The organism is Caballeronia arvi, assembly GCF_001544695.2.
GTDB classification, from domain to species: Bacteria; Pseudomonadota; Gammaproteobacteria; order Burkholderiales; family Burkholderiaceae; genus Caballeronia; species Caballeronia arvi.
Map to the genome: position 1 here is coordinate 1 of NZ_FCOM02000005.1, position 57671 is coordinate 57671.

Here is a 57671-nt window from a genome sequence, read left to right on the forward strand (position 1 = left end):
TCCCCAGCCTAAGCACTTCACACCGGCCGCGGCACAGGCGATTGGCTGAATGGAACCCGGAGTAGCGAGTGCCCCCACAAAACTCGCGGGGCTTGGATCGCGCACGGTCTGACACATCGCGCCGCACTACTGACTGGTTCAGCACCAAATAGCTCCAGCCCGCTTCGCGGCCGACCGGTTCACCGGGTTGGCACGCGCATTTTCGGCTACATGTCTATCTCAACGTTGGTTTCCCTTGCATGCCCGGCGGCAGCGCGTAGCGCTGTGCCGGCGCTATTTCGTGCTGAACCAGCACGCTTGGAGCTATCGGGCGGCAGACCGTGCGCGGTCCAAGCCGCGCGAGTTTTGTGAGGGCACTCGCTACTCTGGGTTCCATTCAGCCAATCGCCTGTGCCGCGGCCGGTGTGAAGTGCTTAGGCTGGGGAGAGCTGCTTTCTTTGGTGACTTTCTTTGCAGCAGCAAAGAAAGTTACCCCCGCCCCGGGGAGGGGCAGTGCTAATAAACCACCACGAAAACAAGTTTCATCAAAAAAAACGCCAACCCCTCGCAGGGGCAAAAAGCCCAAATAACCCCAAATCCCCCCTCTGTTCGACCCATCGCTTTACACCCCGATAGCGAACAATTCACCCTATCGAAAGAGGCAAGCAAATGGCTACCACGACTGCAAACCAGCAACCCATCGTTCCCGCAAAGAGCGGCAAGCTCAAAAAGATCCTGATCATCGCCGTCGGCGCGATGGTGCTTCTCGGCGCGGGAGCCGGAGGCGCCTACTTCTTCCTCGGCAAGAATCACGGCCCGGCCAAGCCCGCTCCTGAACCGCCGCCCTTGTTCTTCCCGCTCGAATCGCTCACGGTGAATCTCCAGTCCGACGACGGCTCCATGCACTATCTCCGCGCCGGCCTCACGCTCAAGCTGCACGACGAAAAGGTCCAGTTGCTCGTCACCGAGCACATGCCCGAAGTCCGCAGCCGCGTGCTGCTCCTGCTCTCGGGCAAGCGCCCCGACGATCTCGCATCCGTCGACGGCAAAAAGCAGCTCGCGAACGAACTGCGCGCAGCAGTCGAGACGGCGGCGAGCTCGGCCGAAAAGCCGGTGCGCGTCGAAGAAGTGCTGTTCACCGAATTCGTCGTTCAGTAACGCCGGATCAGCGAGTAAAAGAGCCATGGGCCACGAAGAGTTCATGTCGCAGGAGGAGGTCGATGCCCTCCTCAAGGGCGTCACCGGCGAAATCGATCAGGAAGCTGACGAGAAAAAACCCGCCGGCGTACGTCCGTACAACATCGCGACGCAGGAACGCATCGTCCGCGGCCGGATGCCCGGCCTCGAAATCATCAACGACCGCTTCGCGCGCCTCATGCGCGTGGGCATCTTCAACTTCATGCGGCGCTCGGCGGAAATTTCCGTCGGCCCGGTGAAGGTGCAGAAGTACAGCGAATTCACGCGCAATCTGCCGATCCCGACCAATCTCAACCTGGTCCATGTGAAGCCGTTGCGCGGCACGTCGCTGTTCGTGTTCGACCCGAACCTCGTGTTCTTCGTGGTCGACAACCTGTTCGGCGGCGACGGGCGCTTTCACACGCGCGTCGAAGGCCGCGAGTTCACGCAGACCGAGCAGCGCATCATCAGCAAGCTGCTGAATCTCGTGTTCGAGCACTACGCGACGTCGTGGCGCAGCGTGAAACCGCTGCAGTTCGAATACATGCGCTCGGAAATGCACACGCAGTTCGCGAACGTCGCGACGCCGAACGAGATCGTCATCGTGACGCAGTTCACGATCGAATTCGGCTCGACGGGCGGCACGCTGCACATCTGCATGCCGTACTCGATGATCGAGCCGATCCGCGACGTGCTCTCCTCGCCGATCCAGGGCGAAGCGCTCGAAGTGGACCGCCGCTGGGTGCGCGTGCTGTCGCAGCAGGTGCAGTCGGCGGAAGTCGAACTGACGGTGGATCTCGCCGAGATCCGCTCGTCGTTCGCACAGATTCTCAACATGCGCGCGGGCGACGTGTTGCCGATCGACGTACCGGAACAGGTCGTCGCGAAAGTGGATGGCGTGCCGGTCATGGAATGCGGCTACGGAATGTTCAATGGTCAATACGCGCTGCGCGTCCAGAAGATGATCAGCGCGAGCGACACGATGAAGGAAGGTGGATATGAGTGACCTGATGCAGAACGACGCGCCCGGCGCGCCGGAAAAAGACGAAGAGCTTCTCCTCGACGACTGGGCGAGCGCGCTCGCGGAGCAGAACGGCAACGACGCGCCCGTCGCGGCGAGCGCGGGCGTGTTCCAGCCGTTGTCGAAGGCCGCGGCGCCGTCGACGCGCAACGACATCGACATGATTCTCGACATCCCCGTGCAGATGACGGTGGAACTGGGACGCACGAAGATCGCGATTCGCAACCTGCTGCAACTCGCGCAGGGCTCGGTCGTGGAACTCGACGGCCTCGCCGGCGAACCGATGGACGTGCTCGTGAACGGCTGTCTCATCGCGCAGGGCGAAGTCGTCGTCGTCAACGACAAGTTCGGTATTCGCCTGACCGACATCATCACGCCGTCCGAACGTATCCGGAAGTTGAATCGATGAAACGCTTTGCCGCCGCGCTCTTCGCCTGCGCGCCTCTTCTCGCACACGCGGCCGACATGAACGCCGTGAATCACGCCGCGCAGATCGCGTCGGGCGTCGGCGCGGGCAGCGCGGTGCCGTCGCTCGGTTTCGGCGCCGTGTTGCAGACGCTCATCGGGCTCGTCGTCGTGATCGGCTTCGTGTTCGGTTGTGCGTGGCTCGCGCGCACGTTCGGCTTTCAGGGCGGTAAGCGCTCGGGGCTCGTGAAGGTAGTCGGCGGCGCATCGCTCGGCAACAAGGAGCGCGTTGCGGTCATCGAAGTGGGCGATACGTGGCTCGTGCTCGGCGCCGGTCCCGGCAACGTGCGTCTGCTGCATACGATGCCCGCGGGCTCGGCGGAAGTGGAAGGCGTCAGCGTTCCGGCATCGTCGTCGTCCGGCAGCTTCGGCGCGAGATTCCGCGATGCCCTCGCGGGCGAAGCGAACAAGCGGCTGCAGAAGTTCGTCAAGTAAGGCAGATTTGCCGATACATCGGGCGTGGTTCGCAAGGGCCACGCCCGATTTGCGTTTACAGCCGCCGCTTACCAATAGAACGAGTTGGCGCGGGTTTCCCCCTCTTTTCGCGCCATCGTCGAGGATCGCGATAGCCGAGAATTCACGCTATCGAAAGAGGCAGGAAGTCATGGTCATCACGTTCGTCGTTCATCACGGTCAGCGCATTCTCGATGCTCTCGCAAGCATCGTCGGCGGGAGCAAGTAATGCAGGTCAGTCGTCATATCGTGCGTGCAGTGAAGCTCGCGCTTCCGGTTCTCGTCGGCTCGATGCCGTATCTCGCGCTCGCGCAGAGCACGGCGGGCTTGCCGGCCTTCAACACGAGTCCCGGCCCGAACGGCGGCACGACGTACTCGCTCAGCGTGCAGACGATGCTGCTGCTGACGATGCTCTCGTTCCTCCCCGCGATGGTCCTGATGATGACGAGCTTCACGCGCATCATCATCGTGCTGTCGCTGCTGCGCCAGGCGCTCGGCACGTCGAGCACGCCGCCGAATCAGGTGCTCGTCGGACTGGCGCTGTTTCTGTCGTTCTTCGTGATGTCGCCGGTGCTCGACCGTGCCTACAACGACGCATACAAGCCCTTTTCCGAAGGCCAGATCGCGATGGATCAGGCGATCACGCGCGGCGTCGGGCCGTTCAAGCAGTTCATGCTGAAGCAGACGCGCGAATCCGACCTCGCGCTCTTCGCGCGCATTTCGAAGGCCGCGCCGATGAACGGTCCCGAAGACGTGCCGCTTTCGCTGCTGGTGCCGTCGTTCATCACGAGCGAACTGAAGACGGGCTTTCAGATCGGCTTCACGATCTTCATTCCCTTTCTCATCATCGATATGGTGGTGGCGAGCGTGCTGATGTCGATGGGCATGATGATGGTGTCGCCGACGACCATCGCGCTGCCGTTCAAGCTGATGCTGTTCGTGCTGGTCGATGGCTGGCAGTTGCTCATCGGCTCGCTGGCTCAAAGTTTCGTTTCCTGAGGTTACCTGAGATGACTCCCGAATCCGTCATGACGATGGCGCATCAGGCGATGTACGTCGCCCTGTTGCTCGCCGCGCCTTTGCTGCTGGTGGCGCTCGTCGTCGGTCTGGTCGTGAGCCTGTTTCAGGCTGCGACGCAGATCAACGAATCAACCTTGTCGTTTATCCCGAAGCTGATCGCGGTGGCTGTGACGCTCGTGATCGCCGGTCCGTGGATGTTGTCGACGCTGCTCGACTACATGCGCTCGGTCCTCACCATTTCGCCGGGTGTCAGCGGCTGATGTTCTCGGTCACTTATGCGCAGCTGAACGGCTGGCTCACGGCGTTTCTGTGGCCTTTCGTGCGCATCCTCGCGCTGATTGCGACCGCGCCCGTGCTGAGCCACATGGCGATTCCGATGCGCGTGAAGATCGCGCTCGCCGCGTTCATAGCGTTGATCGTCGCGCCTACTTTGGGCGCGATGCCCCAGGTCACGGTGTTCTCGGCGGCGGGCGTTTGGATCATCGTCAATCAGCTTTTGATTGGCGCGGCGATTGGCATGGTGATGCAGATCGCATTCGCCGCCGTCGATGCGGCCGGTGAGTTCATCGGTCAGCAAATGGGCCTTGGTTTCGCGATGCTCTACGATCCGCGCGCGGGCGGGAATGCCGTGGTCGTTTCGCGGTATCTGAATACGCTTGCGATGCTCGCGTTTCTCGTCTTCGATGGACATTTGCAGCTCATGAGCGCGCTCGTGATGACATTTCAGAGCGTGCCGATCGAGGTGAATGTCGTGGGCGCGACTTCCCATGCGCAGGGGTGGCGGGTTTTGGTCGGCTACGGGGCCAGTGTGTTTTCTACTGGTTTGCTTCTGTCGTTGCCGATCGTGGCGGCGCTTCTCATTGCCAACCTCGCGCTCGGGATTTTGAATCGCGCGGCGCCGCAGATCGGGATTTTTCAGGTCGGGTTTCCGGTGACGATGCTCGTGGGGTTGCTGCTGTTGCAGCTTATGGTGCCCAACTTGATGCCGTTCTTTCAGCGGATTTTTGAGGTGGGGATCGGGCAAGTGGGCCGCGTTGCGGCGGGGATGTTTTAAGGTTTGTTTTTTTGCTTTTGCTTTTGCTTTTGAGTTCGCCGGATCCCGTATTCGTGTCGGTTTATTAGCATTGCCCCTCCCCGGGGCGGGGGTAACTTTCTTTGCTGCTGCAAAGAAAGTCACCAAAGAAAGCAGCTTTCCCCAGCCTAAGCACTTCACACCGGCCGCGGCACAGGCGATTGGCTGAATGGCCCCCAGAGTAGCGAGTGCCCCCACAAAACTCGCGGGGCTTGGATCGCGCACGGTCTGACACATCGCACCGCACTACTGACTGGTTCAGCACCAGTTAGCTCCAGCCTGCTTCGCGGCCGACGGGTCAATCGGGTTGCGTGCGCGCCTTTCCGCTACGCCTCTATCTCACTGCGTTTGTGGTTAGCTGGTTTCCCTGGCATGCCCGGCGGCAGCGCGTAGCGCTGTGCCGAAGCTATTTCGTGCTGAACCAGCGTCCTTTGGGTACTAGCTTGTCAGACCGTGCGCGATCCAAGCCCCGCGAGTTTTGTGGGGGCACTCGCTACTCCGGGGGCCATTCAGCCAATCGCCTGTGCCGGGGCCGGCATGAAGCACTTTGGATGGGAAAAGCTGCTTTCTTTGGTGACTTTCTTTGCAGCAGCAAAGAAAGTTACCCCCTCCCCGGGGAGGGGCATCGCTAATAAACCAACACGAATACAGGTTCCACCAAAAGAAACCCCACCCCCGCCGAAAGCCCCAGCGAAGGCTCAACTCCCGATGTAATCAAACAACGACATCTTCTGAATCTGCGAAAACGCCATCTGCGCGGCCTGCAGCGAGTTCTGCGTCAACTCATACTGACTGATCGATGAAACGAGATCGATGCTCGTCAGATTCGCGATGTCGCTCGCGGTCTGCGTCTGGCTCGTCTGCATCGCGGTCTGCGTCGACTGCACTTCCTGCTCGCGTCCGCCCACCACCGTCTGCGCCGACAGCACATTGTTGAACGTGTTGTCGATCTTGGTGCCGGCGGTCGTCAGCGCATTCGTGAGCTTCGCCTGCGCTTCCGGCGATCCCGTCGGCTGCTTCAGTGCGTTCACGATCGAGTCGAGCGCCGCGAAGATGTCGTTGTTATCCGTCGCCGCAGGCTGCACGGTGAAGCTGTCGCCATCGGCGGGCGCGCCTTCGATCGTCACCTTCTGGCCGCCCAGCGCAATGTCCGCCTTGTCCTTGTACGGGACATTCGTCGGCAGCGTGCTGTCCGCCGGGTTCGACGTGACCGAATAACTCGTCGTGCCGTCCGTTTGCGAAATCGAGAACGTGACCGTGTACTTGCTCGTGTTGCCCTTGTCGGTCGTATCGGTCACGCTCACCGGGCTGATCGTACCCGTGCCCGTGTTCGCCGCGCCCGCGCGCGACACCGGATCGCTTTCGACCGGCGACACACTCTGGAAAATCGACACGCCCGTGTCGCCCACGGTCATCGAGCGACCTTCGCTGATCTGCACCGAGCGCTGGCCGAAGTCGCCGGAATAAGTCGCGCCGACGCCCGACGCATTGTTCGAGAACGGCGCCGTGCCGCCCTTGAGACCCGAGAAGATGTAGTTGCCGCTGCTGTCCGTGGTATTCGCGAGGCCGAAAAGCTGATCGCGCAGACCCTGGATCGCGTCGGCGACCGCCGAGCGGTCCGAATCGGTGAGCGAGCCATCGCCCGCATGCGCGATTTGCGTCTGGACGCTCTGCAGCACATCGCTCACGCCGCTCAGCGTCGAGTCTTCCTGCTGCAAAGTCGAAAGCGCCGTCGTCTGGTTCGTGCTGTATTGCGCGAGCGCGCCGCTCTTCAACGTGAGCTGCACTGCCTGCGCCGCGCCGAGCGGATCGTCGGACGCGGTGAGAATCCGTTTGCCCGACGAGATCTGCTGATACATCGACGCAAGCGTGCTCTGCTGGTCGCTCATCGAAGCGACGTTCAAGTTGAAGTATTGAGAACTGGAAATACGCATCGCGTTTAACCTCAGTTGAACATGCCGAGCAGCGACTGGAACAGCGTCGCGGCGGTCTGAATCACCTTGCTGTTCGCTTGATAAAGCTGCTGATACTGAATCAGATTGGCCGCTTCTTCGTTCAGGTTCACGCCCTGCACGGATTGCTGCGCCGACGTCGCCTGCGTGAGCAGCGCGCTCTGCGCCGTGCTCGTCGCCTTGAGCTGGTTGGTCGTGTTGCCGATCGTGTTGATGTAGCTCGCGTACGAGCTCGTCAGCGTTTCGGTGCCGCCGTCGAGCGATTTCGCTGACACGAGATTCGCCATCGCGAGCGCGTTGCTGCCGTCGCTCGTGCCGCCCTTGTTCTGCGCGATGGTGAATTTGTCGTCGTCCTTCGGCGTGCCGCTGATGGTCGCCGAGACGCCATCGCCCTCGACGGTCATGCCCTTCGATGCATCGTAGGGAATCATCGTGCCGGCGGTGTAGGCCGTTCCGCCGACGGTGAGGTCCACGTCCGACGTGAAGCCCTTCGCCGTTGCGTCGTAGGTCAGGTTGATGTCGGACGTGAGCGGGCTTTTCGTCACCGTCGCCGACGAGATCGCCGCCGTGCCCGTGTTCGTGCTCGCCGCCGACGTCACCGCGGGCGATGCCGCTGCGATCGCCGCACCGTTGCTCGTCGCAAGCTTGAAGTTGTCGAGCGCGCCGCGCGTCGGCTGGATCGTGAACGAGTCGCCCTTCGCGACATCGGTCAGTGCGGATACGTCGATGTTCAGGCCGCCGATCGTCTTGTTCGTCTCCGTCGCCGGATCGATGGTGCCGAGCGTCTGACCGCTCGCCGGGTCCGTCACGGTGTACTTGCTGCCGTCGTAGGTCACGGTGAAATCGTTGGCGGGCGGTTGCGTGCCATCGACGATCGTCGCCGTCGGTGTATGCGTGCCCTTGTTGCGCGCGTTGGCCAGGATGTTCGGATCGCTGGTCGCGAACAGCTTGCCGCCGGGCTGGCCGTTGAGGTCGAGACCGAGCGCGTTCTGACCGTTCAGCTGATTGGCGAAGCTCGTCGCGATGGCGCCGAGTTGCGCCTGCGCCGGATCGAGCGTTTGCGTGCGGAAGTCGATCAGACCGCCGATCACGCCGCCCGTGAGCGCCGAATTCTCGATGTATTGCGCCGTCGCGGGTGTTGCCGCGCTGCCATCGCGATTCTGGAACGCGACGGTGAGCTCGCTCGGATCGGACGCCGAAGGCACCGTTTGCAGCCCGTATTGCGTATTGCCGACGACGAGCGGTTGCCCATTGCCGATGAACACGTTGTAGTTGCCGTCCTGCTGCACGACCTGCACGCCGATGACCGAGCTCAGATTCGAGACGAGCTGATCGCGTTGATCGAGCAACTGGTTGGGCTGCTGGCCGCCCGCGCTTGCGATGTTGATCTGCTTGTTGAGATCGGCGATCTGTTGCGAGTAGCTGTTGATCTGCGAGACGGCGCTGGTCAGTTGCGTGTTGACGCTCTGGCGCAACTGGTCGTATTGCTCGCCTGCCGAGTTGATCTGATCGGCGAGCGTTTGCGCGCTGCTCATCAGCGACTGGCGCGCGGCCGTGCTGCTTGCCGAATTCGCCACCGACTGCAGGCCGGAGAAGTAATTCGTGATGCCTTGCGCGATGCCTTTGGTCGGATCGCCGACGAGGTTGTTCAGTTGCGAGATCAGCGAGTAATACGTGCTTGCCGCGCTGCTCGACGCTTGCGTGTTGTTCACCTGCGTCGTGAGGTACTGGCTGTACTGACGCGACACGGTGACGGCCTGAACGCCGCCGCCGAGATAGCCCGAGCCGGTGAACTGGCCGGATGCTTCCTGATACGAGACCTTTTCGAGCGTATAGCCCGGCGTCGCGGCGTTGCTGATGTTCTGCCCTGTCGTCGTCAGGCCCCATTGGGCCGCATTCAGACCGGAAAGACCAATGCTGAAGATGTTATTGGACATGCGTGAATCCTGGTGAGGCGGCGAGGGAGCTGGCGCTGCCGCATGGCTTGATTTGTATATCGGCGGATTGGCGGGGAAATTGAGGGTTGTGCGCGCCTCGCGTTGCGGGGACGGTTGTTGCGATGGGGCCATTATGGGTGGCGTTGGGCAATGGCTATTGCCCGAAGAGCTGGGGTTTTATGGGGTTGTTTTGCTTTTTGGTTTTGATTTTGGTTTTGGTTTTGGTTTTGCCGGATCCCGTATTCGCGTCGGTCTATTAGCGATGCCCCTCCCCGGGGCGGGGGTAACTTTCTTTGCTGCTGCAAAGAAAGTCACCAAAGAAAGCAGCTTTCCCCAGCCTAAGCACTTCACACCGGCCGCGGCACAGGCGATTGGTTGAATGGCCCCCAGAGTAGCGAGTTCCCTCACAAAACTCGCGCAGCTTGGACCGCGCACGGTCTGACACGCCATAACTTCAAGTTCACTGGTTCAGCACGAAACAGCTTCGGCACAGCGCTACGCGCTGCCGCCGGGTTTGCAAGGGAAACCAACGAGAGGAAATACGGTGAGATGGAGACGTAGCAGAAAGGCGCGCGCCAACCTGATGGACCGGTCGGCCGCGAAGCAGGCTGGAGCTATTTGGTGCTGAACCAGTCAGTAGTGCGGTGCGATGTCTCAGACCGTGCGCGATCCAAGCCGGGTTAGGCCTTTGAGGGCACTCGCTACACTGGGTTCCATTCAGCCAATCGCCTGTGCCGCGGCCGGCGTGAAGTGCTTAGGCTGGGGAGAGCTGCTTTCTTTGCCTACTTTCTTTGCAGCAGCAAAGAAAGTAGGTGCCGCCCCGCACAGGGGCAGTGCTAATAAACCAACACGAATACGGGACCACCGAAAGCGAAAGCAAAAAGACAAAAAACAAAAACCCTACTTCGCCAACGACCGCCGCTTCATCTCGAGCTGAGTAATAAGCCGCTGCAGCGTATTCTCCGCCGACCCCGGCATGGAAACAAACTTGAACCCGATGGTAAACCGCCGATCCCCCTTCGGGTTTGTCGATTCCCGCTGCGAAACGAGCATCATATCGACCGTAATCCGGCCATTCGCGCTGAAATGCAGTTCAGCATCCTGCACCACGATGCCCATGTCGAGATTCGCCACGCGCTCATCCGTCGTGCGCAACGCCACGCCGCCGAGCGAAAGATCATGCACTTCGAAGCGGAACCGATCGCCATCCGGCAGCGAACCGCTGCACATATAAGGATCGAGCACCGGCGCCTCGACACGGAAATACTCGCGCCGCTGCATGTAATACAACACCGGCGGGAATTCCGCTTCGAACGCGGGACGCCCGTCGAATACCGTCTCGCGCGGCGTAGGCGTCGTGAATTCCACACGCACGCCATCCGGCGCCGCGCTGAAAATCAACTTCTGCGATGCAAGCACGCCGCGATTCTGCTCCGGCACGCCGCCCCAGTCGAATGTGAAGCGATGCGCCGTCACATCGACATCGAGCAAACGCGTGACGATCTGGCCGTCGCCATATTGCGCCGTCAGAAAGTCTCCGCGGTTCGCGAGATTGCGCAGCGCCACGCCGATTTCCAGCGGATTGCGCCGGCCGAAATCCACGATCGGCGCGATATCGTCGTCGGCAACGTCATGCTTGTGATTGGTGTTCATGGTGCTAGCCGTATTCATTGTGCCCGCGCGCCCGCCCACTTCCCCGAACGCCGCGCGTCGATCCGAACCCCAATTGGTCCGGCACTTCGATTATTCAGGTTAGCGGCATGCCTCTTTAAAAGTTTAGGGTTCGCACGCGTAAAAAGTATGTGGTGCGCCGTCCCTTATAGCGTAAAACGTTTGCTGCCGCATCAGCGCCGAACACACGCGCGCAATCCTTGTTAGCAAGAACGCGACCGCAATCATCGGCTGTTTCGAAAAACGCAGCGCGGGTCTTCGTCAGACGATCTGGCGCATGATCGAAATCAGCTTTTTCGCGTATTGGGGGTCGGTCGCATAGCCCGCCTTCTGCATGCCGTGCGCGAAGCCCGCGACATCGCGCGAAGCCTGAATAACCGGCGCATAGCGCGGATTGTTCTTGATGACGCTCGCATAATCGGTGAGCGCTTCCTCGTACGAATCGTAGGCGCGGAATTTCTCGACGACCTTCTGCGGCTGGCCGTTCACATATTCCGTCGTGACCGAGCTGACGGTCTTGCCGCCCCAGTCCTTCGTCGCCTTGATGCCGAAGATGTTGTGGCTCGTCGCGCCGTTCGCGTGCTTGATCTCGCGCTTGCCCCAGCCCGATTCCAGCGCCGCCTGGCCGATGATGAAGCGCGCCGGAATGCCCGTCGCCGCGCTCGCGGCCTGCGCCGGCACAGCCAACCGGTCGACGAACGCGTTGACCTTGTCCGAGCCGTTGCCGCGCACGGGCGGCTCCAGCGAATCCGCCGCCGTATAGCCCTTGCCCGCGAGCGACGCATTGTTCTTGCCGGCCTGCGCCGCCGCGTACGCCTTGGCCATCGCGTTCATCGCGGCGAGATTGCCCGCGTTCGCTTCGAGATCGCCGCTGCCGCCCGACATGCCGCCGAGCGCCTGCATCGCGTTCATCGTGCCCATCGCATTGGCGCCGCCCGCCGCATTCGCGCCGGTCTGCCCGCCGGCGTTGCGCATGAGCTGCTTCAGCATCATGTCCGCGACGCCGATGCCCTTCGACGACATCTGCTGCGACAACTGCTGATCAAGCATCGACGTGAACGACTTCGTATCGTTCGATTCGAACGGGCTGTCCGACGGCGTCGCGTCGCGCATGCTCTTCAACATCATCTGCGTGAAGACGGCGTCGAACTGCTTCGCGGCCTCCTTGAGCCCTTGCTGCGGATTGGCGCTGGCCTGGGCGCGCAGCGCGTCGAAGCCCTGCGTATCGAGCGCGAAACGGTTCGACAGGCCCGAGAATCCGCTCGTCGTATCGGTCGATGCCAGCGCGGTGCTGGCGATTCCGTTCGTGTTCGAGTTCATAGGTTCTTGTTCGTTCTTAGATGATTTCGAGGTCTGCGCGTAGCGCACCCGCCGCCTTCATCGACTGAAGGATCGAGATGAGATCCGCCGGCGTAGCTCCTAGCGCGTTGAGCGCCTTCACGACATCCGCGAGATTCGCGCCCGCGTTCAGCATCTTGAGCGCGCCGCTGTCCTGCTTCAGCTGAATCGACGATTCCTTCGCCGCGACCGTCTGCCCGTTCGAGAATGCGCCCGGCTGGCTCACCGCCGTCTTCGTGTTGATGACGACCGACAGATTGCCGTGCGCGACCGCGCAGTTCTGCAGCGTGACCATCTGATTCATCACGATCGAGCCGGTGCGCGCGTTCAAAATCACCTTCGCGGCGGCCTGCGCCGGACGCACATCGATGTTCTGCAACTGCGCCATGAACGACACCTGCTCGCTCGCGTCCTGCGGCGCGCGCAGCTGAATGGTGCGGCCGTCGAGCGCGAGCGCCGTGCCCATGCCGAACTGATTGTTCACCGCCGCGACGATGCGCTGCGTCGTGTCGAAATCCATCTCGCGCAGTTCCATCTGCATGACGCCGCCCTGCTGCTGCAATGCCGATGGCACCGCGCGCTCGACGATCGCGCCCGCCGAAATGCGGCCGACCGCGAGCTGGTTCACCTGCACCTTGCTGCCGTTCGCACTCGCGCCCGCGCCGCCGACGACGAGATTGCCCTGCGCCATCGCATACACCTGGCCGTCGGCGCCCTTAAGCGGCGACATCAGGAGCGTGCCGCCGCGCAGGCTCTTCGCATTGCCGAGCGACGACACGGTGACATCGATCGCTTCGCCGGGACGCGCGAACGGCGGCAGCGTCGCGGTGACCATCACCGCCGCGACGTTCTTCAACTGCATGTTCTGCGTCGTCGCCGAGTTCACCGTGATGCCGAGGTTGCCGAGCATGTTGGTGAGCGACTGCGTCGTGAACGGCGTCTGCATCGTCTGGTCGCCGGTGCCGTCGAGACCGACGACGAGGCCGTAGCCGATAAGCGGATTGTCACGCACGCCCTGGAACGAGACGAGGTCTTTCAGGCGCTCGGCGTGAGCATGGGGCGCGGAGCCGATCGCGACCAGCGCGGCCGCGAGCGAGAACGAAACGAAACGGAGAAGCGGATTCATGATCAGAACGGCGCGACGTTGAGGAAGAAGCGCTGGAGCCAGCCCATGTTCTGCGCTTCGTCGATGTAACCCTTCGCCGAGTATTCGATCTTCGCGTCGGCGACTTGCGTGGAGAACACGGTGTTGGTGCCCGAAATGGTCGTCGGATTGACGACGCCCGAGAAGCGCACGAATTCGTTGCCCTGGTTGATGAGCATCTGCTTTTCGCCGCTCACCATCAGGTTGCCGTTGGACAGAACGTCCGTGACGGTGACGGTCAGCGTGCCGCTGAACGTGTTCGCCGCGCTCGCGCCGCCCGCCGCCGTGAACTTGTTCGTGCCGGTCGCCGACAGATTCGTGTTGTTGAACAGGCCGCCGAAGATGCCCGGCACCGTCGGCACCTGGAACGCGCCTGTGCCGTTGCGATTCGTATTCGCCGCCGACGACTTCGTCGCGTTGACGTTTTCCGAGATCACGATGGTCAGGATGTCGCCCACGTTGCGCGGACGCTGGTCTTCGAAAAGCGGCCTGCCTGCGTAGCCCGCGTTGTAGATCGCGCCGGGCGAGCGCGTGCCGACGGGCGGCTGCGGCGGACGCGCGGTCATCGGCTGCTGGACGATCGGCTCTTTCGGCACGAGGCCGCATGCGGCGAGCGCTGCAATGAGCGCGGCCATCGAAAAGCGCGAAAGAATGTGAGTAGACGACATCGTGATAACTCTTTTGAAGCGAATGAAGCGTCAGTGTGACGCCATCCGCTTGATTCCCATCCGTCGAATAGAGGGTTAAACCTGCATTTGCGAAAGCGTCTGCAGCATCTGGTCGGACGTGGTCACGGCCTTGCTGTTGATCTCGTACGCGCGCTGGGTCTGGATCATGTTGACCAGTTCCTGCACGACGTTCACGTTCGACGCTTCCACGTAACCCTGCTGCAGCGAACCCGCGCCGTTGAGACCCGGCTGCGACACGTTCGGCGCGCCCGAGCTGCCCGTTTCGGAGAACAGGTTCTCACCGCGCGCTTCGAGGCCGGCCGGGTTGATGAAGGTCGCGAGCTGAAGCGCGCCGACCGTCGTGCTGGCCGAGCTGCCCTGCTGCGTGATCGACACCGTGCCGTCCGAGCCGATGGTGATCGCCGTCGCGTTCTGCGGAATCGTGATCGCCGGATTCAGCTGATAGCCGCTCGACGTGACGAGCTGGCCCTGCGCGTTCGTCTGAAACGAGCCGTCGCGCGTGTAGGCGGTGGTGCCATCGGGCATCGTCACCTGAAAGAAGCCCTGACCGTTGATCGCGACGTCCTTCGAGTTGCCGGTCTGCTGCAGGTTGCCCTGCGTGTACAGGCGTTCCGTTGCGACCTGTTGCACGCCCGTGCCGAGCTGGACGCCCGATGCGAGCTCGGTCTGTTGCGTCGAGTTCGCGCCCGGCTGACGCGTGGTCTGATACAGCAGATCCTCGAACACCGCGCGCGAACCCTTGAAGCCGTTCGTGCCGACGTTGGCGAGGTTGTTCGAGATCACGTCCATCTGCGCCTGCTGCGCATTCATGCCGGTCGCGGCGATGTAAAGAGAGCGATTCATGTTCTTGCGTTTCCTGAGTGTCTGTTGCGTCGCCGCTTAGGAGAAGTTCAGCAGCTTGTTGGCCGATTGTTCGTTCTGGTCCGCCGATTCCATCAGCTTCGTCTGCATCTGGAACTGGCGCGCATTGGTGATCATCGAGACCATCGCGGAGACCGGGTTCACGTTGCTGCCTTCGAGCGCCCCGCCAGCGACGACGACGTTCGGGTCCGCATCGGCGGGGTCGCCGGTCGCGGTGCGAAAGAGGCCGTCGTCGCCGCGCGTCAACGTCGCCGGATCGGGATTCACGAGCTTCAGCTGATCGACGACCGCGATCGCTGTCGGCGGGTCGCCCGGAATCAGCGCGGAGATCGTGCCGTCCTTGCCGATCGTCACTTCAGCGCCCGGTGGAATCGACAGCGGACCGCCGCTGCCGAGCACCGGCAGGTTGCTCGCGTTGACGAGCTGGCCGTTCTGATCCACGTGCAGATTGCCCGCGCGCGTGTACGCCTCGCTGCCGTCGGCCGCCTGCACGGACAGCCAGCCGGGGCCCTGAACGGCGACATCGAGCGGATTGCCGGTCTGCTGGATCGGGCCCGCGGAGTAGTCCGCGTTCGGCGTCGACGAGAGCACGAAGGTGCGCGTCGTGCCATCGGCGGACTGGTCCTCGAACGACATCGGCACCTGGCGGAACGCCGCGAGCTGCGCCTTGAAACCCGTGGTCGACGCGTTCGCGAGGTTGTTCGCCGTGACGGCCTGCTGTTCGAGCGCCTGGCTTGCGCCGGTCATCGCGGTGTAGATCAGACGGTCCATGAATCGCTTCCTTCTTCCCTGTTACTTCTGGTTCGCTTGCGGACGATGCTTACAGATTGATCAGCGTCTGGTCGACGGTCTGCTGCGTCTTGATCGTCTGCGCGTTCGCCTGATAGTTGCGCTGCGCGGTGATCAGATTCACGAGCTCGCTCGTCAGATCGACGTTGGAGTTCTCCACCGCGCCGCCTTGCAGCGTGCCGTGGTTGGTCGAGCCCGGAACGGACACCTGCGCCGCGCCTGAAGCCGCCGTCTGCGCGTACACGTTGCCGCCGAGGTTCTGCAAACCATTCTGGTTGTTGAAGTTCGCGACCGCGATCTGGCCGAGCGCCTTCGTCTGGCCGTTCGAGTAGTTACCCGTCAGCATGCCGTCCGTGCCGACCGTGAAGCCCGTCAGTTCGCCCGTGGGGTTGCCGTCCTGATGCAAATTCGTGAGGCCGCTCTTCGCGCCGTACTGCGTCGTGCCGGAAAGGTCGAGCGTCAGCGTCTGCGTCGCGCCCGCCGTCGCGCTCGCGCCGTCCGGGATCGTGAACGAGAAGGTCTTGCCGCTCGTCAGGTTGCCCGACGAATCGAACGTGACCGGGCCGAGATCCGTCTTTGCCGTGACCGGATCGCCATAGCCCGCGAAAGCTTCCCACGTGTTCGTGCTGGACTTCGTGAAGTACACAGACACCTTCTGCGTGCCGCCGAGCGAGTCGTACGCATCGACGGATGTCGACGCGTTGTACGTGTTGCCGTTGGTCGGATCGAAGTCCGCGGCGGCCTTGACGTCGTCCTGCGAGTTCAGGTTGAACGCGGCGGTGATCTTCTTCGTTGGGGTCGGCGCGATGTTCGCGGTCGGCACCGTCAGCGGCACCGTGCTCGCGCTGTTGACCACGCCGCTCGAATCCGACGCGTAGCCCATCAGTTGCAGGCCGGACGAATTGACGATGTTGCCGTTGTCGTCGAGATGGAACACGCCATTGCGCGAATACACGATCGAGCCGTTGTTCGACAACTGATAGAAACCGTTGCCGTTGATCGCGACGTCGAGCGCCTGATTGGTCGTCGTGATCGTGCCTTGCGAGAACTGCTGCTGCACTTCGGACATGCGCGTGCCGATGCCGATCTGATTGCTGACGGCCGTGGCCATCGAATTCGCGTACATGTCCGCGAATTGCGCCGCACCTTGTTTGAAGCCGACGGTGTTCGCGTTCGCGATGTTGTTGCCGATCACGTCGAGGTCGCTCGATGCTGCGCCCAGACCGCTCAATGCCTGTTGGTAACTCATGTGTTTCTCCGCGACGAGTTCGCGCTCGTCCTAAAAAATGTCTGTTTAGAGAATCGACGCGACGCTCGTCAGCGCCACCGTGGAACCGTTCGCGAGCTTGAGACCCGGCGCGCCGCCCGTCATCTGCACGACGCTCTGGACCTGCGAAGCGGAAAGCGTCGTCGCGGTCGCCTGCTGGCCGTTGATCGTGCCTTGCGCGGTGATCGTGTAGCTGCCGTCGGCGAGCGTGTTGCCCTTCGAGTCGACCGGCTTCCAGCCCGTCACCGGCACGACGCCCGCGCCTTGCGCGCCGAGATCGAGCGTATTGACGATCTGGCCCGACGAGTTCTTCACGACGATCTGCAGATCGCTCACGTCGTTCGCCAATTGCACGCCGAAGCTCGACGACGCGCCGCTCGACACCGTCATGGCGTTACCCGCCGCGAGCACGTTCGAGCCGATGAGCAGCGCGGCCTGCGTCTGCTGGCCGGCGGAAAGCTGCGTCGCGAGCGAAGACAGCGACGTGTTCAACTGACCGATGCCCGTCACCGTGTTGATCTGCGCGAGCTGCGAGGTCATCTGCGAGCTGTCGGCGGGATTCGTCGGGTCCTGGTTCTTCAACTGCGTCACGAGCAGCGTGAGGAAGGTGTTCTGCAGTTCCGTCGCCGATTGCGCGCCTGTCGCCGAGCTCGACGAAGACGCCGAACTCGACGACGTGCCGTTCATGGTGTCGAGCAGCGTCTGCGACACATTCGTGCCGTTGCTGCCGATGGTTGTGCTGGTCGTCACGTTGTTTTCCTTGAATGTCCGAATCAGGTGCCGATGGTCAAAGTCTTGAGCATCAATTGCTTGGCGGTATTGAGCGTTTCGACGTTCGCCTGATAGGAACGCGACGCGGAAATCATGTTGACCATCTCCTGTACCGGATCGACGTTCGGCAGCGTCACGTAGCCGTCCGCGTTCGCCGCCGGGTTGCTCGGGTCGTAGCTGGTTTTCATCGGGCTCGGATCGTCGATGACGCCGGTCACCTGCACGCCGCCGACCTGCTGGCCCGACGCGGTGCGCGCACCGCCGAGCGGATCGACCGCGAACACGACCTGCTTCGCCTTGTACGGCTGGCCGTCCGGGCCGGTCGTGCTGTCCGCGTTCGCGAGGTTCGACGCGGTGACGTTCAGGCGCTGCGCCTGAGCGGACATCGCCGAGCCGGCGACGTTGAAGATGTTCATCAAAGAGGGCATTTCTTCTCCTAATGCGCTCAGCTATTTGAAGTGATCGCCGAGAGCATCGACTTGATCTGCGAGCTCAGCACCGTCATGCCGGCTTCGAAGTGCAGCGCGTTGTCCGCGAACTGCACGCGCTCGGCGTCGAGATCGACCGTGTTGCCGTCGAGCGACGGCTGGTTCGGCACGCGATAGGCGAGCTTGCCGTAGTCGTCGCTCGAGCCGCCCGATGCGGAGAGCGTCGACGTGCCGGACATATGGCCCTTCGACGTCACGCTCATCGAGGCGCTTGCGCTCACGCTGACGGGCTGCGCCATCTTCAGCGTCGCGTTGTTCGATGCGCCGCCGCCCGGCTTCAGCGCGCCCGCTAGCGCGGTGGAGAAATCGACGTCGCGCGCCTTGTAGCCGGGCGTATCGGCGTTGGCGATATTCGACGACAGCAATTCCTGCCGGTACGCGCGCACGTCGAGCGCCTCACGGCCGAAAGCGAATTCCTTGTCGAGTCTGTCTAGCATTGCGGTTTCTCCTGTCGGCGGCGCCGAGGGCTTTTTGCATGACACGCATCTTAGGAGCGGCGCGCAAGAACTAATCCGATGAATAACCGGGAAACGCGGCCTCTATTCGACGCTTGCCCGTTGCGGCCGATATCTAGAATTCGTTTCGTTAATCGCCGCGCAGGTGCGGCTCGATCGAATCAGCAACGGAGAGAAGTGATGAGCAGGTCCGCGAAGCGTGCATCGAACCCTACGGCTCGCGCCGCAGCGACGTTCGCGCGCCGCACGCTGGGCGCGTCGCTGTTCATGAGCGTCGTGATGAGCGCGCAGGCTCAGCAAAGCGACGGCATGATCGTCATTCCGGGCAACGCGGAAACCAATCCCGCCGCCGCGGCCGATATGGCGCAGAAGCTCAACGCGCCCGCTGCACCGGCGGCGCGGCCCGCGCCCGCTCCCGTTGCGGCGATGCAGTCCGGCTATCGCGCCGCGACGAAAGCCGCCGACGCCGCGATGCGCAATGCCGCGCTGGAACTCGAAGCCCGCGCCGACGCCGCCGACGACTCCATGAACGACGCGGGCGGCATGATCGTCATTCCCGGTCCGGGCGAAGCGAAGCCTGCGCGGGTTGCTGCGCCGTCCGCGCCCGCCGCTGCTCCGTCGCTTGCGAGGGCGCCTGCCGCTTCCGTTTCACGCGATGTCATTCCCGTCGTCGTGACGCGCGACGATGGCATCGCGCGCGGCACGAATGCGAAGCCCATTGCGGCGGGTTCGGCATCGCCGGCCGCATCGCCGATGAAGCGTGTCAGCTTCAATCCGTCCGCTGCCGCCGCGTTGCCGCAAGCCCAGCAGAGCGGAAACGCCGCGCTGCAGGACGGCGAATCGATCCGCGTCGCCGCGCTCGGCTTTCTTCAACAGCAGGCCGCGGGTTTGCCGGGCAAAGTCGAGATCACCGTCACGCCGGTATTTCCGCGCGGCCTCGCCGCCTGCTCGGCGCTCGATCCGTTCATGCCGACCGGCGCGCGGCTGTGGGGCCGCATGACCGTCGGCGTGCGCTGTGTCGGCGAGCGTCCGTGGACGCTCTACGTGCAGGCGCGCGTGTCGATCAACGCTACTTACTATCAGGCCGCGCGCGCGATCGCGCCCGGCGAAGTGCTGACCAACGCCGATCTCGTCGCCCGCGACGGCGATATCACCGCGATGCCGCAGGCTATCGTCACCGATCCGGCGCAGGCCGTAGGCGCGGTGGCGCTCGGGCGCGTGCCAGCGGGCTTGCCGCTGCGCACCGACATGCTGCGCGCCGCGAGTTCGGTGGCTATCGGCCAGAACGTGCGCGTGGTCGCGGGCGGCTCCGGCTTTTCGATTTCCGCCGAAGGCACCGCGATGAACAACGCCGCGCCCGGCCAGCAGATTCGTGTGAAAACCGCTGCCGGACAGATCATCACGGGCATCGTGAAGGACGCCCAGACGGTTGAGATTTCGCTGTAAAGAACAGAAGTGTTCGGCCCCCCACGTTTGTTTCATTTTGTTGCAAATGCGCCCGAAGCCCGCCAGATAAGGCTTTGAAGGCGATGAGCACGCCGCACGGCAGTTGGTAGTCCCCCGGCAGGGTAAAGTTTTCAAGCACCCTCGCCGATAAAGGACTCAACACGTTCGGGAATGGACATCGTGAAAATCGAATCGAATAGCAACACCAATCTGGCAGGCCTTCAAGACAACCTGCAGCGCGCGTCGCAAAACGACGCAAAAGGTGCCACGGGCACCGTGCAACAGTCGGGCGCGAACCCGGCGACGAATTCGACGGTGAGCTTGTCGTCGTTGTCGAGCGACCTGCGCGCATCGAACGGCTCGGACATCGATACGGCGAAAGTCGCATCGATCAAGGCCGCGATCCGCGACGGCAGCCTGAAGATCGACACGAGCAAGATCGCCGACGGCATTCTGAGCACCGCGCGCGACCTGCTGCAAACGAGAACCCCGCCGACCGGCGGCTGAACGCTTCCAGGGCGCGCACAGGCGCGTGACGGCAGGCGTTCGCGAAACCGGGCGGCTTTTTGAAACCGCTTTTCGAGCGATGCAATGAAAGACGCCCTGCTTGCCACCGTCACCGAAGAAGTCGCCGCTGTTCAGGCCTTCGAAAACCTCCTCGTCGAAGAGGAAAAAGCGCTGATCGCAGCGCAGCCGCTTCCGGCGCTGCCTTCGATCATCGAGCACAAGACCACGCTGACCGAGCGCATCTCCGTTCTCGAAAAGACCCGCGATGAGCAGTTGAACGCGCTCGGTTTCCCCGGCGGCTTCGTCGGCATGGAAGCCGCCGCCGCCAGCGACGAGGCGATCGCCGGGCAATGGGCGTTGCTGACCGCTTCCGCCCGTCGCGCGAAACAGGGCAACAACAACAACGGCGTGCTGATCCGCACGCGCATGGAATACAACCGCAAGGCGCTCGCGGCGTTGCAGGTCGCGCCGTCGAAGAGCGGCTTCTACGGTCCGGACGGGCGCGTGCCAGGCGCCTGACCGCATCCACGTCTTCATGCAGAACGGCGCGTGCTTCCTTGCGAGGCACGCGCCGCTTTTGTTTCCCGCGCTTTCATCTACCGAATAACCCCCTTTTCCCCGGCTTTATCCGCCGATGGCCGCTCGACGCCTTCCGCAATAATCGCTTTCATCAAAAAGCGGCTTCGTGCCGCCCGCAATGGCAAACGGTGGCAGCAACGGAGTAAGGCCCGGTGGCAGAAGAAAGCGATCTCGAAAAAACCGAATCAGCCACTCCCAAGCGTCTGGAAAAGGCGCGGGAGGAAGGCCAGGTTGCGCGCTCGCGGGAACTCGCGTCTTTCGCGCTGCTCGCGGCGGGATTTTTCGGCGTGTGGAGCCTCGCGGGTCCGATCAGCGCGCATTTGCAGTCGATTCTGCGCGGCGCGTTCACGTTCAACCACGAAACCGTGCTCGATACGCGCCAGATGATGATCGGCGCGGCGAACGCGAGCAAGGAAGGTTTGTTCGCCGTGCTGCCGGTGCTGCTGCTGTCGGCTTTCGCCGCGCTCGCCGCGCCGATGGCGCTCGGCGGCTGGCTCATCACGACGAAGCCGCTCGCGCCGAACTTCGGCCGGCTGAATCCGATCAGCGGCCTCGGCAAGATTTTCTCGATCCAGGGGCCGGTGCAGCTGGGCATGTCGGTGTTGAAGACGATCGTCGTCGGTGGCATGGCAGGATCGGCGATCTGGAGCCGCAAGGCCGAAGTGCTCGGCCTCTTGACCAAGCCGCTCGATCTGGCGCTCGCCGACGCGATGCATCTGATCTTCGTGTGCTGCGGCATGGCGATCGGCGGGCTGTTTCTCGTCGCTGCCGTCGACGTGCCGTATCAGCTTTACTCGCACGCGAAGAAGCTGCGCATGAGCAAGGAAGAAGTGAAGCGCGAGCACAAGGAAAGCGAAGGCGATCCGCACATCAAGGGCAAGATCCGCCAGCAGCAACGCGCGGCCGCACGCCGACGGATGATGCAGGCGATTCCGACCGCCGATGTCATCGTCACGAACCCGACGCACTTCGCCGTCGCGCTGCAATACACCGACGGCCAGATGCGCGCGCCGAAGGTCGTCGCGAAGGGCGTGAATCTGGTCGCGGCGCGCATCCGCGAACTGGGCCGCGAGCACAACGTGCCCCTGCTCGAAGCGCCGCCGCTGGCGCGCGCGCTGTATCACAACGTCGAGATCAACCGGGAGATTCCGGGCGCGCTGTACGGCGCGGTTGCGCAGGTGCTGGCGTGGGTCTACCAGCTCAAGCGCTACAAGGAAGACGGCGGCATCAAGCCGGACGAACCTTCAGATCTCGACGTGCCGAAGGAACTGGACAAAGGCGGCGTTTCCGACGCCGACGCCGACCGCGAAGCCGCCGAGGCTCTGGCGGGCGACAACCCTGACAATGGAGCCGCAGCATGAATGCGCGCGCTGGATTTTTCGCCAAACGGCCCGACGCGCTGGGCACGCAGAACTTGCGAGCCCTCGCCGGCCCGATCCTGATCTGCATGATCTTGGGCATGATGATTCTGCCCTTGCCCGCGTTTCTGCTCGACTTGCTGTTCACCTTCAACATCGCGCTGTCGGTGATGGTCCTGCTCGTCAGCATGTACACGCAAAAGCCGCTCGACTTCGCGGCATTCCCGAGCGTGCTGCTGTTCTCGACGCTCCTGCGGCTGTCGCTGAACGTGGCGTCGACGCGTATCGTGCTGCTCGAAGGCCACACCGGCCCCGACGCCGCGGGTCAGGTGATCGAATCGTTCGGCCACTTTCTCGTTGGCGGCAACTTCGCGGTCGGTATCGTCGTGTTCGTGATCCTGATGATCATCAACTTCATGGTGATCACGAAGGGCGCGGGACGTATCGCGGAAGTCGGCGCGCGCTTCACCCTCGACGCGATGCCCGGCAAGCAGATGGCCATCGACGCCGATCTGAACGCCGGTCTCATCAACGAGGAAACCGCGAAGAAGCGCCGTCAGAGCGTGGCGCAGGAAGCCGAGTTCTACGGTTCGATGGACGGTGCGTCGAAGTTCGTGCGCGGCGACGCGATCGCGGGCTTGCTGATCATGGTGATCAACGTCGTCGGCGGGCTGATCGTCGGCATGTTGCAACACGACATGGACTTCGCGCACGCGGCGACCAACTACACGCTGCTGACGATCGGCGATGGCCTCGTTGCGCAGATTCCGTCGCTCATCATCTCGACGGCGGCGGGCGTGATCGTATCGCGCGTCGCGACCGAGGAAGACATCGGCACGCAGCTGACCGGCCAGTTGTTCCAGAATCCGCGCGTGTTGATGATCACGGGCGTGATCATCGGCATCATGGGTCTGATTCCGGGTATGCCGCACTTCGCGTTCATGCTGCTCGGCGGCGGCCTGATCTATGCGGCGCGCACGATGAATAAGCGCGCCGAGGCGAAGAAGAAGAGCGCCGTCACCGATGTCACGCCGCTCGCTGCGAGCGCCGCTGCTACGACGGCGGAGAACGCGGAGGCGAGCTGGGAGGACGTGTCGCTCATCGATCCGCTGGGGCTGGAAGTGGGTTACCGCCTGATTCCGCTCGTCGATCGCAACACCGACGGCGAACTGCTCAAGCGCATCAAGGGCATCCGCAAGAAGTTCGCGCAGGAAATCGGCTTTTTGCCGCCGGTCATTCATATTCGCGACAATCTGGAGCTGCGGCCGAATGGCTATCGGATCGCGCTGAAGGGCGTCGAAGTGGGCGTGGGCGAAGCGTTCCCCGGACAGTGGCTCGCGATCAATCCGGGACAGGTATCGGCCGCGCTGCCGGGCGCGCAGACGCAGGACCCGGCGTTCGGCCTGCCGGCTGTCTGGATCGACACGAACCTGCGCGAGCAGGCTCAGGTGTACGGCTACACCGTGGTCGACGCAAGCACGGTAGTCGCGACGCATTTGAACCATCTCGTCGTGACGCACGCGGCGGAGTTGCTCGGACGGCAGGAAGTGCAGGCGCTGATCGAGCGCATCGGCAAGGACACGCCTTCGCTCACGGACGATCTGGTGCCCAAGGTGCTGTCGCTCACGACGCTGCAAAAGGTGCTTCAGAATCTGCTCGACGAAAGCGTGCCGATCCGCGACATGCGCACGATTCTCGACGCGCTGCAGGAGCATGCGCCGCGCATGTCCGATCCGCACGATCTCACCGCGGCGGTGCGCCTTGCGCTGGGCCGCGCGATCACACAGCAATGGTATCCGGGCGCCGATGACCTGCAAGTGATGGGCCTCGATCCGACGCTGGAGCGCGTGCTGTCGCAGGCTTTATCGACGGGTACGAATCCGGGTCTGGAGCCGGGACTCGCGCAAACGCTGCTGAACTCGACGCAAAACGCGATCATGCGCCAGCAGAATCTGGGCTTGCCGCCGGTGTTGCTCGTGCAGCATTCGCTTCGTGCGATGCTGGCGCGGTTTCTGCGGAGAAGCTTGCCGCAGTTGAAGGTGCTTTCTTACGCCGAGGTGCCGGATACGCGGAATGTGAAGGTGGTGAATTTGATTGGGGCTTGATGGTTCGCTTCAATGAAGCCCTGACGCGATCAAACTGCGAAGATTTCGCGCATCGAAGACGACAGTCTTCCAGGTGTAATAGTTGGCGCGCTCGAACTGTGCCTTGCCGACTGTCAGTTGGCTCTCAGCGATAGCAAGCACGTGACCCGGCTTGTTCGCCTCGCGATACTGCATATGAATCAACTCGCCTTCTAGAAGCCGCGTGTCACTCATCGCGGCAATGACGATCGAAGGCGTCGGCGTCTGGACCACATGATCGGCCATGAATTTGCCTGAGATCGGCAATTCGACCTCGGAATCATACTTCAGGTCGAATTCCTCGGCGATCTCGACGATGGTCCGCGATAAACGTCCCTTGAAATCGCTGCCTGATCGGCGTTCGACGCGCGACGTCGCCACGCCGCAAAGTTGTTGCGCCGCTTCGGCCACGCGAAACACGTAGGGAACCACCAGCCGCTCGTCCGTCGTGGTCGCACGAATGACTTCGTCGTCGTCCAGACGCGCGGGACTCAACTGAGACAGGTTCTGAGACCACTGCTCGATGGCCGCGGACTCGACGTCGCCGCCGATCATACTTGCGCACAGGCAAGCTTCACCGTTTTCGTCGATCGAAAACGCGCCATTGCGCATGCGCACGCGAACGACTACGCGATCACCAGTGCCCGCATATTCGAGTGGCGTGACTATTCGGTACACGTCGCGCGTGTCCTCGTGGACTTCAAAGAGCGCGCAGACCGTTCGCTTGAGAAATTCGGCTAACACAATAGATCGCCCTGACCGTTTTGCTCGTTTGACATCGTGATGCCCGTCGCCCTGCAAAACAGAACGATGAGTGCCGAGCGATCATCCGTGACGCCCGGATCGAAAATTCGAGATGATTTGAGATTAAGCTCTGGTGCACCTGGCAGCAAGCGATTCCGATAATCGATCGTCGTTTCGCAGGGCAGCTTGCAATGCACGCCCTTATGGCTCGGATGATAGTGAAATTCAAACAGCGGATACAGGTCGCCCTGCGGTGAAACCCAGATCAAGTGCCCGTAGAACGATCGATCCGCGATTTCTTCGCCGTCGCGCCACATGAACAGCACGCGATGCACATCCGAAACAGGAATGAAATCGGTCGCCTGAACACGCGGACGCGCCATTCGGTTGAACGGCTTCGGCCACTTGCTCTTGTTCATTGGCCTGAACCTAGGCGGCGCAGTCAGCGTTTTGTACGCCTGCTTGTGGGCAAGCAATTGATCCGGTTTTATGCGGCTCTCTCAGGTCTGAACTCAGCCGCATTACTTCTTCGAAGTTCGACGAGAGAAGCAATCGGCAAGATCTGTCTTGGCTTCGCCGATGCTAACCGCATCGATACCACAAGATTGATTCGGTCAACTAATGTTTCAGTTATCGATAATATCGATTGCTGGTAGACAACCGTACATCTCAACACTCCACGATATTCACCGCCAACCCGCCGCGCGAAGTCTCTTTATATTTGGTCTTCATATCCGCGCCGGTCTCTCGCATGGTCTTGATGACGGAGTCGAGAGAAACATAATGCGACCCATCCCCGCGCATCGCCATGCGCGCGGCGTTGACGGCCTTCACCGAGCCCATCGCGTTTCGCTCGATGCACGGAATCTGCACCATCCCGCCGACCGGATCGCAAGTCAGCCCGAGGTTATGCTCCATGCCGATTTCCGCCGCGTTCTCTACCTGCGCGGGCGTGCCGCCGAGCACGGCCGCGAGCGCACCCGCCGCCATCGAGCACGCGACGCCGACCTCGCCCTGACAGCCTACCTCGGCGCCGGAGATGGAAGCATTCATCTTGTACAGAATGCCGATGGCCGCAGCCGTCAGCAGAAAATCGATCACGCCTTGCGTATTCGAGCCCGGCACGAACCGGTCGTAGTAATGCAGCACCGCCGGGATGATCCCCGCCGCGCCGTTGGTCGGCGCCGTGACGACGCGTCCGCCGATGGCGTTCTCCTCGTTCACCGCGATCGCATAGAGATTGATCCAGTCGATCATCGACAACGGATCGCGTAACGCCTGCTCAGGCTTGCCCGCCAGCGCACGATACAACTGCGGCGCGCGACGCTTCACCTGAAACGGCCCAGGCAAGCAGCCTTCCGCATCCGGATTGCCGATGCCGCAACCCCGCGCGACGCAATCCTGCATCACGTCCCAGATGCGCAAAAGCCCGACGCGAATCTCGTCCTCGCTGCGCCAGACGCGCTCGTTTTCCCACATCAACTGCGCGATCGATTTGCCCGACTCCGCGCACATCTTCATGAGTTCGTCGCCGGTCTGGAACGGATACGGCAACTGCTCGTGCGCGCTCAGCACCGCCGTATTCGGCGCGCCCGCCGTCACGACAAAACCGCCGCCGACCGACAGATATGTCGCCTCGCGCAACAACGCGCCGTTCGCATCGAATGCATGGAGCTTCATGCCGTTCGGATGCTCCGGCAGCGCCTGCCGATAGAAAGCGATGCATTCCTTCAGCGTGAACGGAATCTCGTGCGTGCCGAGCAGCGCGAGCGTCTTCGACGCGCGCACGGCGTCGAGCCTCGGGACGATGCTCGACGCATCGACGGTATCGGGCGCGTCGCCCATCAGGCCGAGCATCACGCCGCGGTCGGTTCCGTGGCCCTTGCCCGTCGCGCCGAGCGAGCCGTACAGCTCGCATTTCACCGATGCCGTCGATGTCAGCAGCCCGTCGCGCTCGAGCCCTTGCGCGAACATCAACGCGGCGCGCATCGGTCCGACGGTGTGCGAGCTCGAAGGTCCGATGCCGATCTTGAAGAGGTCGAATACGCTGACTGCCATGACATCACCTGACTGAAAGAATTAACGCGCCGGCAGCGGCAGACACACCGCGAGCCAGGCTGGGGGCGTCGGTGCGAGCCGCAGCGCGACCGGCGTGTAGCGGCCGTCGAGACGGGCCGCCAGATGAAAGAGTTCCGCCGCGTTTTTCGGGTCCCATTGACCCGAAAATCCCGGCAATCCTGCTTCGCGCCGCTTGGCGTCGAAAGGCACGGACGACTTCACGAATTCGTCATGCGTCTTCGTGCCGAGCGCGTACGGCGTGAGCCAGTTGAGCGCAACGGCGAGTGTCGCGCCCGACTGCGCGCGCTCGGGCAGCCAGTTGCGGTTGTGCCGCCGCGCCGCGAGCGCCGCCGTCACGAGCGGCTGAAGATCGTAGGTGACGTAGCGCAGCGCGTCGCGTTCGGCGAAATCGACCGTCGATCCGTCCGGCGCGATGTTGTCGCCGATATGCTCGACGAACAACCGCTGCGCCGCGTTGATGAGCTTGCGGTCGTCGATGGTGAACGCGCCCATCGCGACCAGCTTCACGCGATGGCTCTGCCAGTTGTTGCGGTAATTGCCCGTGAGCGGACGCGGTTGCTTGTCCATGTCCGTGACATAGCCCGTCACCATTTTCGTGATGAACGCGTTCGCCGCGTTGCGCGTCTTGACCGGCAATGCGCTTGCCGTGAGGTCGTACGCGAGAATCAGCGACTCGAAGTTCGTCTCGTCGATGGGGTTGAAACTCGGCTGATAAGTCGTCGTCCACGCGAACAGAAAACGGTCGACGAGCCGCAGATAACGCTCGTCGCCGGTCGCGCGCCACGCAAGCGCCGCATCGCGCATCAGGCCGAGGTCTTTTTCGGCCTCGACGCTCTCGTCGTAAATGCCTTCGTGTGGCAGCGTGCCTTCAGTATGCAGCTTCGCGCGCGGCTTCGGCTGATCGTTCACGTGCGATTGCACCATCTTCACGAGCGCCTTCACGCCAGGATCGGCATTGGTGCGCTCGCTCGTCTGCATCGCGGGCGCGGCGCAGAAATTCATCGCGGCTTGCACCGTCAGCGAGCATGCGAACAGCATCGCCAGCGCCGTGAATCGACTTATTTGTTTCATCTCTCGCACCTTCCGCGCCATGCGAACTCCTTGATTGGCTTTGGTCCGGGGTGAGATGTTAGCCGGTTCGACGCGCGCCGCGATACCGCCCGACAATGCTTTACGTTGTCTGCTTACTCCGCGTAGTCAGAGATCGGCACGCACGAGCACATGAGGTTGCGATCGCCATACGCGTTGTCCGCGCGGCCGACCGGCGACCAGTACTTGCGTGCGATCAGCGACTTCAGCGGATACGCCGCCGCCTCGCGTGTGTACTTGTGCGCCCATTCGTCCGATGTCACCACCGCCGCCGTATGCGGCGCGTTCTTCAGCACGTTGTCTTCACGGTCGGCCCGATCTTCTTCCACGGCGCGGATTTCTTCGCGAATCGCGATCATCGCGTCGATGAAACGATCGAGCTCTTCCTTCGATTCCGATTCGGTCGGCTCGACCATCAGCGTGCCTGGAACGGGGAAGCTCATCGTCGGCGCGTGGAAGCCGTAGTCGATCAGGCGTTTGGCGACGTCTTCCACCGAAATGCCGCTCGATTCCTTGATCGGCCGCACGTCGAGAATGCATTCGTGCGCGACGAGCCCGCCCGCGCCGCTGTAGAGCACCGGATAGTGCGGCGCGAGACGCTTCGCGACGTAGTTCGCCGCGAGAATCGCGCTTTCGGTCGCGGCGGTGAGACCTTGCGCGCCCATCATCGCGATATACATCCACGAGATCGGCAGGATCGCGGCCGAGCCATACGGCGCCGACGACACCGCGCCGATACCAGCTTCATCGCGCTTGTATCCGGTCGATGCCTGATTCGGCAGGAACTTCGCCAGATGCGCGCCGACCGCGACCGGACCGACGCCCGGTCCGCCGCCGCCGTGCGGAATGCAGAACGTCTTGTGCAGGTTCAGGTGCGAGACGTCGCCGCCGAACCGGCCGGGCGCGCAGAGTCCGACCATCGCGTTCATGTTCGCGCCGTCGACATACACCTGGCCGCCGTGCGAATGCACGATGTCGCAAATCTCGCGCACGTTGCGCTCGAACACGCCGTGCGTCGACGGATACGTGATCATGATCGCCGCGAGATTCGCCGAATGCTTGCCGGCCTTCGCTTTGAGATCTTCGATATCGACGTTGCCGTTCGCATCGCACGCAACCACGACGACCTGCATGCCCGCCATCTGCGCCGACGCCGGATTCGTGCCGTGCGCGGATGCCGGAATCAGGCACACATTGCGATGCCCTTCGCCGCGCGACTCGTGATACGCGTGAATGATGAGCAGACCCGCGTACTCGCCCTGCGAACCCGCGTTCGGCTGCAACGACACCGCCGCGTAACCCGTGCATGCGACGAGCATCTGTTCGAGCTGATCGATCATCGTGCGATAACCGAGCGTTTGCTCGGCGGGCGCGAACGGATGGATCGCCGCGAACTCGGGCCACGTGACCGGCAGCATTTCCGACGTCGCGTTGAGCTTCATCGTGCACGAGCCGAGCGGGATCATCGTGCGATCGAGCGCGAGATCCTTGTCGGCGAGGCTGCGCAGATAACGCAGCATTTCGTGCTCGGAATGATGGCGGTTGAAGACCGGATGCGTGAGGTAGTCGCTCGTGCGTTTCAGCGCGTCAGGAATCGGATCGTTCAGCGCCGCATCGAGCGCGTCGATATCGAACGTTTCGGTCTTGCCCGCGACTTCCGCGAACAGCGCGAAGAGCTTCTGGAGGTCGTCACGCGTGGTGGTTTCATCGACCGATACGCCCACTTGGCTTCCGCTCACGCGGCGCAGATTGATGCGCGCCGCGTACGCCGCCTGATGCAGCGCCGTCGTGTTCGCGCCGCTTTCAACGGTTACCGTGTCGAAGAACGTATCGTTGGCGAGCGTGTAGCCTAGTTTGCGAACACCCGCCGCGAAGATCGACGCCACGCGGTTCACGCGCAACGCGATGGTCTTGAGGCCGCGCGGACCGTGATACACCGCGTACATGCTCGCCATGATCGCGAGCAGCGCCTGCGCCGTGCAGACATTCGACGTCGCCTTCTCGCGGCGAATATGTTGTTCGCGCGTTTGCAGCGCGAGACGCAGCGCGGAATTGCCTTGCGCATCGACCGTCACGCCGACGAGACGCCCCGGCATCTGACGCTTGAATTCATCGCGCACGGCCATGTAGGCCGCGTGCGGGCCGCCGAAGCCGACCGGCACGCCGAAACGCTGCGTATTGCCGATGGCCACATCCGCGCCCCATTCGCCCGGCGGCGTGATGAGCGCGAGCGCGAGCAGATCCGCCGCCGCGACGACGTGACCGCCCGCCGCGTGAATCGCTTCCGCGAGCGCGCGATAGTCGCGCACATCGCCGTTCGCGCCGGGATATTGCAGCAGCACGCCGAACGCGTTCGCGCTCGCGGCATCGGCTGCGGGTCCGACCTTGACTTCGATGCCCGCCGGTTTCGCGCGCGTCTTCACCACTTCGATGGTCTGCGGCAGCACATCGTCGGCTACGTAGAACACGTTCGACTTCGGCTTGCCGACGCGTTGCAGCAGCGTCATCGCTTCTGCGGCGGCGGTGGCTTCGTCGAGCAGCGATGCGTTCGCCATCGCGAGGCCCGTCATGTCCATCACCATCTGCTGGAAGTTCAGCAGCGCTTCGAGACGCCCTTGCGAAATCTCGGGCTGGTACGGCGTGTAAGCCGTGTACCACGCCGGATTTTCGAGCACGTTGCGCAGGATCACCGCCGGCGTGTGCGTGCCGTAGTAACCCTGGCCGATGTAAGTCCGAAACACCAGATTCTCGTCCGCCAGCTTGCGCAGATACGCGAGCGCTTCCGCCTCGCTCTTCGGCTGCGTGAACGCGCCGAGCGGCAGCGTTTCCTTGCGGCGAATCGATTCAGGAATCACCGCGTCGATGAAGGCCGCGCGCGACGCGAAACCGAGCGCGTCGAGCATAGCGCGCTGGTCCGCATCATCGGGGCCGATGTGCCGTTCCGCGAACGCATCGTGGCATTCGAGCGCGGCGAGTGACAGGGAGGTGCGGTTCATCAGGCGATCCGGGTGTTCGAGCTTCATGTGAATTCCTGCTGGCGACGAAGGCGGCTCTTTTCGGCAGAACCGCTTTCGTCGATGAAAAAAAGTTATTCGCCGATCGACTTGCCGTAGCCTTCGGCGTCGAGCAGCTTTTCGAGGCCGGCGTCGCTCGACGGCTTGATCTTGAAAAGCCAGCTTTCGTACGGCGCGCCGTTGACCTGATCCGGTGCGGAGGTCAGCGCGTCATTGGATGCGACGACTTCGCCCGAGACCGGCGCGTAGATATCGGAGGCAGCCTTGACCGATTCGATGACGGCGATCGCATCGCCCGCCGCGACGGTTTTGCCCGCTGCCGGCAGTTCGACGAACACGATGTCGCCGAGCGCTTCCTGCGCGTGATCGGTGATGCCGACGGTCAGCGTGCCGTCAGATTCGGTGCGGACCCATTCGTGCGATTCGGTGTATTTCAGATCGGCCGGGATGCTCATTGGATGCTCCTTGCGTGGTTCTTTCGTGAGTTTCTTGATCGGAGGGAACGGGCGCGACGGCGTTACGAGAGTTCGACGAGAACCTTGCCGTTGCGCACGAACGGAAGTTTTACCACGCGCGCGGGAAGCTGTTTGTCGCGGATGACGACCTGCACCGTGTCGCCCGCGGCAACACCCGTCGGCACGCGCGCGAACGCGATCGACTCCTGCATCGACGGTGAAAACGTGCCGCTCGTGATCTCGCCGTCGCCGTGCGGCGTGACGACTTTCTGATGCGCGCGCAGCACGCCGCCCGCCTTGCCGTTTTCCTTGATGAGCACGAGCCCGACGAAGTCCGCCTTCGAGCCGTTCGCTTCGAGCGCGCTGCGGCCGACGAAATCGCGTTCCGTTTTCAGGTCGACGGTCCACGCGAGGCCGGCGTCGAGCGGCGAGACGTTGTCATCCATATCCTGACCGTACAGGTTCATGCCCGCTTCGAGCCGCAGCGTGTCGCGTGCGCCGAGGCCGGCCGGCTTCACGCCCGCGTCGGCGAGCGCGTTCCAGAGCGCCTCGACGTGCGCAGCCGGCACGACGATCTCGAAACCGTCTTCGCCGGTATAGCCGGTGCGCGCGAGCATCAGCTCGCCGAATGTCGTCGATTGAATCGTGACCGCGTTGAACGGCTTGATGTCCTGAGTTTGCGCGCGCGTTTCGGGCAGCACTTGCCAGGTTTTTTCGCGCGCGTTCGGGCCTTGCACGGCGATGATCGCGAGATCGCGACGCGGCGTGATGGAGAGATTGAACTCGCCTTCGGCATTCAACTGCCCGAACCAGGCGATGTCCTTCTCGGCGGTGCCCGCGTTCACGACCGCGCGGAAACTCGTTTCGGAGAAGTAGTAGACGATCAGATCGTCGATGACGCCGCCGTTGCCGTTGAGCAGACACGAGTAGAGGGCTTTGCCCGGCGTCGTGAGCTTGTCGATGTTATTGGCGATCGCGTATCTGAAGAATTCGCGGACGGCTTCGCCTTCGAAATCGACGACCCGCATGTGCGACACGTCGAACATGCCGGCGTCGGTACGCACGGCGCGATGCTCGTCGATCTGCGAACCGTAGTTGACGGGCATGTCCCAGCCGCCGAAATCGACCATGCGCGCGTTGAGCGCGAGGTGGGCGGCGTGCAGGGGCGTCTGTTGAAGTGAAGTCATCGGGGCCTCGGTTCGCGAAACAAAAAAGGCCACGCAGCGCGGTTTCCGCTTCAGGAATGCGCCTGTCGTGCTGCCGGAAGCAGCGCGCAAGGCTCATGCCGTGAGCGATTGCGATGCGTGACCCCTCTGTCCTCGGTACCTGAGAGATTGCGCGAACCGTGCACGTTCGTGCTGCGGTTCATCGCGCGCCCCTTCGGTGGGCAACTGGCTTCGGTCGATGAAGCCGCTGCCGCTCTCCAGAGTGCGAGGAAACTTCGTTCCTCGACGCCGTCGGTCCTTTTGCCTGAGAGTTTGCGGGTATGCCCCTTCGGCGGCGCGGCCTTTTTTATTGCGATGAAAGGCCACGCGCTCTCCCGACGCGTGCGGCAGAATTTACGCGACCGGTTTGGGCTTGTCAAACGGATTCGGGGACGGCCGATGGACGGCGCACGCGCCCCGCTGTCAGGTATTCAGCCGATCCGCTGGAAGGGCACGCGCCGCCCTTCCCCATCACTCTGAATTGCCAATTCAATAATCGTCATGACATCGACCGCATCCTGCGGCGACACCGGAAACGCCTTGCCTTCCTGAATCGCCGCCGCCAGCGCGCAATAAAACTCGATATACGCACCGTCTTTCGTCGCGAATTCGTGGCGCAGATCAAGATCGCCATCGACTTCGCGCAGCAAACCCGGCGGATTCTTGCCGAATTCGGCATTGCCCGGGCGCATGCCCGAGCGCAACTGGTCTTCCTGCGTATCGAGCCCGTTTTTTACATAACTGCCGCGCGTGCCGTGAATCGCGAAACGCGGCGGTTCGAGCGCCGCGAGCGCGCTGGCGTGCAGGATCACTTCCTTGTCGTCGTAGCCGAGCACGAGATGCACGTAATCCGGCGCGTGTGCGTGATCGCGATGCGCCTTCACGAACGCCGTCACCGTCTGCGGCGCGCCGAACAAGGTCAGCGCCTGATCGATCAGATGCGGCCCCAGATCGAATAGCAGGCCGCCGCCGCGCTCCGCTTCCTCGCGCCAGCGCTGCGGCACTTTCGGGCGAAACCGGTCGAAATGCGATTCGAAATGCGTGATGCGCCCGAGCCGCCCGCTTTCGATCAGCGCGCGCACCGTCATGAAATCGCCGTCCCAGCGGCGGTTGTGGAACGGCGCGAACAATAGCTTGCGATCGGCAGCGAGATCGGCGAGCGTGCGGGCGTCGCGCGAGGAAAGCGTCACGGGTTTATCGACGACGACATGCTTGCCCGCCGACAATGCCCGATGCGCGAGATCGAAGTGCGTGTCGTTCGGCGTTGCGACGACGACAGCCTCGATTTCGTCGATGGCGAGCAGCGCGTCGAAGTCGGCGACGATTTGCGCGTTCGGATAGTCGGCCTGCGCGCGCTCGGCCTGGCTCGTGGCGATGGCCGTCACTTCGGCGCGGCCGCAGTGCTCGATGACGGGCGCGTGAAACGTCGCTCCGGCGAGGCCGTAGCCCATCACGCCGACTTTCAGTGCTGTGCTCATGCGGGCATCGTCCTGTCGTGAATTCGAGCGGATATTGTGGCACGAACAGGGGCCGGAACCGCGCCGCTTCTATCGTGTTAACATCGCGCTCTCCTCCATGCGCCGGTCCCGCCGCGCGCGCCAAACTTCCAAGCTCAACACGATGTCCGCAGGTCTGAACGCCGCGCAAAGCGAAGCCGTGCGCTATCTCGATGGTCCCTGTCTTGTGCTCGCCGGCGCCGGCAGCGGCAAGACGCGCGTGATCACGCAGAAGATCGCGCATCTGATCGAAGGACGCGGCTTCGAGCCGAAGCACATCGCCGCGCTCACCTTCACGAACAAAGCCGCGCTCGAAATGCGCGAGCGCACGGCAAAGCTCCTCGAAGGCAAGACGCTCACGACGCCCGGCAAGGAAGGCCGCAAGATTCCCGTCAATCAGTTGACGATCTCCACGTTCCACTCGCTCGGCGTGCAGATCATGCGGCAGGAAGCGGAGCACGTCGGCCTGAAGCCGCAGTTCTCGATCATGGATTCGGACGATTGCTTCGGGATGGTTCAGGAGCAGCTCGGCACGACGGACAAGGGCCTGATCCGCAAGATCCAGTCGATCATTTCGCTGTGGAAGAACGCGATGGTCTCGCCCGATCAGGCCGCCGTGCTCGCGAACAACGAGGACGAGCATCAGGCGGCGATCGTGTACCGCAGCTACGCCGCGACCTTGCACGCGTATCAGGCGCTCGATTTCGACGATCTGATCCTCCGCCCCGCGCAACTCTTCGCGGAAAACGAGCAGGTGCGCGACAAGTGGCAGAACCGTTTGCGTTATCTGCTCATCGACGAATATCAGGACACGAACGCCTGCCAGTACGAGCTGGTGAAGCTGCTGGCCGGCCCGCGCGCTGCGTTCACCGCGGTGGGCGACGACGACCAGGCGATTTATGGCTGGCGTGGCGCGACCATCGAAAACCTCGCGCAGCTCGGCAAGGATTTTCCGAAGCTGCATGTGGTCAAGCTGGAGCAGAACTATCGATCGACGGTGCGGATTCTGACGGCGGCGAACAACGTCATCGCGAACAATCCGAAGCTGTTCGAGAAGAAGCTGTGGTCTGAGCACGGCATGGGCGACACAATCACCGTCACCGGCTGCAACGACGAAGAGCATGAGGCGGAGTCCGTCGTGTTTCGATTGTCGGCGCACAAGTTCGAACGGCGAACGCAGTTTCGCGACTACGCGATTCTCTATCGCGGAAATTTTCAGGCGCGCATCTTCGAGCAGGTGCTGCGGCGTGAGCGCATTCCGTATGTGCTCTCGGGCGGGCAATCGTTCTTCGACAAGGCCGAGATCAAGGACCTCATCGCCTATCTGCGTCTGATCGCAAATCCCGACGACGATCCCGCGTTCATCCGCGCGATCACGACTCCGCGGCGCGGCGTCGGCAACACGACGCTCGAAGCGCTCGGCGCGTTTGCGGGCGCGGCGAAGGTGTCGCTGTTCGAGGCGGTGTTCATGGGCGGCATCGAGGCGCGTCTGTCGGCGCGGCAGGTCGAGCCGCTGCGCACGTTCTGCGAGTGGATGCGGCGTCTGTCGGACCGGGCGGCGCGCGACCCCGCGACCGAAGTGCTCGACGACATGATGGAAGCCATCCACTACGAGTCGTATCTCTACGATGCCTACGACGAGCGTCAGGCGCAGTCGAAATGGCAGAACGTGCTCGAGTTTCTAGAATGGCTGAAGCGCAAGGGGACGAAGCCGGAGCCTTCGGCCGGAACGGAGCGGACGGGCTACGACACTGCCGACGGTTTCGCCGATGAAGGCAAGAACCTGCTCGGCCTGATCCAGACCGTCGCGCTGATGTCGATGCTCGAAGGCAAGGAAGAAGACCCGGACGCCGTGCGGCTATCGACTGTGCATGCGTCGAAGGGGCTGGAGTATCCGCACGTGTTTCTGGTGGGCGTGGAGGAAGGCATCATGCCGCATCGCGGCGCTTCGGACGATGACGCGCCCGTCGACGATTCGCGCATCGAGGAAGAGCGGCGGCTGATGTATGTTGCGATCACGCGGGCGCAGCGCAGTTTGCATCTGAACTGGTGCAAGAAGAGAAAGCGCGCGCGGGAGACGGTGGTGTGCGAGCCGTCGCGCTTCATCCCCGAGATGCTGCTCGACGATGCCCCGCCGCCGACCAAGGAAGAAGCGCCTTTGTCGCCGAAAGACCGCATGGCGATGTTGAAGGCGCTTCTGCAGAAAAGCTGATCGCCGGTTACTTCGACGCGTTCACCATGTAATCGACGGCCGCTTTTACATCGGCGTCCGGAGCGTTCGATCCGCCCTTCGGCGGCATCGCGCCCTTGCCGTGCAGCGCGTAGTTGTAGACCGTGTCCATCGGCTCCTTGAGGCGCGGCGCCCAGGCGGCCTTGTCGCCGAACTTCGGTGCGTTGAGCACGCCGGCCGCGTGACATGCCTGGCAAACCTGTTCGTAGAGCGCCTTGCCGGCCTGTGCTGCGTCGGCGCTTTGCGCGCCCGCTGCCGGCGCCGCCGTGGCCTGCGGCACCGATGCGAGCGCCGCGACGGCTGCCGCTGCTTGCGCATTCTCTTGCGCACCCGCAGCCGCGGCGGGCGCCGAAGCGCCTGCGGATGCCGCCGCGCCTGGCGCGGGTTGAGCCGGTTCCGCGAGCTTGCCGCCGCTGCCGTTGGCCATATAGACGACCGCGCGCGCGATTTCGAAGTCGCTGTAGTCGTCGGGGCTCGTGCCGCCGCGCGCGGGCATCGCGCCCTTGCCGTTCAGCGCGTTGTGCAGAAGCGTGTCGTAACCTTCGCCGATACGCGCGGACCACGCGCCGGCATCGCCGAATTTGGGCGCGCCTGCCGTGCCTGCCGCGTGGCAGGTCGAGCACACGGCCTTGTAGACTTCCTCGCCGGTCTTGTAGACGCGCGGCGCGTTGGCATCGCGGATATCGACCTGTGCGGCGGGCGCGATGCGCTCCTTAACCGACTGCTCGATGTCCGTGCCCGCGCCGATGCGTGTCGCGTTGTTCACGTACACCGCGAGCAGGATGATGATGGCGACCGGGATGCCGAATCCCGCGATGACCGCGGCGATGAGTTGGCCGGGTGTCTTGATCGGGGCTCCGTGGGGTGCTTCGCTCATGCTTGTCTCGTCTCCCGTTTTTTGGTGTGAGTCGGTTCAGTGACAGCGTGACAGCTAAGGCAATGCGCTTAAGCGCGCGCCTTGGGGAAAGGCACGGTCGATTATAGACGGAACGCTTAACTGTCGGCGCGAGGTGGCGGGCGCGGTGGAACGGCGTTTACCCGAATCGTGTGATGCTTTGCGACTGTTCTAGCGCGCGGTGGTCAGGCCCGCGCGATGGACGAAGTCATGGAAAGCAGGTATCCTCTCGGATTCGCATGGGCCTTGCAGCTGGTTTCTTTACCGGCGCTTTCGTTTTTCCGCCTCGCAAGGCTCCCCGCCGATGCGCCCGTAGCTCAATGGATAGAGTACTGCCCTCCGAAGGCAGGGGTTGCTGGTTCGATCCCAGCCGGGCGCGCCAATCGTCTCTAGAGAAGCGCCATCATTCGACGACTCTTTTCCCGAGCACGGTCCCCCAACCAAACCCCCTCCCCCTCAACCACCTCCGATACTCCACCGCCATCCGATCACATCGCTGATGTAACTCCGCATCCAGATCGAGAGGCAAAAGCCGAGGCCATTGCGACTCCACGATCGGCGTGTCCTGCATCAGGATCTCCATATTGAAGTCGTAAAGCTCCCGATCGCTGTGCACCGCATCGTCCTCATGGATGGAAACGAGCCATGCACGCGTCTCCGTCTGCGTGACCGGCGACGCCGCCAGCATGATATGCAACGCCCCCATCCCGCCCGACGCCATCTTCGTGAGACTCGCGATCAACGGACGCTTCACGCGATACACGTAATCGATCATCGCGCCGCCGCCTTGCCCCGGCATTCCGGCAGGCTGCCAATATCGAAATTGCCGCGCCTCGAGCCCGCCATCGACCGAAACGACGTCGTAATCGCGCACTTCCGTATGCGCCGCATCGCCGAGAATCCCTGCATGCACGAACGAGAAGTGCGCCATATCCAGAAAATTTTCGACGACGCGCGGCGCCGATGTCCTCACCGTCTGCGGCGCGAGATTGATGCGTCTGCCGCCTGGAATCGCGGCCTCGGGAAAGAAATCGAGCGCATGCGCGGGCTCGCCGAAACACATCCACACGACGCCATATTTCTCCTCGCTGACGAAGGTCGTTGCGCAGGCACGCTTCGCCGGCCTTAGCGACGGATTCGACGGAATGTGCAAGCACTCCCCTTCGATGTCGTAACGCCAGCCGTGATACGGACATACGATCTGGTCGCGCATCACATGCCCGAGCGATAACTGCGCGCCCCGATGCGGACAGTAATCCCGCCACACATGCGCCACGCCGATACTGTCGCGCCATACGACGATCCTTTCATCCGCGACGATGAAACCGCGCGCGCCACCCTCCGGCACGTCCTCGCTATTGCAGACCGGCAGCCATTCGCCGGCCAGAGAAAGAAAAGATTCGTCGCGCATCGCGGTGAAGTCGAAAAGGTCGTGCGAAAGCCGTACTTACACGAAACACAGCATCTTCGCAAAACGTTGCAAAATAGCGGATCGCTCGCCCGGTGCAATCTCGCCGGTGCCGTGCGTCGGGGCAGCAGTAAATAACAGCAAGATAAAAGAAAGAAATCACCATCCAGGGGTTCAGTATGGAGCAGGTGCATCAGCCGGCACGCCGGGGCTATGCCTTTGCATGGTCCGGGAACCGGAATCCCGAACGCGAGCAGGCCACGCTACGTGTCTGGATGGGCGCAGCGGTTCTTCTGGCCTACGGCGTCTTCTCGTGGCTCCATCCCTCGCGCGATGCACTGCTGGTCATGCGCATCATCGCGCTTTACGTCTCTTATGGCGCGATCACGCTGCTCATCGTGAGCCGCGCAACGTCGCCATCGCAGATACGTCTCACCGCGACGACCATCGCCGATCAATCGATTCTCGGGCTCGCGCTCGCGGCGGGCGGCGCCATCGCGCTGCCGCTCATCTGGGTGATGTTCTGGTTTCTGATCGGTTCAGGATGCCGTTACGGCAAGCGCACGCTTGCCGTCTCGTGCGCAACCGCGCTCGTCATCGTCGTGACGCTCTCCATCGGGCAGCCGTGGTGGAACGCGAATATCCCCGCCGCGATCGGGCTGGGTCTGAGCGTGCTGGCCGCGTCGGTGTATCTGAGCGTGCTCGTCGATCGTCTCGGGAATGCCAATCGCGATCTCGCGCGCCAGGCATCGACCGATCCGCTCACGGGACTATCGAACCGTTACGCGCTCGAACAGATCGTCGATCGCGCGATGACCACGCCCAAAGCCGATGGCGACGCCGCCACCGCGCTGCTGCTCATCGATCTCGACGGCTTCAAGGAAGTGAACGACACCTACGGTCACGCCGTCGGCGACATGCTGCTGCAATCCTTCGCGCAATCGCTCGCCAGGCGCATGCGCAAATCCGATACGACGGCGCGTCTCGGTGGCGACGAATTCGTCGTGCTCGCGCATCAGGTGCGCGATCGCGCCGCGGTGCTCGCCGTCGCCGACAGCATCCATTCGGTGCTGGGCGCGATCACGTCGGTGCAGGAACGGCCGGTGTCGGTATCGGCGAGCATCGGCGCATGTCTGCTGTCCAGCGCGGCAGCCGCGCATCAATCCGGCATGACCGCCGTGCTGCGCGCCGCCGACCGTGCGATGTATCGCGCGAAAAGTCTCGGCGAAGGCAAGACCGTGTTCGCCGAGACGCGCGACTTCGACACTAACTAAAAAGCCTCAAGCCTCGACGGTCGTCCAGGCCTGCTCGCGCAGCTTCGTGCGCAGACGCGCGACCGCCTGGCTGTGCAGCTGGCACACGCGCGATTCGCTCACTTCCATCACCGCGCCGATTTCGCGCAGATTCAGGCCGCGCTCGTAATAGAGGCTCATCAGGAGCTTCTCGCGCTCGGGCAGCTTGTCGATGGCTTCGATCAGCGCACCGCGCAGGCTGTCATCGAGCAATGCGGACAGCGGGTCCGAGCGATCGACGCAATAGCGGTCGAGGAACGGCTCGTCGTCGGCGGAGCGATCGAAGTCTTCGTAATAGATCAACTGGCTGCCGTGCAGATCCTGGAGCATCGACTGATATTCGTCGAGCGGCAGCTTCATGTGGTCCGCGATCTCCATCTCGCTCGCCGAGCGGCCGAGGTTCTGCTCGACCTTGTGCACCGCCGATTCCACTTCGCGCGACGTCTTGCGCATGCTGCGCGGCAGCCAGTCGTTCGCGCGCAGCTCGTCGAGCATTGCGCCGCGGATACGCTGGCTCGCGTAGGTTTCGAACTGCGCGCCCTGATCTTCCTTGTAGCGGCTCGCCGCGTCGAGGAGGCCGATCATGCCGGCCTGGATCAGATCGTCGAGATCGACGCTCGCCGGCATCTTGGCGACGAGCTGAAGCCCCAGCCGGCGAACGAGCGGTGCATATTTCGTCAGCACTTCCGACTGTGAGAGTTTGCCTTGGGCGTTATACATCTTGGTCACCTATCTTGATCACATCGACGCCGTGCTGCTCATTGCAAGGTCGTGAAACGCAGCCGCTCGTCGCGCCGCCTCCCGCCCACCCTGTTCAGAGTCGCCAACCGGAATTTGCGCGTCTGCCTGGCCGCCCGCCGCGCGCATGTACTGCGCGGGGCGCATCGGCCAGTGGAGGAGCTCCGCCGCAATCGCGCGGTAGTCGCGTGCCGCGGCCGTGGCCGGGAACGCTTCGACTGCGCAGCGTGAGAGTTCCTTCGCCCGAGCGACGCGCGCATCCTCGGACACATATCCCGCCTGCACGAGCGACACGGCCAGATACCGGCTCGCGACGCCCGACAGGTTGTCGAACGCGACCGCCGCGTCGGCCGGGTTCTGCACGTGATTGATGAGCACGCGGAACTGGCCGATCGCATGGGCGTAATGCAGGCGCTTCATGCACGCATACGCTTCGGTGATCGCCGACGCGGCTACCCGCGTCACAATGAGAAAGTCATGCGCCTGTGCCGCGAGCGTCGACAGCGCACCGTGGCGATCGAGTTGCGCATCGATCAGCACGATGTCCGCGGGACCGTCGAGCAATGCGCGGCATTGCGCGGCATCGTGGACGATGCGTTCATCGCGGGACGCCGCGATCAGCGAGAAACCCAACGGCGTGCGCTCGACGACATCGGCAAGCGCGCGGCGGCCGGACATCACCGCTGCAAGCGCGCCCGCATCATCGAGGCCCGCGAGACGGCTGACCGATCCTGCGTCGCGATGCTCGTCGATCACGAGCACGTCCTTGCCATGCACGGACAGCGCCGCGCCGAGATTCACCACCGCCGACGTGCAGCCGATGCCCGCCGGCCCGCCCGCGACCGCCACTACGCGCGAACCAGCGCGCGTGAGGAGCCGTCGCAGACCTTCCGCCTGGTCGAGCACGAACTTATCCAAAGTGCACCCCATGCATTTCGGTCGTGGCGCGCGCGGACAATGCGGAAAGCAGCGCCGGCACTTCTTCGTCCTGCGGCACGAACGGCGAGCCGTCGCGCGGGATGCAGAACGCGCTCTTGATGAGAAAACGCTTCGTGGCGACGTACAGGTTCTCCGGCACCTTCTGGCCGGTCGACACGTAATGCACCGGCAGCTTGTAGCGGATGACCGTATCGAGTACACCGCCGAGGTTGGTTGCTTCGTCGAGCTTCGTGAGGATGCAGCCCGCGAGCGGCGGCTGATCCGGCGCGCTCTTGTAGGCCTGCACGACTTCGTTGAGCGTGTCGCCGTGGCTCGTCGCGTTGAGCAGCAGGATGCGCTGCACCGGATGGCCCGCGCCGCACAGCATCGCGATCTGGTCGGAGACCATGCGATCGCGCTGGCTCATGCCGATGGTGTCGATCAGCACGATATGTTTGTTGCGCAGCTCGGACAGCGCGAGTTGCAGGTCGGCGGCGTCCTTCACCGCGTGAACCGACACGCCGAGAATCTTGCCGAAGATGCGCAGTTGCTCGTGCGCGCCGATCCGGTAGCTGTCGGTCGTGAGCAGCGCGACCTTGCTGGCGCCGAAACGCATCACGCAGCGCGCCGCGAGCTTTGCCGTGGTCGTCGTCTTGCCGACGCCCGTCGGACCCATCAGCGCGAATGCGCCGCCGCGTTCCATCAGCGCGTCTTCGCTGTCCATCACCGGGATGTTCGATTCGAGCACTTGCTGCACCCACTCGAGCGCACCTTCGACGCTCTCCATCTCCGGCATGTTTTCCACCATCATGCGAACCAGTTGCGCGGAGAAACCGGCCGAGAAAAGACGCTTCGTGAGCGCGCTGCCCGTCGGGTTGCGGCGCTGACGCTCGCCCCAGAGCAGACCGGAGAAGTGCTCTTCCATCATCGTGCGCATCGACGAAAGCTCGTTCATCACCGTTTCGTTGACGACCTGCTCCATGCGCGCGCGGATCGCTTCCGTGACGACGGCCGCCGCGTTCGCGGGCAGGGCTTCGAATGCGTTTTCCGGCGTGGCGGGCGCGTTGCTCGCGGCGGGCGCATCGGCGTGCGTGGCATTCGCGTTGATCTTCTGCGCGGCGCGGCGTGCGGCGACCTGCGCGGCTTCGCGCGCCCAGCCGGGCGTTTCGACTTTCGGCTCGATCGCAGCTTCCGTGCGCTTCGCTTGCTGGCGCATCGCGTACTTGCCCGTTTCCGGCGCTTTCTCGACGCGCGCTTCCTGCGCCGATACCTGCACCGGCACGCCCATGCCGCGAGCGATCGCCGCGGACGCCGTAAGCGGACGGTTCGACGGCATCGCCGCCTGCTGCGCGATGCGCTTCGCGTGCTCGATCAGCCACGGATTCGTGTCGGCCATCGTGCGCGGCGCTTCGTCGTCGGGATGCGCTTCGGGCTCGACGTCAAATTCATCGTCGGCGTCGGTGTTCGCGCCGAAAACCGACGAAAACACGTCGCCGCTCGCATAAGGATTCGCGGCGGATTGCCGGACCGGCATCGTCGCTGCGGCGGCGGCCAGCGCGGCGCGCGACGTGCCGGACGAACGCACGGCCTGTTCTTTCGCGGCGGGCGAGATCGATGCGATATCGCTGTCCGCGACACCGACGATTTCGACGGAACCATCATCCAGCGTGCGATTGGACAACACCACGGCATCGGGGCCGAGCGCTTCACGAACCTGGCGCAATGCGTCGCGGCTGTTCGCGCCGATGAATTTACGAATGTTCAAACTTGCCCCCGATGAGGTATGAGACTGCGATCTTTGCGAGGCGGACCCACTTGGCTCGTTGCCGTGTCCGCTTTTCAGTGAAGCCATTATTGCGAACTTCACCTGTCGTCCATCGCTGGATAAACGGTGAGAAAAAGGGGTATTTCGGCTGATGGGAATGCAGCGCCGGCTCGATCGGCTGCGCGTACCGGAAAAAGATTCCGCCTCGCTTCTGGCCTGACATCGGCGCGACGGCGTAAGCTCTAGGGTCTGTTCACATATAAAACGGAGACTTCCTCGCATGGCGTCCGCTGTCCCTGCTCAGATTCAGACCACCGGTGCGCGTCTTCTCGTCGATGCGCTCGTGCATCACGGCGTCGAACGCGTGTTTTGCGTGCCCGGAGAAAGCTTCCTTGCGGTGCTCGACTCCCTGCACGACGAAACCTCGCAGATCCAGACGATCGTCTGCCGCCACGAAGCGGCCGCGGCGAACATGGCCGAGGCGGTCGGCAAGCTGACGGGCCGGCCGGGCGTCGCGATCGTCACGCGCGGGCCGGGCGCGACGCACGCGTCGATCGGCGTGCACACCGCGTTTCAGGATTCGACGCCGATGATCCTGCTCATCGGCCAATGCGCGCGCGAACACATGGATCGCGAGGCATTTCAGGAAATCGACTATCGGCGGATGTTCGGGCAGATGGCGAAGTGGGTCGCGCAAATCGACGATCCGCGCCGCGTGCCGGAATATATGAGTCATGCGTTTCACGCGGCGACGTCGGGCCGTCCGGGTCCGGTCGTGCTCGCGCTGCCGGAAGACATGCTGACCGAAGCCGTCGACGCCGCGCCGCCCGCGCCGCGTTATCAGCGCGTGGCGGCATCGCCGTCGGCGGCGCAGATCGAACGCCTGCGCGAATTGCTCGCGAATGCAAAGAAGCCGTTCGTGATCGCAGGCGGCAGCGGCTGGACGACCGAGGCGACGCAGGATTTCGCGCGCTTCGTCGAGCAGTGGAAACTGCCGGTGGGCTGCGCCTTCCGCTATCAGGACACGCTTTCCAACGAGCATCCGAATTATGCGGGCGATGTCGGCCTCGGCATCAATCCGGCGCTCGCCGCGCGCGTGCGCGATGCCGACGTGCTCTTCGTGCTCGGCCCGCGCATGGGCGAATCGACGACGGGCGGCTACACGCTGCTCGACATCCCGAAGACGAAGCAGACACTCATCCACGTGCATCAGGGCGCGGAGGAGCTCGGGCGCGTGTACAACGCGGATCTGCCGATCGTGTCGGGCATGCCGGAAATCGCGTCTCTTCTGGCCGCTTTGGCGCCGCCCGCCACCGTTTCATGGGACGGCAGCGCGGAAGCCGCGCGCGCGGCCTATCTCGAATGGCGCAAGCCGCGTCCGATGCTCGGCGACATTCAGCTCGGCGAAATCATGCGTCAGCTCGCGGAGAAGATACCCGCCGACTCGATCCTCACGAACGGCGCGGGCAATTACGCGACGTGGCTGCATCGGCACTATTCCTATCGGCATTTCAGATCGCAGGTCGCGCCGACGAGCGGTGCGATGGGCTACGGCGTGCCCGCCGCGATCGCCGCGAAGTCGCTTTATCCGCAGCGCACGGTGATTGCGTTCGCGGGCGACGGCTGCTTCATGATGTCGAGCAACGAGATCGCCACGGCGATGCAGTACGGGCTCGGCGTGATTTTCATCGTCGTGAACAACGCGCAGTACGGCACGATCCGCATGCATCAGGAGCGGCATTATCCGAATCGCGTGCACGGGACCGGGCTCACGAATCCGGACTTCGTCGCGTATGCGCGCGCGTTCGGGGCGCACGGCGAACTCGTCGAAACGACGGACCAGTTCATGCCCGCTTTCGAGCGCGCGCAGGCGTCGGGATTACCGGCGGTCATCGAGATCCGAATTCCGCAGGATCAGAGCACGCCGGGCGCGACACTCGAACAAATTCGCCAGCAAGGGCAGGGCTAAGAGACAAACTTTCGATCTGCTTGCAGCGCGCTTCCGGTGGCAGTAGAGTAGCCAGTTCGAAACCACTGGGAGTTAGCGATGCTTAAGGTTCTGGCTTTGTCGTTGGCATTGGGTTTTTCGGGCGCAGCGTTCGCGAAGGCGGATTGCACGGCGCATCCGAAGAGCGAATGGATGAAAGAATCGGATGCCAAGGCGCAGCTCGAGGCCCAAGGCTACAAGATTCGCAAATTCAAGGTCGATGGCAATTGCTACGAGATCTACGGCCACAACAAGGACGGCAAGAAGGTCGAGATCTATTACGACACGAAGACGCTGGCTGTCGTGAAGTCGGAAGTCGAGTGACGCTCACGCAGTGAAAGTCTGGGACGGCTTCGTACGGCTCACGCACTGGGTCGTCGCGGGCATCGTGCTGTGGAATCTGTTCGGGCCGACGGATTCCACGCATCGCTTATTGGGTTATGTCGCGGCGGGGCTCGTCATTGCGCGGATCGCGTGGGGCTTCATCGGGTCGCGTCATGCGCGATTCTCCGCGTGGTGGCCGAGGGTTTCACATCTCGTCGAATATCTGCGCTCGCTTGCGAAGGGCAAGCCGATGCATCACCTGTCGCACAATCCGCTCGGCGGGCTGATGGCGCTCTTGCTGTGGTTCCTGATTCTTGCGCTCGCGGTGTCCGGCTGGATCATGAGGCTCGATGCGTTCTGGGGCGAAGACTGGCCGCAGGAAATTCATGCTTGGCTGTCGATTGCCGTCGAGGTTTGCGTGTGCGTGCATGTCGTCGCGGCGATTTTGATGAGCTTGTGGACGCGCGAGAATTTGATTCGGGCGATGGTGACGGGGTGGAAGCGGGTCAGGAAATCGTCCGAATGACCTGCTTTTTGGCAGATTTAATTCAGCATTCCGCACTATCAAACTTGCAGGGTCGCTTCCGATAATCGAATTCGAGTTCTCGTTACAGAGAGCCGACTCGATAATCGATAAAAAGGAGCGACTGCACGATGTCCCACGCAGCGAGGCAACTGACCAAGATCGGCGTTTTCTACGACGGCAATTACTTCGATCGCGTCAGCAAGTATTACAACCATCAGCATGAGAAGAAGGCGTGGATTTCTGTTTCAGGCCTTCACGACTACATTCGGTACTGCGTTGGCGTTCACGAAGAGGTCGAGCACCGTGCTTGCCAAGTCATCGACGCGCACTACTTTCGCGGACGCTTTTCCGCTCAAAAAAGCAGTGAGAAGACGCTATTCAATGAGCGCGTAGTCGATGACATGCTCATGCGAGAAAACGTCACTGCGCACTATCTTCCGATGAACTTCGTCGGGAAGGAAAAGGGCGTCGATGTCTGGCTCGCGCTGGAAGCGTTCGAACTCGCCATCTACAAGCACTTCGATGTCGTCGTTCTGATTGCGAGCGATGGCGACTATATTCCACTCGCGCGCAAGCTAAAGACACTTGGAATCCGCGTAATGACCGTCAGTTGGTTCTTCACACACGAAACCGCGAGCGGTGAGATCCAAGTCGCACGGCCGAGTCAGATGTTGCTCAGAGAGGTGAACTATTCCATCGTGATGTCAGAGATCATCGACCGAATGGACGCTACCTCTGGCGACGAACGTGTTGTTCTTAGCGGACTGTTCCAGCGCCGACGAGACCGTCAACCGCCTTCCGGGGCCGCGGAAGCGGATTGGAAGGTCGGCTTCATCGATGTGTTGAAGGAAACGTATGGTCTCATCAGACCAGAGATCGGTCTAAAGAACATGTTCTTTCCCTATAAGGCTCTCACTGATATCGACCCGGACGAACTCGAAGAAGGCATGGAAGTGAGTTATCAGGAAGGCACCGGGCAGAAAGGCACGTTCGCGAAAATAGTTCGAACAGCAAGCTAGAAACAAAACGGCCCGACCGCTTTCGCGGCCGAGCCGTTCAACCAAAGCAAAACCCGCTTACTTCCCGCCCACGCTCTGCAGCGTCGTCCACTTCCCGCCAACGACCTTATACAGCGTGATCCCGCCGTTCTTCAGATCGCCCTTCGAGTCGTACGACAGGTGCTTCGCCGTCACGCCTTGCATGTCCGTCTTCGCGAGGAACGGCAGGTACTTCGCCGGGTCCGTCGAGTTGGCTGCCTTCATCGCGGTGAACATCGCCATTGCGCCGTCGTAGGCATACGGCGAGTACGTCTGCACGTCTTCGTTGAAGCGCTTCTTGTACTTCGCCGAGTACGCCGCGCCGCCCGGCATCTCGTCCATCGGCAGGCCGGCGAGCGATGCCACCGTGCCATCCGCCGCGTCGCCCGCGATCTTCACGAAGGTGTCGGTCTTCACCATTTCGCCCGCCATCAGCGGCGCGCGGAAGCCGAGCGTCTTCATCTGCTTGACCATCGGGCCGGCTTGCGAATCCGCGCCACCGTAGTACACGAGGTCCGGATTGGTCGACTTGATCTTGGTCAGAATCGCCTTGAAGTCGACGGCCTTGTCGTTCGTGAATTCGCGCACGACGATCGTGCCGCCCGCCGCCTTCGCCGCCTTCTCAAACTGGTCGGCGAGACCCTGGCCGTAAGCCGTGCGGTCATCGACGATCGCGATCTTCTTGACCTTCAGGTTCTTCACCGCGAACTCGCCCGCGACCGAGCCTTGCTGCGTGTCGGAGGTCATCATGCGGAAGGCCGTCTTGAAGCCCTGCGTCGTATATTCCGGCGCGGTCGCCATCGCGATTTCGGGGATGCCCGCGTTCGCGTAGATGCGCGATGCCGGGATCGTCGTGCCCGAATTGAAGTGGCCGAGCATGCCCTTGATGCCGTCATCGACGAGGCGCTGCGCGACGGTCGTGCCCGTGCGCGGGTCGGCCTGATCGTCGGCCGAGTTCAGCACGATGCGAACCGGCTTGCCGCCGATCGTCGGCTTCGTGGCGTTGAAATCTTCGACGGCGAGCGTGATGCCGTTCTCCATGTCCTTGCCGTAGTGCGCCTGCGCACCGGTCAGCGGTCCGGCATAACCGACCTTCACGTCCTCGACTTGCTGTGCAAATGCGGTCCCCGCGAGCGACAGTCCGGCGAGCGTCATGGCTGCTGCCAGCCTGGTCATCGTGTGCTTCATAGCTTCTCCTTATTCCAGTGTGGATGGCAGCTTGTGCCGGGATCGCCGTGCCTGCTGCCGCTTGTTTGAATTCGTTTGAATCGAGCGCTCGAGGGGTGTCTCAACCGATCGTCATCAAATTCGCATTGCCGCCCGCCGCCGCCGTGTTCACGCTCACCGAGCGTTCCGTCAACAGGCGTTCGAGCGCGTAATCTTCGCCGTCGTGGCCAGCGTCGGCGAACGCTCCCGCAGCCACGCCCTGCACCGATACGATCGGCCCCGGACGCTTCGCGACTTCCTTCACGAGCGACAGCAGTTCATCGCTGTCGCCTTCGAACAGCACGGCATCGAAATCTTCCGCCGCTTTCCCGACCCGCGCATACGGCTTGAGCGACGCAGGCAGCGACGCCGCCAGTTGCTCGCCCGCCGATCCGCTGAACAACGCGCGGTTGCCCGTCGCGAGCACGGCGGCAAGCTGGGCGCGCGCGCCGCTTGCCGTCGCCGCCACGCATAGCACCGTGCCGCGCGCGCCGAGCGTGTATGTGTTGCGTTCGCCGGTCGGGCCGTTCAGCACGGCCGTCGCGCCCGCCATCACGTGTTGCAGATAGCCGTCGCAACGCGCGGCCGTCTGCGGATCGCGTTCGCCGATCGCCCAGTCGCGCAATGCCGTGAGCGCCGCCGAAGGCGTGTCCTTCGACGCGGACTGATCGACGACGAGCGTACTAGCAAGCGACTTCGGCAAGCCGGTCGGGCGCTTCGCCAGCAGACGCTGCAAGTACAGCGCACCGCCCGCCTTCGGGCCCGTGCCCGACAATCCTTCGCCGCCGAACGGCTGCACGCCGACCACCGCGCCGATCACGTTCCTGTTCACGTAGATGTTGCCCACGTGCGCCCGCGCGATGACATGCGCAATGGTTTCGTCGATACGCGTATGGATGCCGAGCGTCAGCCCATAACCGGTCGAGCGAATTTGGTCGAGGAGTTTATCAAGGTTCGAACGGCGATAACGCACCACATGGAGCACCGGGCCGAACACTTCGCGCTTGAGCTCGTCGATGCTGTCCAGCTCGATGAGCGTCGGCGGCACGAACGTGCCTTGCGCGCAGTTGTCCGGCAGCGGCAGTTGCGTGACGTTGCGGCCCTTGTCGCGCATCCCGGCGACATGCGCATCGATGCCGCGTTTCGCGTCGGCGTCGATGACGGGGCCGACGTCCGTCGACAGCCGATCCGGATTGCCGACCGCGAGCTGGTTCATCGCGCCGGTGAGCATCTCGAGCGTGCGATCGGCGACGTCATCTTGCAAGCACAGCACGCGCAGCGCCGAGCAGCGCTGACCGGCCGAATCGAACGACGACTGCAAAACGTCCGCGACCACTTGCTCCGCGAGCGCCGACGAATCGACGATCATCGCGTTCTGCCCGCCGGTTTCGGCGATGAGCGGAATCGGACGACCATCGGAATCGAGTCGTTCCGACAGCGTCTTGTTGATGAGGCGTGCGACTTCCGTCGAGCCGGTGAACATCACGGCGCGCGTGCGCGGATCGGCGACGAGCGCCGCACCGACCGTTTCGCCATTGCCCGGCAACAGTTGCACCGCGCCAGCCGGCACCCCGGCTTCGCGCAGAATGCGCACAGCTTGCGCGGCGATCAGCGGCGTCTGCTCGGCAGGCTTCGCGAGCACTGGATTGCCGGCGGCGAGCGCGGCGGCGACCTGGCCCATGAAGATCGCGAGCGGGAAATTCCACGGGCTGATACAGACGACCGGACCGAGCGGACGATGCGTATCGTTCGAAAACTCCGCGCGAATCTGCGACGCGTAATAGCGCAGGAAGTCCACGGCCTCGCGGATTTCGGCGATGGCGTTCGGCAGCGACTTGCCCGCCTCGCGGATGATCAGCCCCATCAGCGTGTGCATCTGCGCTTCGAGCAGGTCACCGGCGCGCGCGAGACAATCGGCGCGGTCTTCGACGGGCGTCGCCTGCCAGATCGGCGCGGCGGCGACCGCGTTGGCGATCGCGGCGCTGACTTGTTCGGACGACGCTTCGACCACGGTTCCGACCAGATCGCGCTGATCCGAAGGATTGCGCACATCGCGCGCAACGCCGTTATCGGTCGAGCCGCCTTCGAGCATCGGCTCCGCACGCCACGCATGATTGGCACTCGCCAGCAGCGCCGACGACAGCGACGCCAGACGATGCTCGTTCGAAAGGTCGAGGCCCATCGAGTTCGGACGCTCGTTGCCATAGAGCTGACGCGGCAACGGAATCTTCGCATGCGGCGCGCCGAGCGGCGTGATCTCCTGCGCTTCGTCGATCGGATCGCGCACGAGTTCCTTCACCGGAATCGACTCATCGGCGATACGGTTCACGAACGACGTGTTCGCGCCATTCTCCAGCAGGCGGCGCACGAGATACGCGAGCAGCGTTTCATGCGTGCCGACCGGCGCATACACGCGGCACGGACGGTTCAGCTTGTCGCGGCCGGTGACTTCTTCGTAGAGCGGCTCGCCCATGCCGTGCAGGCACTGGAACTCGTACTGTCCGGGATAGTAGTTCTGGCCCGCGAGATGGTAGATCGCCGACAGCGTGAACGCGTTGTGCGTCGCGAATTGCGGATACACGGCATCGGGTGCGCCGAGCAGCTTTTTCGCGCACGCGAGGTACGAAATGTCCGTGTAGATCTTGCGCGTATAGACGGGATAGCCTTCGAGGCCATCGACTTGCGCGCGCTTGATTTCGGTGTCCCAGTACGCGCCCTTCACGAGACGAATCATCAAGCGATGACGGCTACGGCGCGCGAGATCGATCAGATAGTCGATCACGAACGGGCAGCGTTTCTGATACCCCTGCACCACGAAACCAATGCCGTTCCAGCCCGCCAGCTCCGGATCGAAGCACAGCGCTTCGAGCAGATCGAGCGACAGTTCGAGGCGATCGGCTTCTTCCGCGTCGATGTTCAGGCCGATGTCATAACGTCGCGCCAGTTGCGCGAGTGAACGCACGCGCGGCAGCAGCTCGTTCATCGTGCGTTCCTGCTGCGAGCGCGAATAGCGCGGATGCAGCGCGGACAGCTTGATCGAAATGCCAGGGCCTTCGTAGATGCCGCGCCCGCCAGCGGCCTTGCCGATCGCGTGGATCGCCTGCTCGTAGGACGCGTAGTAGCGCTGCGCGTCTTCTTCCGTGGTCGCGGCTTCGCCGAGCATGTCGTAGGAGTAACGGAAGCCGCGCGCTTCGTATTTGCGGCTGTTCGCGAGCGCCTCGGAAATGTTCTCGCCGGTGACGAACTGCTCGCCCATCAGGCGCATCGCCATGTCGACGCCCTTGCGGATCAGCGGCTCGCCGCCCCGGCCGATCAGGCGCGTCAGCGCGGACGACAGACCCGTCTCGCTGTTCGTCGTCACGAGCTTGCCGGTGATCATCAGGCCCCACGTCGCCGCGTTCACGAACAGCGACGGCGCCTGGCCCATGTGCGACTTCCAGTCGCCCTTGCTGATCTTGTCGCGGATGAGCGCATCGCGGGTCGCGCGGTCGGGAATGCGCAGCAGCGCTTCGGCGAGACACATCAGCGCGACGCCTTCCTGGCTCGACAGCGAAAACTCGTGGATCAGCCCTTCGACGCCGCCGCCCGAACTCTTCGCGCGCAGCGCTTCGACGAGCTTCGTCGCGAGCTTTTCGGCTTCGGCGGAGACGCTCGCGGGCAAGCGCGCCTGACCGATCAGAAACGGCACGCACTCCGGCTCCGGCCGGCGATACGCCGCCGTGATCGCCGCGCGCAGCACGGATTGCGGCTGCACGTTCTGCGCGAAATCGAGGAAAGGATGCATCGCGCCGTCTTCGTCGCCATCGACGGGAGCGGCATCGGCCATGTCGGACGAGCCATTCGCGCCCGACAGCTCGGGCGGAAGCTGACCATGTTCGATGCGCTCCAGATAAGCGAAGATCGCCTGCTTGATCAGCCAGTGGGGAGTGCGCTCGAGGCGCGTCGCGGCATCCTTCAGCCGGGAACGCAGCAGATCGTCGACTTTGACGCCTAAGGTTGTGCTCGCCATATTTCCTTCGTTTGCCGGTCGTGCTCACCCGGCCAATGACCAAAAAGTTGGCGAATCGTACCCCGCTGATATAAAAGGTGCAACCGAGATTTTCGCTAGGGTTGCACCATGACCAAACCCTTGTGGCGCAAGGCTTTGCGCGGTAATCCTCTGGCCCGAGCCAGGCGGTTGCGACCTAGTACTTTCCCTAGTCCGAATATTTTTGGGATAGCCCCTAAGTAAATGCCCGCCCTGCGCCGATATAAACGCAAACGCGCCGTCAGTGGCGCTGCATCCGCGGTAAGCGCCGCGGTTTCGGGAGAGCAACGGGCATGAGCACTTGGATCGTGGTAGCGAGCGTTTGGGCGATGTTGGCAATTTGCGCGATGTTGTTCGTGCGAGGTGCTTCGTTGCGCCATCATCGTATGAACGAGGCGTCCGAAGAAGCCCGCCTGGCGCACAACGAGATTTCACGCACGAAGGTTTGAATCGCCGCGCGGCGGCCAGATTCAAACGTCCAGCGGATCGACTTCCACGTTCCAGCGCAGCACGCCCTTGAGCGAGCGCAACAGCGGCTGCCATGCACGCAGCGACGCCTGAAGCGCCGCGCGCGACGTGCTCTCGAGCAGCAGTTGCGCCCGATGGACATTGAACACTTTCACGATGGTGAGCGGCACCGCGTCGTAAACCGTGACGCGATCGGCGCCGGGCAGAGGCGCAAAGGCCGCCGCCGCTTCCGCGAGAAAGCCAAGCGCCCCTTCCAGCGTGCGGCCTTCGGCGCGCAGCATCGCCTGATAAACGAACGGCGGCAGACATGCGTCGCGTCGCTCGGCCAGCGTCGAACTGGCGAAGCCCACGTAGTCCTGCCGAGATAACGCCTGATACAGCGCGTGGCGCGGATAGCGCGTCTGGATCATCACCTCGCCGGGCAAGCCGGCGCGGCCAGCGCGGCCGCTCACCTGCGTCAGTTGCGCGAAAAGCCGCTCGCTCGCGCGGAAGTCGTGCGAGAAAAGCGCGGTATCGGCATTGAGCACGCCGACGAGCGTCACGCGACGGAAATCGTGGCCCTTCGCGATCATCTGCGTACCGACCAGAATATCGACTTCGCCCGCGTGGACGTCGGAGAAAAGCGCCTGCGCGCTGCCCTTGCGGCGCGTGCTGTCGGCATCGATGCGCAGCACGCGCGCGCCCGGCACGACGCTCGCGAGCGTTTCCTCGACGCGCTGCGTGCCGCGGCCCATCGGCGCGATATCGATGTTGCCGCACTCCGGGCACGACTTCGGAATGCGCGATTCCCAGCCGCAGTGATGACAACGCAGCGCCCGCTCCGGCTTGTGGAGCACCGCATAGGCGCTGCAGCGCGGACAGCCCGCGACCCAGCCGCAGGAGTCGCAGGACAGGATCGGCGCATAGCCGCGCCGGTTCAGAAACACGAGACTTTGCTCGCCGCGTTCCACGCGCGTCTTCAGCGCGGCGATGAGCGGTCCCGCCAGTCCATCGACCGACGCGCGGCCGCGCCGTCTTTCCTCTTCGAGATCGATAAGCTTCACGGTGGGCAACGCCGCTTCGGCGACGGCGCGGCGCGTGAGCGTCAACCGCGTGTATCGGCCCTGATCGGCTTGCCACCAGGTTTCGAGCGACGGCGTCGCCGATCCGAGCACGACGGGAATGCCGAGCTGCTTTGCGCGATAGATCGCCAGATCGCGCGCGGAGTAGCGCAAGCCTTCCTGCTGCTTGTACGCGGGATCGTGCTCTTCATCGACGACGATCATCGCGAGCTTCGGCATCGACGCGAGGATCGCGAGGCGCGTGCCGAGCACGATGCGCGCGCTACCCGTATGCGCCGCGAGCCAGTGCCGTGCGCGCTCGCCTTCGGCCAAACCGCTGTGCATCGTGACGATGGAGCCGTCCGCGAGCGCCGCGAAGCGCGCGCGAAACGCGGATTCGAACTGCGGCGTCAGATTGATTTCGGGAACAAGAACGAGCGCCTGGGCGTCCGGCCGACTGGCGAGCAGCGCGGCCAGCGCGTGCAGATAGACCTCGGTCTTGCCGCTGCCCGTCACGCCGTGAAGCAGGAACGGCGCGAAGCCTTGCGCCTGCCCGATAGCGTCGACGGCGTCGCGCTGTTCGCCGGTCAGAACGGGAAGCGCGACGTTGGCGGTCGGCGTCGGCGTGTGGGCTTCTGCTTCCGCGATGTCCGGCGCGGCGGCTTCGATCCATCCGCGCGCGAGCCAGTCGTCGAACGTTGCGCTTGCTTTGGGATGCAGCGCGCGGGCGTCGGACAGACCGAGCGACGGCGCTTCGGCAAACGCTTCGGCAAGGCGACGCAAGGCGCGTGCGCGCGCGGGCAACGCGTCGGGAAGATGCGCACGCCCTTCGTCCAGCAGCCGATAGCGCGGCTCGACAGCGAAAAGCCGATCCCAGCGCGAAGCGTCGCGTAACGCCTGAGGCAGCGCCGGCAGCGCGACTTCGCCGAGGCCACGCTGGTAGTAATCGGCAGCGAAGCCGGCGAGCGCGATCCATGCGTCGGACAGCGGCGCGCAGCCGCTGCAAATCGCGGTTACGTTGCGCAGTTTGCTGGCAGGCACGTCGCTTGTATGGGCGATTTCGCAGATCAGCCCGACGACTTCGCGGCGCCCGAACGGTACCTGCACCAGCTTCCCAACAACGGGCGCGTCCGGCAATGCGTGACGGTAGTCGAACAGCACGGCCAAAGGCTGATCGACGGCGACGCGCACGAAGACGTCGGTCATCGTGCACGGCTCCGCGGATGGGAGTTCGACACCGGTACGGGCGTTGGCGGGACAAACTTAAAGTGAAACATCAGAATCGCCCGTAAACCGCCGATTATTTTTGGATTTCCGATGCTTTCCACAGGCCTGTGGATAACTTTGTTGAGAAGTGCGCCCGACGCCACGGCAAACAAAGTCACGTATCCCTTATGTGCGCTAGCCCACATTTCGGGCGAAGCTCTCGAAAACCGTTCAGAATCATTGACTTGGAGCACACATAGAGAGACGTTATTGGTTGTTCGGGGCCATACGTCTGATGGCGCGCCGCAGCGAACAAATTGTGTATAAGTTGACGCTTGACATCGGGTGGCGCCGCTCGCGCCGGGCGATTCGGAAAGAATGCTCCAGCCCCTGACAACCGCTTCCGGCGTGCCAGTGCCGCACTGCAGCATCCGTTTAGTAACCCGGCTTTCGTGTGCGCTCAGCGCGAGCGCATTGCCCGGCTGTGACGATGAACCTCGTCGACGAGCTCCGCGACGTGCTCGGGCGGCGTGAACTGCGAGATACCGTGACCCAGATTGAAAACGTGGCCCGGAAAATTCCCGAAACTCTCCAACACCGCGCGCGCTTCCGTACGGATGGCCGCTGGGGGCGCGAACAGCACGCTCGGGTCGATATTGCCTTGCAACGCCACGCGCGATCCGACCTTTTCTCGCGCCGTGCCGAGGTTCATGGTCCAGTCGAGGCCGACCGCATCGACGCCCGTCGCGGCGATTTCCTCGATCCACAAGCCGCCGCCCTTCGTGAACGTGATGACCGGCACGCGTTCACCGTCGTGCTCGCGCTTGAGTCCCGCAACCACCTTCGCGATGTAATCGAGCGAGAAACGTTGATACGCGCCATCGGCGAGTGCGCCGCCCCATGTATCGAAGATCATCACGGCCTGCGCGCCCGCTTCGATCTGCGCGTTCAGGTACGCCGTGACGGCTTGCGCGTTCACGTCGAGGATGCGATGCATCAGATCGGGCCGCGCATACGCCATCGATTTCACGGTGCGATGATCGTCGGAGCCGCCGCCTTCGACCATGTAGCACGCGAGCGTCCACGGACTGCCCGAAAATCCGATGAGCGGCACCTTCTGACGGCCTTGCGCGTCGGTGAGCGCGCGGCGGATCTCGCTGACGGCGTCGGTGACGTAGGAAAGCGTGCCGCCGATGTCCGGCACGGCGAGGCGCTTTACGTCGTCTTCGGTTCGCACCGTGCGCTCGAAACGCGGGCCTTCGCCCTGCACGAAGTTCAGCCCGAGGCCCATTGCATCGGGCACGGTGAGGATGTCGGAGAAGAGGATCGCGGCGTCGAGCGGGAAGCGTTCGAGCGGCTGAAGGGTCACCTCGGTCGCGTAGTCCGGATTCTTCGCGAGGCCGAGAAAACTGCCCGCGCGGGCGCGCGTCGCGTTGTATTCCGGCAGATAACGTCCTGCCTGGCGCATCAGCCAGATCGGCGTGTAGTCGGTCGGCTGGCGCAGCAGCGCGCGCAGGAAGGTGTCGTTCAGAAGAGTGTGTGCCACGTCGCTCGATGCTGAAGGCAAAGAATCATCCATTCTACCGGAGCGGACGGGCGTTTTCGTCGGCCTAAGCTCGCGATTCGGAATGCCGCATGCGGCGCGGCCTATGCCGTTTGGCCGGGTTTCGGGCGGCGGATTGCATCGTTATGATCGACGTGCTTACACAACTAGAACCAGGAGAATCGATGCAACGCATGTCTGTCAGTCTCGGCGCAATCGCGTTTTCGCTCACGCTGGCGAGCCACGCGGCTCAGTCTCAAACGATTCAGGCCGGCACCGTCGCGGGCGCGAAATCCACCACGCCGGCGCCTTCCGCTGCGCCGGCCGCCGCGCCCTCGCGGCTCGACGACGTGCTCGCGCGCAAGACTCTGCGCGTCTGCACGACGGGCGACTACAAACCGTATTCGTTCTTGCGGAG

At 63.2% G+C, this 57671-nt stretch carries 50 protein-coding genes, 1 tRNA gene and 2 riboswitches (1 of these 53 running past the window's edge); of the genes, 22 read left to right on the forward strand and 29 right to left on the reverse strand.

Annotated elements, in window-relative coordinates; translation table 11 throughout:
- Positions 1-648 precede the first annotated feature (648 nt).
- The 7 genes from fliL to fliR all read left to right on the forward strand — a co-directional run bounded on the left by fliL (position 649) and on the right by fliR (position 5168).
- Positions 649-1137, forward strand: a complete 489-nt coding sequence (gene fliL, locus AWB74_RS07685; protein WP_061146199.1) for a flagellar basal body-associated protein FliL — start codon at positions 649-651, stop codon at positions 1135-1137.
- 25 nt (positions 1138-1162) lie between these two features.
- Positions 1163-2161, forward strand: coding sequence for a flagellar motor switch protein FliM (fliM, locus tag AWB74_RS07690; protein WP_061146200.1), 999 nt, complete (start codon positions 1163-1165; stop codon positions 2159-2161).
- Positions 2154-2585, forward strand: coding sequence for a flagellar motor switch protein FliN (gene fliN / locus AWB74_RS07695; protein ID WP_061126575.1), 432 nt, complete (start codon positions 2154-2156; stop codon positions 2583-2585). The genes fliM and fliN overlap by 8 nt, the downstream gene beginning before the upstream one ends.
- A complete protein-coding gene (fliO, locus tag AWB74_RS07700) occupies positions 2582-3076 on the forward strand; it encodes a flagellar biosynthetic protein FliO (protein ID WP_061146201.1) in 495 nt (164 codons plus the stop codon). Before fliN ends, fliO begins: the two co-directional genes overlap by 4 nt.
- 309 nt (positions 3077-3385) lie before the next feature.
- Positions 3386-4093 (forward strand): flagellar type III secretion system pore protein FliP, encoded by a 708-nt coding sequence (gene fliP / locus AWB74_RS07705; protein WP_407642415.1) that lies wholly within the window; start codon positions 3386-3388, stop codon positions 4091-4093.
- Positions 4094-4104: 11 nt separating this feature from the next.
- Positions 4105-4374: a flagellar biosynthesis protein FliQ gene (fliQ, locus tag AWB74_RS07710; RefSeq protein WP_061126578.1), complete on the forward strand. Its 270-nt coding sequence runs from the start codon at positions 4105-4107 to the stop codon at positions 4372-4374.
- Positions 4374-5168, forward strand: coding sequence for a flagellar biosynthetic protein FliR (gene fliR / locus AWB74_RS07715; protein WP_061146203.1), 795 nt, complete (start codon positions 4374-4376; stop codon positions 5166-5168). The genes fliQ and fliR overlap by 1 nt, the downstream gene beginning before the upstream one ends.
- A 716-nt stretch (positions 5169-5884) precedes the next feature.
- Here fliR and flgL read toward each other — a convergent pair.
- Together flgL and flgK are read right to left on the reverse strand one after the other, a co-directional pair.
- Positions 5885-7120 carry a flagellar hook-associated protein FlgL gene (flgL, locus tag AWB74_RS07725; RefSeq protein ID WP_061146204.1) on the reverse strand — a complete coding sequence of 412 codons (1236 nt, stop codon included), beginning with the start codon at positions 7118-7120 and terminating at the stop codon, positions 5885-5887.
- 11 nt (positions 7121-7131) lie between these two features.
- Entirely contained in the window at positions 7132-9075 is a 1944-nt protein-coding gene (flgK, locus tag AWB74_RS07730) for a flagellar hook-associated protein FlgK (protein ID WP_061146205.1), read from the reverse strand.
- A gap of 157 nt (positions 9076-9232) precedes the next feature.
- Here flgK and AWB74_RS07735 point away from each other — a divergent pair, with 157 nt between their 5' ends.
- Positions 9233-9454: a hypothetical protein gene (locus AWB74_RS07735; protein ID WP_143749157.1), complete on the forward strand. Its 222-nt coding sequence runs from the start codon at positions 9233-9235 to the stop codon at positions 9452-9454.
- Between the two features lie 521 nt (positions 9455-9975).
- On the opposite strand, the gene AWB74_RS07740 is transcribed toward AWB74_RS07735, so the two are convergent.
- The 10 genes from AWB74_RS07740 to flgB form a co-directional block, all read right to left on the reverse strand.
- Positions 9976-10728: a flagellar brake protein gene (locus tag AWB74_RS07740; protein WP_061146418.1), complete on the reverse strand. Its 753-nt coding sequence runs from the start codon at positions 10726-10728 to the stop codon at positions 9976-9978.
- A gap of 279 nt (positions 10729-11007) precedes the next feature.
- The gene (gene flgJ, locus AWB74_RS07745; protein ID WP_061146206.1) at positions 11008-12066 is read right to left on the reverse strand and encodes a flagellar assembly peptidoglycan hydrolase FlgJ; all 1059 of its coding nucleotides are present in this window, start codon (positions 12064-12066) and stop codon (positions 11008-11010) included.
- A 16-nt stretch (positions 12067-12082) separates the two neighbouring features.
- The gene (locus AWB74_RS07750; protein WP_061146207.1) at positions 12083-13210 is read right to left on the reverse strand and encodes a flagellar basal body P-ring protein FlgI; all 1128 of its coding nucleotides are present in this window, start codon (positions 13208-13210) and stop codon (positions 12083-12085) included.
- A 2-nt stretch (positions 13211-13212) separates the two neighbouring features.
- Positions 13213-13896, reverse strand: coding sequence for a flagellar basal body L-ring protein FlgH (locus tag AWB74_RS07755; protein WP_061146208.1), 684 nt, complete (start codon positions 13894-13896; stop codon positions 13213-13215).
- A gap of 75 nt (positions 13897-13971) precedes the next feature.
- The gene (gene flgG / locus AWB74_RS07760; protein WP_061146209.1) at positions 13972-14760 is read right to left on the reverse strand and encodes a flagellar basal-body rod protein FlgG; all 789 of its coding nucleotides are present in this window, start codon (positions 14758-14760) and stop codon (positions 13972-13974) included.
- A 36-nt stretch (positions 14761-14796) separates the two neighbouring features.
- On the reverse strand, positions 14797-15549 hold the full coding sequence (flgF, locus tag AWB74_RS07765) for a flagellar basal-body rod protein FlgF (protein WP_061146210.1): 753 nt from the start codon (positions 15547-15549) through the stop codon (positions 14797-14799).
- 49 nt (positions 15550-15598) lie between these two features.
- Positions 15599-16816 carry a flagellar hook protein FlgE gene (gene flgE / locus AWB74_RS07770; protein WP_061146211.1) on the reverse strand — a complete coding sequence of 406 codons (1218 nt, stop codon included), beginning with the start codon at positions 16814-16816 and terminating at the stop codon, positions 15599-15601.
- A 45-nt stretch (positions 16817-16861) separates the two neighbouring features.
- Positions 16862-17584: a flagellar hook assembly protein FlgD gene (locus AWB74_RS07775; protein ID WP_061146212.1), complete on the reverse strand. Its 723-nt coding sequence runs from the start codon at positions 17582-17584 to the stop codon at positions 16862-16864.
- A gap of 23 nt (positions 17585-17607) precedes the next feature.
- Positions 17608-18033 carry a flagellar basal body rod protein FlgC gene (gene flgC, locus AWB74_RS07780; RefSeq protein ID WP_035499295.1) on the reverse strand — a complete coding sequence of 142 codons (426 nt, stop codon included), beginning with the start codon at positions 18031-18033 and terminating at the stop codon, positions 17608-17610.
- Between the two features lie 17 nt (positions 18034-18050).
- Positions 18051-18530 carry a flagellar basal body rod protein FlgB gene (flgB, locus tag AWB74_RS07785; protein WP_061146213.1) on the reverse strand — a complete coding sequence of 160 codons (480 nt, stop codon included), beginning with the start codon at positions 18528-18530 and terminating at the stop codon, positions 18051-18053.
- Positions 18531-18728: 198 nt separating this feature from the next.
- On the opposite strand from flgB, the gene flgA reads away from it, so the two are divergent.
- The 5 genes from flgA to flhA all read left to right on the forward strand — a co-directional run bounded on the left by flgA (position 18729) and on the right by flhA (position 24543).
- Positions 18729-19994 carry a flagellar basal body P-ring formation chaperone FlgA gene (gene flgA / locus AWB74_RS07790; RefSeq protein ID WP_061146214.1) on the forward strand — a complete coding sequence of 422 codons (1266 nt, stop codon included), beginning with the start codon at positions 18729-18731 and terminating at the stop codon, positions 19992-19994.
- Between the two features lie 180 nt (positions 19995-20174).
- Positions 20175-20501 (forward strand): flagellar biosynthesis anti-sigma factor FlgM, encoded by a 327-nt coding sequence (gene flgM, locus AWB74_RS07795; protein WP_061122413.1) that lies wholly within the window; start codon positions 20175-20177, stop codon positions 20499-20501.
- A gap of 84 nt (positions 20502-20585) precedes the next feature.
- Entirely contained in the window at positions 20586-21020 is a 435-nt protein-coding gene (locus AWB74_RS07800) for a flagella synthesis protein FlgN (protein ID WP_061146215.1), read from the forward strand.
- A gap of 212 nt (positions 21021-21232) precedes the next feature.
- Positions 21233-22441, forward strand: coding sequence for a flagellar biosynthesis protein FlhB (flhB, locus tag AWB74_RS07805; RefSeq protein WP_061146216.1), 1209 nt, complete (start codon positions 21233-21235; stop codon positions 22439-22441).
- The gene (gene flhA, locus AWB74_RS07810) at positions 22438-24543 is read left to right on the forward strand and encodes a flagellar biosynthesis protein FlhA (protein ID WP_061146217.1); all 2106 of its coding nucleotides are present in this window, start codon (positions 22438-22440) and stop codon (positions 24541-24543) included. The genes flhB and flhA overlap by 4 nt, the downstream gene beginning before the upstream one ends.
- Before the next feature lie 9 nt (positions 24544-24552).
- On the opposite strand, the gene AWB74_RS07815 is transcribed toward flhA, so the two are convergent.
- The 8 genes from AWB74_RS07815 to AWB74_RS07850 form a co-directional block, all read right to left on the reverse strand.
- On the reverse strand, positions 24553-25362 hold the full coding sequence (locus AWB74_RS07815; protein ID WP_235024515.1) for a hypothetical protein: 810 nt from the start codon (positions 25360-25362) through the stop codon (positions 24553-24555).
- Positions 25299-25724: a hypothetical protein gene (locus tag AWB74_RS07820; protein WP_235024516.1), complete on the reverse strand. Its 426-nt coding sequence runs from the start codon at positions 25722-25724 to the stop codon at positions 25299-25301. Before AWB74_RS07820 ends, AWB74_RS07815 begins: the two co-directional genes overlap by 64 nt.
- Positions 25725-25974: 250 nt before the next feature.
- Positions 25975-27363, reverse strand: a complete 1389-nt coding sequence (locus AWB74_RS07825; protein WP_061146220.1) for an L-serine ammonia-lyase — start codon at positions 27361-27363, stop codon at positions 25975-25977.
- Between the two features lie 21 nt (positions 27364-27384).
- The gene (locus tag AWB74_RS07830) at positions 27385-28455 is read right to left on the reverse strand and encodes an alginate lyase family protein (RefSeq protein WP_087038906.1); all 1071 of its coding nucleotides are present in this window, start codon (positions 28453-28455) and stop codon (positions 27385-27387) included.
- A 113-nt stretch (positions 28456-28568) separates the two neighbouring features.
- Entirely contained in the window at positions 28569-31496 is a 2928-nt protein-coding gene (gene gcvP / locus AWB74_RS07835) for an aminomethyl-transferring glycine dehydrogenase (RefSeq protein ID WP_061146222.1), read from the reverse strand.
- A gap of 65 nt (positions 31497-31561) precedes the next feature.
- Entirely contained in the window at positions 31562-31942 is a 381-nt protein-coding gene (gene gcvH / locus AWB74_RS07840; RefSeq protein WP_061146223.1) for a glycine cleavage system protein GcvH, read from the reverse strand.
- Between the two features lie 62 nt (positions 31943-32004).
- The gene (gene gcvT / locus AWB74_RS07845) at positions 32005-33129 is read right to left on the reverse strand and encodes a glycine cleavage system aminomethyltransferase GcvT (protein WP_061146224.1); all 1125 of its coding nucleotides are present in this window, start codon (positions 33127-33129) and stop codon (positions 32005-32007) included.
- Between the two features lie 116 nt (positions 33130-33245).
- Positions 33246-33379: riboswitch (glycine riboswitch) on the reverse strand.
- A gap of 11 nt (positions 33380-33390) precedes the next feature.
- Positions 33391-33495: riboswitch (glycine riboswitch) on the reverse strand.
- Between the two features lie 83 nt (positions 33496-33578).
- Positions 33579-34625, reverse strand: a complete 1047-nt coding sequence (locus AWB74_RS07850; RefSeq protein ID WP_061146225.1) for an oxidoreductase — start codon at positions 34623-34625, stop codon at positions 33579-33581.
- Between the two features lie 142 nt (positions 34626-34767).
- On the opposite strand from AWB74_RS07850, the gene AWB74_RS07855 reads away from it, so the two are divergent.
- Positions 34768-36855, forward strand: a complete 2088-nt coding sequence (locus AWB74_RS07855) for a UvrD-helicase domain-containing protein (RefSeq protein WP_061146419.1) — start codon at positions 34768-34770, stop codon at positions 36853-36855.
- Between the two features lie 7 nt (positions 36856-36862).
- Here the strand turns inward: AWB74_RS07855 and AWB74_RS07860 are convergent, their stop codons facing one another.
- Positions 36863-37750: a c-type cytochrome gene (locus tag AWB74_RS07860; protein WP_061146226.1), complete on the reverse strand. Its 888-nt coding sequence runs from the start codon at positions 37748-37750 to the stop codon at positions 36863-36865.
- Between the two features lie 324 nt (positions 37751-38074).
- Between AWB74_RS07860 and AWB74_RS07865 the strand changes: the two genes are divergently transcribed.
- A tRNA-Arg gene (locus tag AWB74_RS07865) sits at positions 38075-38150 on the forward strand.
- Between the two features lie 21 nt (positions 38151-38171).
- On the opposite strand, the gene AWB74_RS07870 is transcribed toward AWB74_RS07865, so the two are convergent.
- A complete protein-coding gene (locus AWB74_RS07870; RefSeq protein WP_061146227.1) occupies positions 38172-39179 on the reverse strand; it encodes an aromatic ring-hydroxylating oxygenase subunit alpha in 1008 nt (335 codons plus the stop codon).
- 176 nt (positions 39180-39355) lie between these two features.
- On the opposite strand from AWB74_RS07870, the gene AWB74_RS07875 reads away from it, so the two are divergent.
- Positions 39356-40450: a GGDEF domain-containing protein gene (locus AWB74_RS07875; protein ID WP_061146228.1), complete on the forward strand. Its 1095-nt coding sequence runs from the start codon at positions 39356-39358 to the stop codon at positions 40448-40450.
- Positions 40451-40456: 6 nt separating this feature from the next.
- Here AWB74_RS07875 and AWB74_RS07880 read toward each other — a convergent pair whose 3' ends face one another.
- The 3 genes from AWB74_RS07880 to flhF are packed head-to-tail and all read right to left on the reverse strand — an operon-like array spanning position 40457 to position 43889.
- On the reverse strand, positions 40457-41188 hold the full coding sequence (locus AWB74_RS07880; protein ID WP_061146229.1) for an RNA polymerase sigma factor FliA: 732 nt from the start codon (positions 41186-41188) through the stop codon (positions 40457-40459).
- Positions 41189-41206: 18 nt separating this feature from the next.
- Positions 41207-42124, reverse strand: a complete 918-nt coding sequence (locus AWB74_RS07885; RefSeq protein WP_061146230.1) for a MinD/ParA family ATP-binding protein — start codon at positions 42122-42124, stop codon at positions 41207-41209.
- Positions 42117-43889 (reverse strand): flagellar biosynthesis protein FlhF, encoded by a 1773-nt coding sequence (gene flhF / locus AWB74_RS07890; RefSeq protein ID WP_061146231.1) that lies wholly within the window; start codon positions 43887-43889, stop codon positions 42117-42119. The genes AWB74_RS07885 and flhF overlap by 8 nt, the downstream gene beginning before the upstream one ends.
- A gap of 280 nt (positions 43890-44169) precedes the next feature.
- Here flhF and AWB74_RS07895 point away from each other — a divergent pair, with 280 nt between their 5' ends.
- From AWB74_RS07895 to AWB74_RS07910, 4 genes are all read left to right on the forward strand, one after another.
- Positions 44170-45858 (forward strand): thiamine pyrophosphate-binding protein, encoded by a 1689-nt coding sequence (locus tag AWB74_RS07895; protein WP_061146232.1) that lies wholly within the window; start codon positions 44170-44172, stop codon positions 45856-45858.
- A 78-nt stretch (positions 45859-45936) separates the two neighbouring features.
- On the forward strand, positions 45937-46200 hold the full coding sequence (locus AWB74_RS07900; protein WP_061146233.1) for a PepSY domain-containing protein: 264 nt from the start codon (positions 45937-45939) through the stop codon (positions 46198-46200).
- Between the two features lie 10 nt (positions 46201-46210).
- Positions 46211-46726 carry a cytochrome b/b6 domain-containing protein gene (locus AWB74_RS07905; RefSeq protein ID WP_061146234.1) on the forward strand — a complete coding sequence of 172 codons (516 nt, stop codon included), beginning with the start codon at positions 46211-46213 and terminating at the stop codon, positions 46724-46726.
- A 128-nt stretch (positions 46727-46854) separates the two neighbouring features.
- On the forward strand, positions 46855-47745 hold the full coding sequence (locus AWB74_RS07910; protein ID WP_061146235.1) for an NYN domain-containing protein: 891 nt from the start codon (positions 46855-46857) through the stop codon (positions 47743-47745).
- A gap of 57 nt (positions 47746-47802) precedes the next feature.
- Here the strand turns inward: AWB74_RS07910 and AWB74_RS07915 are convergent, their stop codons facing one another.
- Both AWB74_RS07915 and putA read right to left on the reverse strand, forming a co-directional pair.
- Entirely contained in the window at positions 47803-48951 is a 1149-nt protein-coding gene (locus tag AWB74_RS07915; protein ID WP_061122073.1) for a branched-chain amino acid ABC transporter substrate-binding protein, read from the reverse strand.
- A 100-nt stretch (positions 48952-49051) separates the two neighbouring features.
- Positions 49052-52978 carry a trifunctional transcriptional regulator/proline dehydrogenase/L-glutamate gamma-semialdehyde dehydrogenase gene (putA, locus tag AWB74_RS07920; RefSeq protein WP_061146236.1) on the reverse strand — a complete coding sequence of 1309 codons (3927 nt, stop codon included), beginning with the start codon at positions 52976-52978 and terminating at the stop codon, positions 49052-49054.
- Between the two features lie 311 nt (positions 52979-53289).
- On the opposite strand from putA, the gene AWB74_RS46870 reads away from it, so the two are divergent.
- The gene (locus AWB74_RS46870) at positions 53290-53445 is read left to right on the forward strand and encodes a hypothetical protein (RefSeq protein ID WP_200821941.1); all 156 of its coding nucleotides are present in this window, start codon (positions 53290-53292) and stop codon (positions 53443-53445) included.
- Between the two features lie 21 nt (positions 53446-53466).
- Here the strand turns inward: AWB74_RS46870 and AWB74_RS07925 are convergent, their stop codons facing one another.
- Together AWB74_RS07925 and hemE are read right to left on the reverse strand one after the other, a co-directional pair.
- A complete protein-coding gene (locus AWB74_RS07925; protein ID WP_061146237.1) occupies positions 53467-55710 on the reverse strand; it encodes a primosomal protein N' in 2244 nt (747 codons plus the stop codon).
- A 460-nt stretch (positions 55711-56170) separates the two neighbouring features.
- Complete coding sequence (hemE, locus tag AWB74_RS07930; protein ID WP_061146238.1) at positions 56171-57256, reverse strand: uroporphyrinogen decarboxylase; 1086 nt, start codon at positions 57254-57256, stop codon at positions 56171-56173.
- Between the two features lie 182 nt (positions 57257-57438).
- On the opposite strand from hemE, the gene AWB74_RS07935 reads away from it, so the two are divergent.
- Positions 57439-57671, forward strand: the start of a protein-coding gene (locus tag AWB74_RS07935; protein WP_200821942.1) for a transporter substrate-binding domain-containing protein. The gene runs 616 nt beyond the window's last position; the window shows 233 of its 849 coding nt (coding positions 1-233); it begins with the start codon at positions 57439-57441; its stop codon lies beyond the right edge, outside the window.

Bases quoted from the DNA above. Each gene is read 5' to 3' on its own strand.
- fliL (WP_061146199.1), top strand. From the start codon at position 649: ATGGCTACCACGACTGCAAACCAGCAACCCATCGTTCCCGCAAAGAGC.
- fliM (WP_061146200.1), top strand. From the start codon at position 1,163: ATGGGCCACGAAGAGTTCATGTCGCAGGAGGAGGTCGATGCCCTCCTC.
- fliN (WP_061126575.1), top strand. From the start codon at position 2,154: ATGAGTGACCTGATGCAGAACGACGCGCCCGGCGCGCCGGAAAAAGAC.
- fliO (WP_061146201.1), top strand. From the start codon at position 2,582: ATGAAACGCTTTGCCGCCGCGCTCTTCGCCTGCGCGCCTCTTCTCGCA.
- fliP (WP_407642415.1), top strand. From the start codon at position 3,386: ATGCCGTATCTCGCGCTCGCGCAGAGCACGGCGGGCTTGCCGGCCTTC.
- fliQ (WP_061126578.1), top strand. From the start codon at position 4,105: ATGACTCCCGAATCCGTCATGACGATGGCGCATCAGGCGATGTACGTC.
- fliR (WP_061146203.1), top strand. From the start codon at position 4,374: ATGTTCTCGGTCACTTATGCGCAGCTGAACGGCTGGCTCACGGCGTTT.
- flgL (WP_061146204.1), bottom strand. From the start codon at position 7,120: ATGCGTATTTCCAGTTCTCAATACTTCAACTTGAACGTCGCTTCGATG.
- flgK (WP_061146205.1), bottom strand. From the start codon at position 9,075: ATGTCCAATAACATCTTCAGCATTGGTCTTTCCGGTCTGAATGCGGCC.
- AWB74_RS07740 (WP_061146418.1), bottom strand. From the start codon at position 10,728: ATGAACACCAATCACAAGCATGACGTTGCCGACGACGATATCGCGCCG.
- flgJ (WP_061146206.1), bottom strand. From the start codon at position 12,066: ATGAACTCGAACACGAACGGAATCGCCAGCACCGCGCTGGCATCGACC.
- AWB74_RS07750 (WP_061146207.1), bottom strand. From the start codon at position 13,210: ATGAATCCGCTTCTCCGTTTCGTTTCGTTCTCGCTCGCGGCCGCGCTG.
- AWB74_RS07755 (WP_061146208.1), bottom strand. From the start codon at position 13,896: ATGTCGTCTACTCACATTCTTTCGCGCTTTTCGATGGCCGCGCTCATT.
- flgG (WP_061146209.1), bottom strand. From the start codon at position 14,760: ATGAATCGCTCTCTTTACATCGCCGCGACCGGCATGAATGCGCAGCAG.
- flgF (WP_061146210.1), bottom strand. From the start codon at position 15,549: ATGGACCGTCTGATCTACACCGCGATGACCGGCGCAAGCCAGGCGCTC.
- flgE (WP_061146211.1), bottom strand. From the start codon at position 16,816: ATGAGTTACCAACAGGCATTGAGCGGTCTGGGCGCAGCATCGAGCGAC.
- flgC (WP_035499295.1), bottom strand. From the start codon at position 18,033: ATGCCCTCTTTGATGAACATCTTCAACGTCGCCGGCTCGGCGATGTCC.
- flgB (WP_061146213.1), bottom strand. From the start codon at position 18,530: ATGCTAGACAGACTCGACAAGGAATTCGCTTTCGGCCGTGAGGCGCTC.
- flgA (WP_061146214.1), top strand. From the start codon at position 18,729: ATGAGCAGGTCCGCGAAGCGTGCATCGAACCCTACGGCTCGCGCCGCA.
- AWB74_RS07800 (WP_061146215.1), top strand. From the start codon at position 20,586: ATGAAAGACGCCCTGCTTGCCACCGTCACCGAAGAAGTCGCCGCTGTT.
- flhA (WP_061146217.1), top strand. From the start codon at position 22,438: ATGAATGCGCGCGCTGGATTTTTCGCCAAACGGCCCGACGCGCTGGGC.
- AWB74_RS07820 (WP_235024516.1), bottom strand. From the start codon at position 25,724: ATGAACAAGAGCAAGTGGCCGAAGCCGTTCAACCGAATGGCGCGTCCG.
- AWB74_RS07825 (WP_061146220.1), bottom strand. From the start codon at position 27,363: ATGGCAGTCAGCGTATTCGACCTCTTCAAGATCGGCATCGGACCTTCG.
- AWB74_RS07830 (WP_087038906.1), bottom strand. From the start codon at position 28,455: ATGAAACAAATAAGTCGATTCACGGCGCTGGCGATGCTGTTCGCATGC.
- gcvP (WP_061146222.1), bottom strand. From the start codon at position 31,496: ATGAAGCTCGAACACCCGGATCGCCTGATGAACCGCACCTCCCTGTCA.
- gcvH (WP_061146223.1), bottom strand. From the start codon at position 31,942: ATGAGCATCCCGGCCGATCTGAAATACACCGAATCGCACGAATGGGTC.
- gcvT (WP_061146224.1), bottom strand. From the start codon at position 33,129: ATGACTTCACTTCAACAGACGCCCCTGCACGCCGCCCACCTCGCGCTC.
- AWB74_RS07850 (WP_061146225.1), bottom strand. From the start codon at position 34,625: ATGAGCACAGCACTGAAAGTCGGCGTGATGGGCTACGGCCTCGCCGGA.
- AWB74_RS07855 (WP_061146419.1), top strand. From the start codon at position 34,768: ATGTCCGCAGGTCTGAACGCCGCGCAAAGCGAAGCCGTGCGCTATCTC.
- AWB74_RS07860 (WP_061146226.1), bottom strand. From the start codon at position 37,750: ATGAGCGAAGCACCCCACGGAGCCCCGATCAAGACACCCGGCCAACTC.
- AWB74_RS07870 (WP_061146227.1), bottom strand. From the start codon at position 39,179: ATGCGCGACGAATCTTTTCTTTCTCTGGCCGGCGAATGGCTGCCGGTC.
- AWB74_RS07875 (WP_061146228.1), top strand. From the start codon at position 39,356: ATGGAGCAGGTGCATCAGCCGGCACGCCGGGGCTATGCCTTTGCATGG.
- AWB74_RS07880 (WP_061146229.1), bottom strand. From the start codon at position 41,188: ATGTATAACGCCCAAGGCAAACTCTCACAGTCGGAAGTGCTGACGAAA.
- AWB74_RS07895 (WP_061146232.1), top strand. From the start codon at position 44,170: ATGGCGTCCGCTGTCCCTGCTCAGATTCAGACCACCGGTGCGCGTCTT.
- AWB74_RS07900 (WP_061146233.1), top strand. From the start codon at position 45,937: ATGCTTAAGGTTCTGGCTTTGTCGTTGGCATTGGGTTTTTCGGGCGCA.
- AWB74_RS07910 (WP_061146235.1), top strand. From the start codon at position 46,855: ATGTCCCACGCAGCGAGGCAACTGACCAAGATCGGCGTTTTCTACGAC.
- AWB74_RS07915 (WP_061122073.1), bottom strand. From the start codon at position 48,951: ATGAAGCACACGATGACCAGGCTGGCAGCAGCCATGACGCTCGCCGGA.
- putA (WP_061146236.1), bottom strand. From the start codon at position 52,978: ATGGCGAGCACAACCTTAGGCGTCAAAGTCGACGATCTGCTGCGTTCC.
- AWB74_RS46870 (WP_200821941.1), top strand. From the start codon at position 53,290: ATGAGCACTTGGATCGTGGTAGCGAGCGTTTGGGCGATGTTGGCAATT.
- AWB74_RS07925 (WP_061146237.1), bottom strand. From the start codon at position 55,710: ATGACCGACGTCTTCGTGCGCGTCGCCGTCGATCAGCCTTTGGCCGTG.